Annotated in this window: 56 protein-coding genes, 2 tRNA genes and 5 pseudogenes (2 of these 63 running past the window's edge); 33 read left to right on the top strand and 30 right to left on the bottom strand. The window is 50.1% G+C overall.

The window, feature by feature from the left end:
- From ACLW56_RS14470 to ACLW56_RS14425, 10 genes and pseudogenes are all read left to right on the top strand, one after another.
- The coding region annotated (locus ACLW56_RS14470) for an RHS repeat-associated core domain-containing protein (protein WP_330984457.1) crosses the window boundary (this coding region is incomplete at its 5' end): on the top strand, positions 1-127 show 127 of its 779 nt. The annotated region extends 652 nt beyond the left edge of the window.
- A gap of 20 nt (positions 128-147) precedes the next feature.
- Positions 148-456, top strand: a complete 309-nt coding sequence (locus ACLW56_RS14465; protein ID WP_330984456.1) for a hypothetical protein — start codon at positions 148-150, stop codon at positions 454-456.
- A gap of 164 nt (positions 457-620) precedes the next feature.
- Positions 621-1,248, top strand: a pseudogene (locus ACLW56_RS14460) (RHS repeat-associated core domain-containing protein); the annotation flags it as partial.
- A gap of 169 nt (positions 1,249-1,417) precedes the next feature.
- Positions 1,418-1,861 (top strand): hypothetical protein, encoded by a 444-nt coding sequence (locus ACLW56_RS14455; RefSeq protein WP_330984455.1) that lies wholly within the window; start codon positions 1,418-1,420, stop codon positions 1,859-1,861.
- Between the two features lie 45 nt (positions 1,862-1,906).
- Positions 1,907-2,980 (top strand): annotated as a pseudogene (locus tag ACLW56_RS14450) (RHS repeat-associated core domain-containing protein); the annotation flags it as partial.
- On the top strand, positions 2,977-3,468 hold the full coding sequence (locus ACLW56_RS14445; RefSeq protein WP_330984454.1) for a pentapeptide repeat-containing protein: 492 nt from the start codon (positions 2,977-2,979) through the stop codon (positions 3,466-3,468). The pseudogene ACLW56_RS14450 and the gene ACLW56_RS14445, both read left to right, overlap by 4 nt.
- Positions 3,469-3,517: 49 nt before the next feature.
- Positions 3,518-3,829: pseudogene (locus tag ACLW56_RS14440) on the top strand (RHS repeat-associated core domain-containing protein); the annotation flags it as partial.
- 542 nt (positions 3,830-4,371) lie between these two features.
- A complete protein-coding gene (locus tag ACLW56_RS14435) occupies positions 4,372-4,803 on the top strand; it encodes a hypothetical protein (RefSeq protein WP_330984453.1) in 432 nt (143 codons plus the stop codon).
- Positions 4,797-5,609: pseudogene (locus tag ACLW56_RS14430) on the top strand (RHS repeat-associated core domain-containing protein); the annotation flags it as partial. The gene ACLW56_RS14435 and the pseudogene ACLW56_RS14430, both read left to right, overlap by 7 nt.
- 515 nt (positions 5,610-6,124) lie before the next feature.
- The gene (locus ACLW56_RS14425) at positions 6,125-6,670 is read left to right on the top strand and encodes an ankyrin repeat domain-containing protein (protein ID WP_330984452.1); all 546 of its coding nucleotides are present in this window, start codon (positions 6,125-6,127) and stop codon (positions 6,668-6,670) included.
- A gap of 68 nt (positions 6,671-6,738) precedes the next feature.
- On the opposite strand, the gene ACLW56_RS14420 is transcribed toward ACLW56_RS14425, so the two are convergent.
- The 6 genes and pseudogenes from ACLW56_RS14420 to ACLW56_RS14395 all read right to left on the bottom strand — a co-directional run bounded on the left by ACLW56_RS14420 (position 6,739) and on the right by ACLW56_RS14395 (position 19,442).
- Complete coding sequence (locus ACLW56_RS14420; RefSeq protein ID WP_330984451.1) at positions 6,739-7,374, bottom strand: hypothetical protein; 636 nt, start codon at positions 7,372-7,374, stop codon at positions 6,739-6,741.
- Positions 7,375-7,519: 145 nt separating this feature from the next.
- Positions 7,520-8,786 (bottom strand): annotated as a pseudogene (locus ACLW56_RS14415) (tyrosine-type recombinase/integrase).
- Positions 8,787-9,118: 332 nt separating this feature from the next.
- Positions 9,119-10,882, bottom strand: a complete 1,764-nt coding sequence (locus ACLW56_RS14410) for a UvrD-helicase domain-containing protein (RefSeq protein WP_330984450.1) — start codon at positions 10,880-10,882, stop codon at positions 9,119-9,121.
- The gene (locus ACLW56_RS14405) at positions 10,875-12,947 is read right to left on the bottom strand and encodes an ATP-dependent endonuclease (RefSeq protein ID WP_330984449.1); all 2,073 of its coding nucleotides are present in this window, start codon (positions 12,945-12,947) and stop codon (positions 10,875-10,877) included. The genes ACLW56_RS14410 and ACLW56_RS14405 overlap by 8 nt, the downstream gene beginning before the upstream one ends.
- A 131-nt stretch (positions 12,948-13,078) precedes the next feature.
- The gene (locus ACLW56_RS14400) at positions 13,079-15,538 is read right to left on the bottom strand and encodes a hypothetical protein (protein WP_330984448.1); all 2,460 of its coding nucleotides are present in this window, start codon (positions 15,536-15,538) and stop codon (positions 13,079-13,081) included.
- A gap of 4 nt (positions 15,539-15,542) precedes the next feature.
- Positions 15,543-19,442 carry a hypothetical protein gene (locus ACLW56_RS14395; RefSeq protein ID WP_330984447.1) on the bottom strand — a complete coding sequence of 1,300 codons (3,900 nt, stop codon included), beginning with the start codon at positions 19,440-19,442 and terminating at the stop codon, positions 15,543-15,545.
- A gap of 611 nt (positions 19,443-20,053) precedes the next feature.
- Between ACLW56_RS14395 and ACLW56_RS14390 the strand changes: the two genes are divergently transcribed.
- Together ACLW56_RS14390 and ACLW56_RS14385 are read left to right on the top strand one after the other, a co-directional pair.
- On the top strand, positions 20,054-20,311 hold the full coding sequence (locus ACLW56_RS14390; protein WP_330984446.1) for an antitoxin: 258 nt from the start codon (positions 20,054-20,056) through the stop codon (positions 20,309-20,311).
- Positions 20,312-20,644, top strand: a complete 333-nt coding sequence (locus ACLW56_RS14385) for a type II toxin-antitoxin system PemK/MazF family toxin (protein WP_330984445.1) — start codon at positions 20,312-20,314, stop codon at positions 20,642-20,644. It begins immediately after the preceding gene.
- A gap of 67 nt (positions 20,645-20,711) precedes the next feature.
- Here ACLW56_RS14385 and ACLW56_RS14380 read toward each other — a convergent pair.
- Positions 20,712-20,787 (bottom strand) — tRNA-Asn (locus ACLW56_RS14380).
- Between the two features lie 100 nt (positions 20,788-20,887).
- Positions 20,888-21,685, bottom strand: coding sequence for a DgsA anti-repressor MtfA (gene mtfA / locus ACLW56_RS14375; protein ID WP_330984444.1), 798 nt, complete (start codon positions 21,683-21,685; stop codon positions 20,888-20,890).
- A gap of 93 nt (positions 21,686-21,778) precedes the next feature.
- Here mtfA and ACLW56_RS14370 point away from each other — a divergent pair.
- Positions 21,779-21,853 (top strand) — tRNA-OTHER (locus ACLW56_RS14370).
- Between the two features lie 243 nt (positions 21,854-22,096).
- Here the strand turns inward: ACLW56_RS14370 and ompC are convergent.
- Complete coding sequence (gene ompC / locus ACLW56_RS14365; RefSeq protein WP_330984443.1) at positions 22,097-23,239, bottom strand: porin OmpC; 1,143 nt, start codon at positions 23,237-23,239, stop codon at positions 22,097-22,099.
- Between the two features lie 697 nt (positions 23,240-23,936).
- Here ompC and drpB point away from each other — a divergent pair.
- Genes drpB through ACLW56_RS14345 form a run of 4 tightly spaced genes read left to right on the top strand, consistent with a single transcriptional unit; the run spans position 23,937 to position 26,919 of the window.
- Positions 23,937-24,215, top strand: coding sequence for a cell division protein DrpB (drpB, locus tag ACLW56_RS14360; protein ID WP_330984461.1), 279 nt, complete (start codon positions 23,937-23,939; stop codon positions 24,213-24,215).
- Positions 24,216-24,266: 51 nt separating this feature from the next.
- Positions 24,267-24,962, top strand: coding sequence for a phosphohydrolase (locus ACLW56_RS14355; protein ID WP_330984442.1), 696 nt, complete (start codon positions 24,267-24,269; stop codon positions 24,960-24,962).
- Between the two features lie 57 nt (positions 24,963-25,019).
- Positions 25,020-26,441 (top strand): DNA cytosine methyltransferase, encoded by a 1,422-nt coding sequence (locus tag ACLW56_RS14350; RefSeq protein ID WP_330984441.1) that lies wholly within the window; start codon positions 25,020-25,022, stop codon positions 26,439-26,441.
- Positions 26,425-26,919, top strand: a complete 495-nt coding sequence (locus tag ACLW56_RS14345; RefSeq protein ID WP_330984440.1) for a very short patch repair endonuclease — start codon at positions 26,425-26,427, stop codon at positions 26,917-26,919. Before ACLW56_RS14350 ends, ACLW56_RS14345 begins: the two co-directional genes overlap by 17 nt.
- Here ACLW56_RS14345 and yedA read toward each other — a convergent pair.
- A complete protein-coding gene (gene yedA, locus ACLW56_RS14340; RefSeq protein ID WP_330984439.1) occupies positions 26,894-27,805 on the bottom strand; it encodes a drug/metabolite exporter YedA in 912 nt (303 codons plus the stop codon). The genes ACLW56_RS14345 and yedA overlap by 26 nt on opposite strands.
- Positions 27,806-27,985: 180 nt before the next feature.
- On the opposite strand from yedA, the gene ACLW56_RS14335 reads away from it, so the two are divergent.
- The 3 genes from ACLW56_RS14335 (at position 27,986) to dgcQ (ending at position 30,937) form a co-directional block, all read left to right on the top strand.
- A complete protein-coding gene (locus ACLW56_RS14335; RefSeq protein WP_330984438.1) occupies positions 27,986-28,894 on the top strand; it encodes a DUF808 family protein in 909 nt (302 codons plus the stop codon).
- A gap of 77 nt (positions 28,895-28,971) precedes the next feature.
- Positions 28,972-29,151 (top strand): YodC family protein, encoded by a 180-nt coding sequence (locus ACLW56_RS14330; RefSeq protein WP_330984437.1) that lies wholly within the window; start codon positions 28,972-28,974, stop codon positions 29,149-29,151.
- 82 nt (positions 29,152-29,233) lie between these two features.
- Complete coding sequence (dgcQ, locus tag ACLW56_RS14325; RefSeq protein WP_330984436.1) at positions 29,234-30,937, top strand: cellulose biosynthesis regulator diguanylate cyclase DgcQ; 1,704 nt, start codon at positions 29,234-29,236, stop codon at positions 30,935-30,937.
- A 238-nt stretch (positions 30,938-31,175) separates the two neighbouring features.
- On the opposite strand, the gene yodD is transcribed toward dgcQ, so the two are convergent.
- The gene (gene yodD / locus ACLW56_RS14320) at positions 31,176-31,403 is read right to left on the bottom strand and encodes a YodD family peroxide/acid resistance protein (RefSeq protein WP_329700695.1); all 228 of its coding nucleotides are present in this window, start codon (positions 31,401-31,403) and stop codon (positions 31,176-31,178) included.
- A 130-nt stretch (positions 31,404-31,533) separates the two neighbouring features.
- Between yodD and dsrB the strand changes: the two genes are divergently transcribed.
- On the top strand, positions 31,534-31,722 hold the full coding sequence (gene dsrB / locus ACLW56_RS14315; protein ID WP_330984435.1) for a protein DsrB: 189 nt from the start codon (positions 31,534-31,536) through the stop codon (positions 31,720-31,722).
- Positions 31,723-31,766: 44 nt separating this feature from the next.
- Here the strand turns inward: dsrB and rcsA are convergent, their stop codons facing one another.
- The 14 genes from rcsA to fliF form a co-directional block, all read right to left on the bottom strand.
- A complete protein-coding gene (gene rcsA, locus ACLW56_RS14310) occupies positions 31,767-32,390 on the bottom strand; it encodes a transcriptional regulator RcsA (protein ID WP_330984434.1) in 624 nt (207 codons plus the stop codon).
- 284 nt (positions 32,391-32,674) lie between these two features.
- Positions 32,675-33,469, bottom strand: coding sequence for a flagellar biosynthetic protein FliR (fliR, locus tag ACLW56_RS14305; protein WP_330984433.1), 795 nt, complete (start codon positions 33,467-33,469; stop codon positions 32,675-32,677).
- Positions 33,470-33,474: 5 nt separating this feature from the next.
- Positions 33,475-33,744, bottom strand: a complete 270-nt coding sequence (fliQ, locus tag ACLW56_RS14300; protein WP_154160781.1) for a flagellar biosynthesis protein FliQ — start codon at positions 33,742-33,744, stop codon at positions 33,475-33,477.
- Positions 33,745-33,753: 9 nt separating this feature from the next.
- The gene (fliP, locus tag ACLW56_RS14295) at positions 33,754-34,491 is read right to left on the bottom strand and encodes a flagellar type III secretion system pore protein FliP (protein ID WP_330984432.1); all 738 of its coding nucleotides are present in this window, start codon (positions 34,489-34,491) and stop codon (positions 33,754-33,756) included.
- Entirely contained in the window at positions 34,491-34,874 is a 384-nt protein-coding gene (gene fliO, locus ACLW56_RS14290) for a flagellar biosynthetic protein FliO (RefSeq protein ID WP_330984431.1), read from the bottom strand. The genes fliP and fliO overlap by 1 nt, the downstream gene beginning before the upstream one ends.
- 1 nt (position 34,875) lies before the next feature.
- On the bottom strand, positions 34,876-35,289 hold the full coding sequence (gene fliN / locus ACLW56_RS14285) for a flagellar motor switch protein FliN (RefSeq protein ID WP_330984430.1): 414 nt from the start codon (positions 35,287-35,289) through the stop codon (positions 34,876-34,878).
- Positions 35,286-36,290, bottom strand: coding sequence for a flagellar motor switch protein FliM (fliM, locus tag ACLW56_RS14280; RefSeq protein ID WP_330984429.1), 1,005 nt, complete (start codon positions 36,288-36,290; stop codon positions 35,286-35,288). Before fliM ends, fliN begins: the two co-directional genes overlap by 4 nt.
- A gap of 4 nt (positions 36,291-36,294) precedes the next feature.
- The gene (gene fliL / locus ACLW56_RS14275) at positions 36,295-36,762 is read right to left on the bottom strand and encodes a flagellar basal body-associated protein FliL (RefSeq protein WP_330984428.1); all 468 of its coding nucleotides are present in this window, start codon (positions 36,760-36,762) and stop codon (positions 36,295-36,297) included.
- Between the two features lie 104 nt (positions 36,763-36,866).
- Positions 36,867-38,099 carry a flagellar hook length control protein FliK gene (gene fliK / locus ACLW56_RS14270; protein WP_330984427.1) on the bottom strand — a complete coding sequence of 411 codons (1,233 nt, stop codon included), beginning with the start codon at positions 38,097-38,099 and terminating at the stop codon, positions 36,867-36,869.
- Positions 38,096-38,539, bottom strand: coding sequence for a flagellar export protein FliJ (fliJ, locus tag ACLW56_RS14265; protein ID WP_330984426.1), 444 nt, complete (start codon positions 38,537-38,539; stop codon positions 38,096-38,098). Before fliJ ends, fliK begins: the two co-directional genes overlap by 4 nt.
- A gap of 18 nt (positions 38,540-38,557) precedes the next feature.
- On the bottom strand, positions 38,558-39,928 hold the full coding sequence (fliI, locus tag ACLW56_RS14260) for a flagellar protein export ATPase FliI (protein WP_330984425.1): 1,371 nt from the start codon (positions 39,926-39,928) through the stop codon (positions 38,558-38,560).
- Complete coding sequence (gene fliH, locus ACLW56_RS14255) at positions 39,928-40,629, bottom strand: flagellar assembly protein FliH (RefSeq protein ID WP_330984424.1); 702 nt, start codon at positions 40,627-40,629, stop codon at positions 39,928-39,930. The genes fliI and fliH overlap by 1 nt, the downstream gene beginning before the upstream one ends.
- The gene (fliG, locus tag ACLW56_RS14250; RefSeq protein WP_330984423.1) at positions 40,622-41,623 is read right to left on the bottom strand and encodes a flagellar motor switch protein FliG; all 1,002 of its coding nucleotides are present in this window, start codon (positions 41,621-41,623) and stop codon (positions 40,622-40,624) included. Before fliG ends, fliH begins: the two co-directional genes overlap by 8 nt.
- Positions 41,616-43,292: a flagellar basal-body MS-ring/collar protein FliF gene (gene fliF / locus ACLW56_RS14245; protein ID WP_330984422.1), complete on the bottom strand. Its 1,677-nt coding sequence runs from the start codon at positions 43,290-43,292 to the stop codon at positions 41,616-41,618. Before fliF ends, fliG begins: the two co-directional genes overlap by 8 nt.
- A gap of 214 nt (positions 43,293-43,506) precedes the next feature.
- Here fliF and fliE point away from each other — a divergent pair, with 214 nt between their 5' ends.
- The 4 genes from fliE to yedD all read left to right on the top strand — a co-directional run bounded on the left by fliE (position 43,507) and on the right by yedD (position 45,396).
- Complete coding sequence (gene fliE, locus ACLW56_RS14240) at positions 43,507-43,818, top strand: flagellar hook-basal body complex protein FliE (RefSeq protein ID WP_330984421.1); 312 nt, start codon at positions 43,507-43,509, stop codon at positions 43,816-43,818.
- A gap of 137 nt (positions 43,819-43,955) precedes the next feature.
- Positions 43,956-44,468 (top strand): hypothetical protein, encoded by a 513-nt coding sequence (locus ACLW56_RS14235; RefSeq protein WP_330984420.1) that lies wholly within the window; start codon positions 43,956-43,958, stop codon positions 44,466-44,468.
- Between the two features lie 9 nt (positions 44,469-44,477).
- The gene (locus ACLW56_RS14230; RefSeq protein WP_330984419.1) at positions 44,478-44,921 is read left to right on the top strand and encodes a DUF421 domain-containing protein; all 444 of its coding nucleotides are present in this window, start codon (positions 44,478-44,480) and stop codon (positions 44,919-44,921) included.
- A gap of 61 nt (positions 44,922-44,982) precedes the next feature.
- Positions 44,983-45,396: a lipoprotein YedD gene (gene yedD / locus ACLW56_RS14225; protein ID WP_330984418.1), complete on the top strand. Its 414-nt coding sequence runs from the start codon at positions 44,983-44,985 to the stop codon at positions 45,394-45,396.
- Positions 45,397-45,500: 104 nt separating this feature from the next.
- Here yedD and amyA read toward each other — a convergent pair whose 3' ends face one another.
- The 4 genes from amyA to fliD form a co-directional block, all read right to left on the bottom strand.
- Positions 45,501-46,988, bottom strand: a complete 1,488-nt coding sequence (gene amyA, locus ACLW56_RS14220; protein WP_330984417.1) for an alpha-amylase — start codon at positions 46,986-46,988, stop codon at positions 45,501-45,503.
- 79 nt (positions 46,989-47,067) lie between these two features.
- The gene (fliT, locus tag ACLW56_RS14215) at positions 47,068-47,445 is read right to left on the bottom strand and encodes a flagella biosynthesis regulatory protein FliT (protein ID WP_330984416.1); all 378 of its coding nucleotides are present in this window, start codon (positions 47,443-47,445) and stop codon (positions 47,068-47,070) included.
- A complete protein-coding gene (gene fliS, locus ACLW56_RS14210) occupies positions 47,445-47,855 on the bottom strand; it encodes a flagellar export chaperone FliS (RefSeq protein WP_330984415.1) in 411 nt (136 codons plus the stop codon). The genes fliT and fliS overlap by 1 nt, the downstream gene beginning before the upstream one ends.
- Before the next feature lie 22 nt (positions 47,856-47,877).
- Positions 47,878-49,281 (bottom strand): flagellar filament capping protein FliD, encoded by a 1,404-nt coding sequence (gene fliD, locus ACLW56_RS14205; protein WP_330984414.1) that lies wholly within the window; start codon positions 49,279-49,281, stop codon positions 47,878-47,880.
- A 283-nt stretch (positions 49,282-49,564) separates the two neighbouring features.
- On the opposite strand from fliD, the gene ACLW56_RS14200 reads away from it, so the two are divergent.
- A complete protein-coding gene (locus ACLW56_RS14200; protein WP_330984413.1) occupies positions 49,565-50,773 on the top strand; it encodes a FliC/FljB family flagellin in 1,209 nt (402 codons plus the stop codon).
- Here the strand turns inward: ACLW56_RS14200 and ACLW56_RS14195 are convergent.
- Positions 50,770-50,967, bottom strand: coding sequence for a hypothetical protein (locus tag ACLW56_RS14195; protein WP_330984462.1), 198 nt, complete (start codon positions 50,965-50,967; stop codon positions 50,770-50,772). The two genes, ACLW56_RS14200 and ACLW56_RS14195, sit on opposite strands and share 4 nt — an antisense overlap.
- Before the next feature lie 106 nt (positions 50,968-51,073).
- On the opposite strand from ACLW56_RS14195, the gene ACLW56_RS14190 reads away from it, so the two are divergent.
- The 7 genes from ACLW56_RS14190 to tcyN form a co-directional block, all read left to right on the top strand.
- Complete coding sequence (locus ACLW56_RS14190; protein WP_330984412.1) at positions 51,074-51,805, top strand: RNA polymerase sigma factor FliA; 732 nt, start codon at positions 51,074-51,076, stop codon at positions 51,803-51,805.
- 52 nt (positions 51,806-51,857) lie between these two features.
- Positions 51,858-52,406, top strand: coding sequence for a flagella biosynthesis regulatory protein FliZ (gene fliZ, locus ACLW56_RS14185; RefSeq protein WP_330984411.1), 549 nt, complete (start codon positions 51,858-51,860; stop codon positions 52,404-52,406).
- Positions 52,407-52,491: 85 nt separating this feature from the next.
- On the top strand, positions 52,492-53,292 hold the full coding sequence (gene tcyJ / locus ACLW56_RS14180; protein ID WP_330984460.1) for a cystine ABC transporter substrate-binding protein: 801 nt from the start codon (positions 52,492-52,494) through the stop codon (positions 53,290-53,292).
- Between the two features lie 297 nt (positions 53,293-53,589).
- A complete protein-coding gene (locus tag ACLW56_RS14175) occupies positions 53,590-55,560 on the top strand; it encodes a hypothetical protein (RefSeq protein WP_330984410.1) in 1,971 nt (656 codons plus the stop codon).
- Between the two features lie 99 nt (positions 55,561-55,659).
- Complete coding sequence (gene dcyD / locus ACLW56_RS14170) at positions 55,660-56,646, top strand: D-cysteine desulfhydrase (protein ID WP_330984409.1); 987 nt, start codon at positions 55,660-55,662, stop codon at positions 56,644-56,646.
- Between the two features lie 14 nt (positions 56,647-56,660).
- A complete protein-coding gene (tcyL, locus tag ACLW56_RS14165) occupies positions 56,661-57,329 on the top strand; it encodes a cystine ABC transporter permease (RefSeq protein ID WP_330984408.1) in 669 nt (222 codons plus the stop codon).
- On the top strand, positions 57,326-57,429 hold the 5' end (the start) of the coding sequence (gene tcyN / locus ACLW56_RS14160) for an L-cystine ABC transporter ATP-binding protein TcyN (protein WP_330984407.1). Its footprint extends 649 nt past the window's final position; the window shows 104 of its 753 coding nt (coding positions 1-104); its start codon is at positions 57,326-57,328; the stop codon falls past the right edge of the window. Before tcyL ends, tcyN begins: the two co-directional genes overlap by 4 nt.

Raw genomic sequence — 57,429 nt, 5'->3', positions numbered from 1 at the left:
TGATACTGATTACAATAAAGCGAATAAATATTCCGAAGATTTTAGTAAAAGCCATGACTGCTATCGTCTGATAGGAAACAATTGCAAGACATTTGCATTTGATGCCGCCACAGCGGGCACAGAATAATTCCGTAAGGGAGAAATACGATGGAGAGGATAATTAGACTTGCGCTATTGTGCTCAATCTTGATAAATGCGGCTCTGTTTTATCGGGTATTAGATTTGGGGGTGATGACAACTTATGGGGTGGATGAAATTAATTACCGGAGTCGACAGGCCTCCGACCTGAAAAAGTTACTTCCTTTATTGCTGAAGTCAACGTCACAGGAGCAGGTTTTGCTTGCGGCAAGGCAAGCAGGCCTAGAGGTAATTAAGAAACCTGGTGAAGGTACTTACGTTGGAACAGTGCTTTTCACTTACTCTAACGGTAAAGTGATGGCTGTTGATTTACAATGATGATTGTGAGTGGAAAATCTACTCCGGTTATGAAAAACAGACCTCGGCAAGAACGGTAACGAAAGCCAGCTACCACTATGACCCGTTCGGACGGCGAATCAGTAAAAGCGTGGACAAAAACCACGAAACGATCTTCACGCACTACGGCGCGGGAATACGCCGACATGGAGCGGCTGGAAGAGGACCTGAGAACCGGAAATCTGTCAGCGCGCACCCGGGAATGGCTGGCCTTTACGAACATCCCGGTGCCGCGAACAGCTTGACCCGCTGCCAGCGGTGGCTATCCGGCGTATTCACCTGTACCAGTGTGACCATCGGGGACTGCCGCTGGCGTTTATTGATGTTCGCGACGGGATCGCATGGAGCGCAGAGTATGATTAATGTGGAATATGCTGTGGGAGGATAACCCCGATAATCTGCAATAGCTTATCCGGTTGCCGGGGCAGCAGTATGATAAAGAGACGGGGTTGTATTACAACTAGCATCGTTACTATGACCCGTTGCAGGGATGGTATCACTCAGGATCCGATTGGGTTGCGGGGTGGGTGGAATATCTATAATTACCCGCTGAATCCGGTCACGAATACAGACCCTCTGGGGTTAGAAGTTCTTCCTGGTCCACTCCCTTTGCCAATTCCATGGACAAAAAGCCCTGCACAGCAGCAAGCAGATGATAATGCTGCAAAAGCATTAACTAAATGGTGGCATGACACTTTTAGTGAGGAAGATGAGTGTCCTCCATGTGCACCTCCGGCAGGAGAAAAATATAAAAATACATACAGAAAGACATGAGGGTAGGGGGTTAGCTGATGGTGCTCATGGTTGCATGGTTTTAACAGGAAGTCCTGTCCATTGGCATTATGATGTTAATAATCAGAATGCTAGAACATGTGAGTGTTTTCCTAGGGAACATCTTTTCGGCGGTTGTGGTTTTCCGTGATAAATTCAGTTGGAGGTAAAAATGGAGCATGATTTTGAAAGCTTTTGTTTTCACGATAACTTAATTCATGGGATCATTTTTTATTCTGATCCAGGAGAGTTTTCTTCAGATATTGCACTAGATATTGACCATATAGAGAAATGGGTTGAAACGGATAAGGGGGAAATAGGTTTTGTTATATCTAAAGCGCTGTTGAAATTTCATGATGTAACAGATTTGAAAATTTCAATTGATTGGGGGGATACAAAGAACAGCCAATTTTCAGGAGGGGCGGCGGGACTTTATATAGATGAAATTACAAAAAAGAAAATATATTCTCCTGTCGCAGATAATTATTTTTTATGGAAAATAGAAACCAATAAGCGTGACAGATATCTTTTATTTGGTGCGTCATCTTTTTCCTTGGAAATTGTCGGGAAGCAACACATAGTTAATCGACAATTTTTGATGCGAGATGAGAGGTAGAATTTCTTCACCTTGGGAAATTTTATATAGCTGATAAAAATATGCTACGACTGGGATGGCGACAGGCTGACCACCACCCAGACAGATGCCACCCGTATTCAGACGGTGTATCTGCCGGGGAGCTTTACGCCGTTAATCCGCACTGAAACTGCGACAGGAGAACTGGCAAAAGCTATCCATCGCACGCTGGCGGAGAAACTCCAGCAGGATGCAGGAATGGTGTTTGTGCCGGAACTGGTGGCGCTGCTGGATAATCTGGAGCGGGAGCTAAGGACTGACAAGGTCAGCGAGCAGAGCCAGCAGTGGCTGGCACAGTGTGGTCTGACGCCGGAGCAGATGAAAAACCAGATGGAGCCGGAATACACGCCGGTAAGGAAAATTCACCTGTACCACTGCGACCACCGGGGACTGCCGCTGGCATTAATTGATGTTCGCGGCGGGATGGCGTGGAGCGCGGAGTTTGATGAATGGGGGAATATGCTGCGGGAGGATAATCCCGATAATCTGCAACAGCTTATCCGTCTGCCGGGACAGCAGTATGATAAAGAGTCGGGGCTGTATTATAATCGGTACAGATATTTTGACCCTGAACAGGGGCGGTATATCACGCAGGATCCGATTGGGCTGAAAGGAGGATGGAATCCGTATCAATATCCGTTGAATCCGATCGCAAATACAGACCCTTTGGGGTTAGAAGCTATTCCTGGTCCGTTCCCCTTACCAATTCCTTGGTCAAAAAATCCTGCACAGCAGGAAGCAGATGATAATGCCGCAAAAGCATTATCAAAGTGGTTGAATGATACTTTTAAGAGGGTTAAATGCCTACCAGCCACACCACAGAACATAAAAAAGGTTGTATCTAATTGTTCGCTAATGACATTGCAACGAAGAGTCTCAGTTCCTGTTATTGATCTATATACTAAAATGTTGGAGGATAATAGTGTCCCACCGCCTGTAAAAATGGATGGTAATGTGATAGTTGATGGCAATCATAGAATGATTGCAGCTATGCTATGTGATACCGAGGCTCCAAGAGTACCGGGTACACGTCCTTTAACCAGAGAAGTATATCCATTAAGTGAAATTGAGCCGGATTTAGACGATTGGGGTAATAGATGATCAGAATTAATTTTGAAAATGATGATTTTTTGGACATTAATGCCACAACTCTATCTGGGTTTGATTTTAGTGGAATGAACTTACATCGAGCCATATTAGATGACTTTTGCTTGGATGGAACAATATTTAAGGATGCGCACTTAAGAAATGCAAGCATAGAAAATACGTCAGCAAAAAATGCTGTTTTTTATAATTCTTCATTAATGAATGCTTTCCTTAAAAATTCAGATATGAGTGGGTGTGATTTTAGAAAATCAAAAGCAATAAGTGCTGAGTTTCAATATTCCATCTTAATTAACTCTGATTTTAGCGCTGCTAATGTGAATTGGTGTAATTTTTCTGATGCTAATTTATGCGGTGCCAATCTATCGTTTGAAAAATATAATGGAGTTATATTTTCAAGGGCGTTATTTGATAAAGACACACAATGGCCTAATGGTTTTGATCCAATATTGAATGGTGCTATATTAATGAATGAAATTGGATGAATGTGTTAAATACAACAGTATTGCGTGTAGAAATCTTGGCTGGTGTGAGAATTTTTATCACTGTGACCACCAAGGGCTACCGCTGGCGCTAACCAATATTACCGGTGGGATTGCGTGGAGCGCAGAGTTTGATGAATGGGGGAATATGCTGCGGGAGGATAATCCCGACAATCTGCAACAGCTTATCCGTCTGCCGGGACAGCAGTATGATAAAGAGTCGGGGCTGTATTATAATCGGTACAGATATTTTGACCCTGAACAGGGGCGGTATATCACGCAGGATCTGATTGGGCAGAAAGGAGGATGGAATCTATATAAATATCCCTTGGATTCGATTATGAAAATAGACCCTCCTGGATTAGATAAGATAGATTTTCCAGGTTATAACACCCCATGGGGAAATGAGGTTGGCGCCGCCGTAAATGCCGTATCTGAAGGTAAAATGTCGTATGAAGATGGGGCGGCTGCAATAGATGCAGCCACAGGTCCTTACTATTCTCCACTTATATTTTCTTCTTCTTTTGATGTCGGTGTTGCAGCCTATGGGATCACTGGTGGTAGTATTGCACTTGGCATTCTTACCGGGAATGGTGATAAGGGATTAGATCTGTGTGCATATATTATGGCATGTCAAGGTGTTGGGGCTGGAGCTTCCGGTGCTGCATCTATTTCTGGTACAGTCAGTAATGCACCGCTTGGTTCTGGAGTGTCATATAGTAGTGGTGCAACAACTGATGTTGGATTCTTACTTAATGGTTCTGCTACGGGTTTAGTTGAGATGAATGGTAAGAATGATCCTTTGCATTGGTCGGCAACAGCTGCTGGAGGATTGGGTGGTGGAGAGTTTGCAGGTGCGCTTACTTGCCAGCAATATACTCGTTGTATAGTTAATTAGAGATTCTTATGAAAATTAAAATCATTATTCTTATAATGACTGTCTTTTTTGCAGGGTGTGATAATCATGATGTAAATGATGCCGTAACTGAAGTGGCTCGGTTTCATTCAATGTATAACACAAAAGAATTTAATGGAATTTATGATGCTATGTTAACAAATGAATTCAGGAACTCAATGCCAAAAAGTAGTTACGTTAAATTTATGAGTCAGACCTATAATATAATAGGGGCATATGACGGCAGTACATTAAAAAAAAGCAATCAAGTTAAATCACTGATTGGAAACGAAAAAATAGAATTGACATATAATTCAACATATGAAGAATATAATATAGATGAATTCTTTATTTTAGAAAAGGAGAGTGGCGTCTATAAAATAAAAAAAATAGTATATGATGATATTAATGCCATAAAGAAGGAAAATATTAAAAGCAGATGAAAAACCAGATGGAGCCGGAGTACACGCCGGTAAGGAAAATCCACCTGTACCACTGCGACCACCGGGGGTTGCCGCTGGCGTTAATTGATGTTCGTGGCGGGATCGCATGGAGCGCAGAGTTTGATGAATGGGGGAATATGCTGCGGGAGGATAATCCCGATAATCTGCAACAGCTTATCCGGTTGCCGGGACAGCAGTATGATAAAGAGTCGGGGCTGTATTATAATCGTCACAGATATTTTGACCCTGAACAGGGGCGGTATATCACGCAGGATCCGATTGGGTTGCGGGGTGGATTAAATCTTTATTCCTATCCACTCAATCCAGTGTATCATTCCGATCCTTTAGGGCTAGAAACCGTTAAATGTATAAAACCACTGCATTCATTGGGAGGGACTGGTGAAAAGAGTGGGCCAGATATATGGGGGAATCCATTTTACCATCAATATCTTTGTGTTTCAGATGGTAAGGGGAGGGATATTTGTGGAGGGCAAGATCAGAGAGGAGAGCATGCAACTGATGGGCTATGGGGGGCCGGAAAAGCAAGCAATGACACAAAAGAAAGTGGAGGGCGATGTGATTCTGTCGAACCAGATAACAGTTGCATTGAAAATTGCTTAAAAGAAAAATTCAAAGGAATTAGACCTCGTTACACTGTGTTACCAGATATCCCAATTTCAATAAATTTAGGGCTATTTAAAAACTGCCAAGATTGGTCTGATGATGCCTTGAAATCATGTAGAATGAAATGCTCTGGCAATGATTTCGGACGGCTAATTAGATTTATGCTGACGGGGGTGATATGATGAATTGTTTTGTTTATTCTGTAAAAATAATATGGCTGAGCCTGTCTGTTCTAATATTGTGTTTTTCGTTGCATAGACTTTCACAATTGCATTCAATGCATGACATTAGTGAGTTAATAAGTGTAATGGCATATGGGATGATATTGATATCATTTCCTACAGGGATGGCTTCTGCTGTCGTATTGTTTCTTGTTGATTTTATCATTGGTGCTAATATTGACAATAAGTATGTTGCAATAACGGTTATATGGTTTGTTTTTTTACTTGGCGGATATATTCAATGGTTTCTGTTAATGGATAAAATTATCAGGAAAATGAGAATATAGGAAGTGATGTATACAATGCTGCGCAAAAAGAAGCAGGAATGAGGGGCAATAATGGTAATTATAAATAGAAGTATACTATCATTGATATCTTCACTATTTGCAGTAATCATCTACTCATACGATTCATTTGCGTATGAAAAGAATCTATCACTGAGTTCAGTAGCCAGTTTTCCGTCAACGATAAATGCATTGAAAGATAGATGGTTTTTTTGTGATAAATGTTTGAATAGTACACGCTGTAGTTCTGATGATATTGAGCAATGTAAAACAATTACATTGCCAGATAGAAATGAGGCTTTAAATTTAGCTGTAGGGAGGGCGAATAGTGAGGCAGTTTATTTTTTGGTCCTGACGGCTAAGACAGATGTCAATAGTACCGTAGGAGAATATAAAGAGACCCCATTAATTGTCGCCAGTTATTATGGTACGGAAAAACATCGAAAAATAGCTGAATTTTTAATTTCACATGGATCTGATGTGAATGCACTGGCTACCGCCCCAGCCGATACGGCATTGATTACAGCTATTTGGAAGAATAATATTGAGTTCGCAAAACTATTGCTCAGGCATGACGCTGACGCTTCATTAACAGCATCCGGTAAAAAAGAGGGTTATGTTTGTAAGTATGCAATACAAAAAAAACAAGCCGAAATTATTCCATATATTCCCAATTGCTGCTCTGTTGTAGAGCAAAACTCTGATTGGATTCGAGACGCTGGATATTTATGTCCGTGAAAGGGCTTTATCAAAAAATATCATTCAGTCATGTAAAATGTTGACCAATTGTTATTGGACAAAATGGGTTATATAATAATATGCATACTTAAAATGGATTCATATTTCCCCAATAGTTCCATTCTCATATTAATCTTAAATTTTTCATATTTCTGATAACCGCTTAAATCTTCATATTCCGTAAGATCATATTGGTTAAGAACCCAGTAATCAGCAACAATTGCCGCCTGTTGCTCCATTGTATAAAAAATAAAATAGGGTTTATCAAAATCATATGTACACCAACATGATGATGCATACGTACTATCATGAAAAGAGGAATCATGACGATAATATTGCCAGACAAAGGTCATGGCAAAAATAAATAAATGAGGATATTTGACTGAATCACGATAACTGGTATAACCAGAAGAAAAATCAGTTCTGTATTCGTTTATACTTAGAAGGACTTCTCCGTTTTGAGTATTTGTAATAGCTTTTGATTGTGATCTGGATTGGTTGCTACCACAGTATATTTTTACCCGATCGTAGTTTATGGCGTTTTGAAACACACTTTTTGCAAGTTTTATCTCGCCAGGCGTGAGTGATCTGAATAATTCAGTATCAGACTTAGAAGTTAATTCGATTAATACTGATTGTTTCTGATCATTTCTCAGAATGGGTTCATTACTATGAGGAATGTCTCTTAATATATGTTCGCACATAACAACCTCCAGTTATTTTATCTGATCATACGCTCAGGAACAGAAAACTCAATAAAAATATGAGTTATAAATGGAAGCCCCTTTGCTCCTGTTCAGGGCAAAAGGGAGAAGTGCTTATGTATTAACTCAGGAGCATAATACTTTATTAAGACACTTTTTTCAGGCGGCGGGCATACTGGTAAGCCGACACATATCCGTCATTATTTGCATCAAGATAATCAGACCACCACTGCATCATCTCGATCCGCTCCTCCAGATATTCGGCCTTGTGAATATAGGCAGCACGGACGCTGTTTCTTTCCTGGTGGCTCATTTGTTTTTCAATCGCTTCTTTGCTCCATAATCCCGACTCACTCAGCGCACTACACGCCATCGCCCGGAAGCCGTGTCCGCAGACGTCTTTTTTGGTGTCGTAGCCCATCACCCGCAATGCCTTATTTACGGTGTTGTCGCTCATGCACTTGTCCTGGTCGTACTCACCGGGAAAGATAAAGGCCAGATGCCCGGAGAAGGCATCGATCTGTTTGAGGATCTCAATCACCTGCTCCGACAGCGGCACAATATGCTGAATTTTCATTTTCGAACCCCGGTAAGAGAAGCGCACGTTTTCGATCTGCTCACGTTCTTCCGGGATCACCCACAGCTTTTGCTGCCAGTCGATTTCACTCCAGCGGGCAAAACGTAACTCGCTGGAACGCACAAAAAACATCAGCGACAATTTAAGGGCATACTTCGTCAGCAGCCTGCTGCAGTAGCTATCCGTCCGGGATAAAAGCTCAGGCAATTTGTCCAGCGACAGGGCCGGGTAGTGATTCGTTTCTGGCGCAGTAAATTCACCGTCCAGATACAGCGCCGGGTTCGCTTTGAGCAACTGCTTTTTCATCGCGTAGTGCATGATGTCGGTGACATAGTTTTTCAGCCGGGCGGTGATCTCCAGAAAACCTTTGCTCTCCACCTTGCGCAGCGTGAACAGCAAATCCTCCGTTTCGATTTGATCGATCAGGTGATTCCCGATATCCGGGAAAACATACATCTCCAGCCTGCGCATAACGGTTTTTGCGTAATGCTCAGACCCGCGTTTGTGCTCACCATGCCAGTTAGTGGCGATCTGGCTGAACGTCTGCCCATTTTTCCTCTTCTGTTTCTCCGTTTGCTTCACAGCCGCCGGATCGACACCTGTATGAATGTTATTGCGTGCCGCTTCGCGCAGGCGACGAGCCTGCAACAGCGAGATCTCTGGGTAGGTAGGGGCCAAAGGCCAGTTTTTTCTCTTTGCCATCGATGCGGTACTTCATATACCAGAATTTTGAGCCATTGGGTTTGATCAACAGGTACAGTCCAGAACTGTCTGTCATTTTGAAAGGTTTGTCGGCGGGTTTAGTCTTGCGAATAGCGGTGTCTGTTAATGCCATAGCGTGGGGGCTCCGTTTGCTCACCGAACCGTGAGGCCCCTGATTAGGCCCCCAAAAACTATGGATGTCAAAAAAACCGGCAACCTCTTACGAGATAGCCGGGTAAAGATAAGTTCTTGTTTTTTAACAATCTTGAGACTCATAGAGATGTCTCAGGACTAGAATTTGGCTCCTCTGACTGGGATCGCCTTTGCCAATAACTGGCTGAATAACAAGCTAAATCTAAATCTGCTTCCTGTCAAGACCACCAGAATGACCACCATTTCACTACGGGACTAATGACATATTTAGGCGCTGACTTTAGCCAATTGAACACCAGCAAACCGCGCTAATTATGGTGCAGGCACAATAGTATCAGCTCCGAACCAATTCCCAAGTGTTGTAAGTGCCTCAGGAGACAAAGCTTGTGTAAACAAGATTGCAAGGCGCTTTTGAGGTCTGGAGCAGGCAACGTAAAACAAATTTCGGTTACGCTCAAATGAATCTTCTTTTCCTGCTGGGAGCATTTGCTCTCCAGCAAAGCCCAACATTTCACCAAAGTTATATTGGTTCCACCCTCGTCCAACAACTACCAAGACATTTTCAAATTCAGCACCTTTCACACCATGTTTAGTCTCAAAAGGGGAATGACCATCAAGATAACGGCGAAGTGACTTTACTTCGGAATAGGGAATATCTTTCAATTTTTCCAGTTCTTTTAGCCTTCGGGGTATTTCCGCACCAGCAGTCCTGTCATAATTGAGTAATTCCTGCTCGTGTTTTTCAACATTATCAGGAAGTCTGGGCTTACGATGAGTACGCAAGAATTCAACCACTTCACCGATAGTTCCTGTTTCGCGTATAGCAAGTAACTGCATCATTGCATTGTGCCAACTTTCCTTATCTGAATGGCTACGTAATTGTGGTGTAGCGCCACCAAAAACTTCAAACATCGCACCATATTTACGAGCCTCAAAGGCGTCGCAGGCAGGTTCAAGCTTGTCGATAAAGAAGGCTATATGCTCGTTTTCTTTTTTCGTAAAAGATTCGTTATATCGAAACGTTGCTACTATATTTGAGTAACCTTGCTGATTGGCTAAAAGTCGATGAGTCAGCATGAGAATTTTGGTATGTGCGGGAGAGAAATCCCAACCATCTTGTTGCAACGTTTCTTTGACACGTTCCAGAGTAGCTTGCCCTTCTGCTAAAGGGAGATCTCCACCCCAGTGCAAACCTTTTTGACGTACCCCTTGCCAATTGTTTGTATGGAAAACCCGTACCTGACCTTCAGCTTCGGGGTCTTTGACACACTGCGGTAGCTCAGGCCTCATGAGATTGAGGGCATCGACAATTGTCTTATCCGAACGAAAATTGGCCTCCTTACCTATCTCAACCACATCTGGATGTTCCAGTTTACCACATCCACCACCATAGATTTTTTGCCAATGGTCGCCGAAAAAACCAAATAGAGGAGCTCCAGTTTGCCCAAGAAAATGTCTTTTAATTGCCTCAATCCAGTCTTTGTCTGTGTCCTGGTACTCATCGACCAGAATGATCGGGAAGCGTTCTGTAATCACTTTGCGGAACTTATCGTGTTCCATGAGTGAGATAGTTAAAGAAAGGACATCGTCATGATGAATCGTTATACGATGGTCGCGGATGGAGCGATGTCCAAGATTATACTCAACACTACGATTACCAAGGCTTCCACCAGCCTCTTCGAGCTTTTCTCTCCACTCTGGCATTGCTTCAATCAGTTCTCTCAACGGTTTTTGAAAGCTACTGATTAACGACCAACAGAACGCATGATTGGTATCACAAAAAACGATGGGGCTTCGATCTGTTCGCGCGACGATTTCATCCTTCGCCACGTTAGTAAAGGTAATGCAGGCAATTTGCTGGCTATGTTTTTCAAATAAATCCTTATTTCGCTCAATCAAGAATCGAAGTGCCTTAATAAGGGAATATGTTTTACCCGCACCCGCACCCGCACCCGCACCCGCACCCGCACCAGCGCCAGCTTCCAGCCGGAAGCTTCGTCCTTCACTGAGGCAAGCATACATAGATTCCAAAGCTCGCTGGCTAGCAGCTTCGGCGGGCGAATGGATCTCAGACATCAGCGCTGGCTCCTTCTTCAATATTAGTTGTGGCCTCTACAACCTGCGCCAATACTGGATCTTGTGTCATAGGCTCATTGCTGCCAGCTAACCAGCGAATTCCATCGACGATGTATTTGGGGGCGTTCCATTCTGTCTCTGTAATCGCGTATTTCAATGCAAATTCTGATTTTTTCCACTCAGCCGCTTTATCACGGGCTTCTATTTCAAGTTCCTGAGTATTTCTCCCTACCAGCCCGAATAGAACCGAGTTTGCAAGGATAAATGCATCTTCGAATGTGCGTCCGCAGGGGCCATCTGTCACTTCTGCACATTGATAGGCAATACGATTTCCATTACGAGCTTTATCATCGTCACTCCTTGCAATCAAACCAGCTAATGTGAAAGGAGTATCTTCAGAGAACCATGCTTTCAAACAAGCATTACTGGAATATGTGCCAAGATGAACGGCGCACGCTTTACCCCGAGGAGCCAGAACGGCATCCAGATCAGTTATGATCAGGCTCTGAAGTTCAAGAAATGCTAATAACTCGAAGAACAAATGAGCGTAAGCACCACCGACTTCCATCACCGTTGCGTACTGGCTCGACAGCTTCGGTCTTTCTGGTTCGGCTGATTCTAGTTTTTTGATGATAGCAGGAAGCAATAATCGCTCGCTCAATCCCTCGACGAGAATAGCTTTATCTGCGAAAAAGAGATCGCAACGGGTCAGCGTCATGTATTGATGAAGGAAATTTCTATCTTCCGTTGGAATATGTCTAAGCCCTTTACGCAAGTCTTTGATTTTGGTTGTACGAACTCCTTCCTGAGTTCCCTGCACTGTAGCACCGAGAAAATAGCGAATGCTCTCGAAACCAGCTGCGTTGGCAATGTGAGATGAGTGTGTAGAGACAACAAACTGGACGGGCCAGGGGCTCCTGTCCTCAGTGCCGTCAACCAGTTGTTGCACAATCTTGGCAAGTTGACGAATAAAGACCTCCTGCATTTGCGGGTGCAGATGGGCTTCAGGCTCTTCAATGAAGATCAGATGTTCACCCGGCTCAGTAACTTCAGCGCGAAATGCCTTATAGAAACCAGCCAGCTGCAGCAGAATAAATATTAAATTACGAGTGCCAAGACCGTTGTACGACTCTGGTAGTGTGACACCGCTATAACCCGAATACCGAACCTTAGTGAAGTTTGATAGTAACTTGCGCACGTCGAGCAATGTTTCGGTGTGTAATTCTTGCCCTCCCAGTCCGGGATATCCAAACGTTTTCAGCGCAGGAATCAGGCTTTTGAGTTGGCTACCAAAGTTTGTGTCAATCTGAGTCTGAATATCTTGAACTGCACCTTTCAACGCATCGGCAATTCGCTTATCTGCTGTATCCGCAGAGGCCGAGGACGCTGTTGCGAAAAGATGTTCTACCGTTTTAGCCAGTACATCCGATTCTCTGGATGTCACATCATCGAGTCCCCGTTGAGCGTTGATAAAGCCCGACTTGACCAGACCGCGCAGTGTGCTAGATTGTAACTCGCGACGATTTTCTGGATCATTGGGATCTTCAGCCCATATTTTTACGCAAAAATCGTTGGGAATACGTTCCCGTAACGCCCGGAAGAAGGCAATCCGAGTCTCCTGAGTTAGTGGTTCTGTGGGCTGTCCTTCGAGAAACCGTGCCAGTTGGCCATCTTTCAATTCATACCTGACTACCACGAGCGCTTCTGTACACGCCGGATCCAAATCAATCACGAAGGGGCTCAATGGGCCTAATTGAGGTTGCGTGGAGTCGTACTGGAATTTCAATCGAAGCTCAATAGCTGGGACGAGATCACGAATAACATGATCCTCTTCCCCTTCGTTTAGCGCTTTCAGTGCATCACAAAAACGGTCATAGCAAGAACTGGAAAAGTCTTCGAGTTGAAAAGTCGCACTGCCGTCTGCTAAAAATCTGCGTATTATCTCTGAGAGCGATGTTTTCCCACTGTTGTTTCGACCAACAATGACTGTCGTCTGTTCCTCTAATACAAGCTCCACGTCAGCTAAAAGTCGGAAATTCTTTATTTGAACCTGATGAATGCGCATACGTCCCTCAATCTGTGTATAGGATATCGACAAAGCTGATGTTATTACATTGCATGTGAACTTCATTCTTCTAATAGCTTAGTTGTTCACAATGCCTCAGGTCCTATATTATTACCTGAGGCATTGAAACTTTACTCTGTCAGTGATACATCACGCACATCATCCAGCTGAACCTGACATTCCTTCCATCGACGCACAAGCGTAGCCACACAGGGATTGCCCGCTAGTTGATTCATTCTGACCCAATCAACATCAACTAGTCCGGCAAGAAGTTCGGAATTAAGTTCACCCTGCAATGCATGCCATTGGCGAATACTGGGTTGACGTTGAATAATAGGTTGAGGGGAGGAAAGACTGCCAACAATGACGTAATTTTGCTCTGGATCATGCCAGAGTCGTGTAATACCTGGTACGTTCTTGAGCCAGTTGCGAGGATCGCCTAAAGGTAAATCGAAGACACGAGATAATAATTTATTCCATGATGCTATTAATGATGTACTGGCTCTTTTTACTGATTTTTTAGCGACTTCCACCATAAGCGCATTTTTCTTTTCAGGCCATTGGGAAAAAACATAATTTTTTAAAACATCATAAGTGACATTGAATTCATTGTCGGAATAATATTTTCTTAAAGCACATTTCCATAGGTCACACAACAACTCTAGTTCGCGAAGTAACGTATTTTTATTTGTATCGGATAATTCACCTTCTTCAGTAAGTTGGTCTACATGAAACATTAGTTCATTCATTTCAGGTAATAACCATTTATTAAGAGGGAGTTGTTGCCGTTGAGAATCCAGAATAGTCATTAAATCATTTAATTTCTCCGGAAGCATATGAGGTGCTCCATATTGTGGATCCTGAAGGAGGATAGTCACTTCTTCCGTTTTGTGAATTATCACCGTCAACCGATTAACAAATCGGGTCAACTTCTCTGCTTCATTCCAAATCCCTTGTGTAATATCTTGGGGGCGATAATGGTAAGGCCACTTTTCGTTAAGCAAAGCGAGTAGTGCTGTTACAGAGGTATCAAACGAACAGAGTATATTATCACAGGCTGAAACAGCATCTGGCATAGCTGGGTGGAAAGGTAATATTATTGGGCGGTCTTGTTTAACAGTAAACAAACAGCCATTAGTGATTACAGCGAGACTACTAGTGAGTAGATCCTTCTGCTGCGGAAGCGTCACACTAATTTTGGTCTCATTGCATAGCAGCAAATGCTTCAGGGCTAATTCTTTATATACAATTTCAACATTACGTGCCAAAGATTCTTGAACCGCTTTTTTCTCAAAATCACTGATACTATAATCATAGTAACGAGAATCTGTGGCAGGAATAAGCCTCGTGTCACCGTCAGGGGTAGACTGTTCTATTAGTAAGTTATCCGTAATTGGGTCGACTGTGAGATCAAAAGGATTAACATTAATATGCTGGCAGGCAGCTTTTGTTCTTAATATTTGTGTCAATGGATAGCGATCGTCAATGATACCCGGAGTCTGATCCAGCAAAACAAGTAGACACTGTGATCCATCAATTTCTATGTTCACAATCTGATCCGGTTCTATATCAGGTAGTAATGACATGTGTGCATCAGGATATTTTTCATTCAGCAGGGACTGAATGTTATTAACAATGTATTGTGGGGATACATTTTTCGAAAAACGTAGATCAAGAACCTTTATCTCTTTGTCAAGCTGTACACTTGGGAATTTAGCCTTGTCAGCTGTTTTGAATTTTGTTTTAAGCGGTAAAGGGCGTAACTTAAGTACTACTGGAGATAATCCGAAGCCAAATTTTCTTGCTTGCTCAATAAATTCATTTTGAACGGGTTGAAGGATCCAAGGCCAGCTATTTTTGAGTGAGGTTGAAGACGAAAGATCGAGAAAAGGGCGTAGCTTGCGTTTATCTTTATTTTTGGCTACTTCCCGGTAAATTTGAGATTTAGGTTTTGTCGTTTTTTCCGCTTTCCAGCGGGCAAGAACATTATTTTTATCATAAATCCATAATGGTTGATGAATATTAAATAATTCGTCTTTTATATCGACTGGACGTAGTGGAACATTTTTATGAAATAATATAACCTCAGTGATATTTTTATCGCTTCTTTGTTGAGTGCGACAGTCCAGACTAATTGCATTGATACCGCAACTATTCTTACTTTTCCAGACGTCAGTCTGTAGTAATGGGCATCCTAGTGTATGGCTACCTTTGCAATGTGAACCAAAGGCGGAGACTTTACGCATGATAAGTCGGATCCATACTGGATTCAGCATAGCCTCGTAATGGACACGCGTTGGCTCAACAATAATCCCATCACCATTTTTTATTATTGGTGGCTTGTCTTGCTCTGAGTCCAAAGCAACGTATAGTCCAAATTGATCCTTATGAGATTTCATCAAATAAGGATAATAACGACTGCCTAACTCATCATCAATTCGGCTTTGCCATTCATTCCAGCGATAGTTTTTACTTAACGGATAATGATAGACAACTAGTTTTTCAGCTTTCTCCCGATCGATCTCGTTGTCCCGGTAAATCATGTGTGAAAGAGGGAGAGAACGGATTATTTCGTCATTACGTTTCGCCATGATTTTATGCTCTTTCCATAATGTTTTGATTGATGATTTTTTTGAGTTGCCCGAATCCGGGTGTTTCCACTGAAATGGTGTCTGGGGTCACGCATCCGCCGAGAATCAGAATGTCCGCCTCATAAGGATTTTGAACAGGGGTTAATTGGTGAGAGAAACCCAGTAATTGACTATCAGCATGTGGAGCAACAAAGTTGGCGATAACCAATTTGGTTTTATTACCCTCGATAGCGCGAATTTGTGCCAGTTTTTTACTCAGACCCAGAGGGGTATGCTCTTGATTTGCGCCAGATGCCAACCATTGTTGATATTCTTCATCTGCCTTATCGAGAGTATCTTGTCTCCAAAACTTAGCATCCACACGATAATCAGAATTTTTTATGCTGAAATCATACTGCTCAAAAAGCCGGTGATTGCTCACTTGGCTGGTGGTAATGATGCTCTCTGAATAAAGAAGTGCCCGGATAGCTTCTTCTCCTAGACGTCCCATCAGTAGGCGTTGTATAACTAGTGGATGGAATGCGTAACGCTCTTCCAAATCGTTCGCGAAGGGCATAATAGACGTTCTGTAACCCTTACGGTTGAACCAGTCAGTAATGACAGGATGACGTTGGATATACTGATACAGTTTCTGAGGGTTGTATTGGCGCAGCCCTTCTGCTGTTTTGTCAAAAAACTGCCATGTCTGTGGGGAGTACCAGATTTTGCCGTCAGTATTAGCTAATTTCGGTTTTTCAAAGCAAGCCCATTTATATAATTCAAGATCAATGTCGAAAACGTTTTTTCCCGGTTTCCAGGCTAAATCATGTTGAAGTACTGCTTTACCGAGTTGTCGCCAGAGTAATGGGATGTCATCTCTTGGTGTTGACTGTTCCCGTAACAACCGAATAGCCGGAACTAGTCGCTGATCGATATAATCCACTGCTAGTTTTCCAGGCTGTGTCGGCGTCATGAGCTGGCTGAAGAAATTATTCTGTGTCAGTTCATCACGCTCCCGAAGTGTATCCAGTAATTGACGATTGAGTGCCGAAAGCTGTCGACGATTTGATGTATAGATAGGTAATGAAGCAAAGCGGGACAGGTCTTTTGCTAGTTCAGCATCAAGGTGAATCTCAGCGTTGGGTACTTCGCACCAGGCTCTCTCAATACGACCAACCTGCTGTTGAACATTGGCTGCCGTATTTTTTATATAATCGCTGGTTCTCTTATACTCTCCGTTTAACCGGGAGATTTCGTTCTTCCTGTTCAACATCAGTGGCAGGATAAAGCGCTGATGCTGTTTACGTGAAATTTCCCCTGCTCGTAGTAGTTTTTCCAGATTGCGTAACTGGAAGCCTGCATGTGCCATATCATCATTGCTATCTGCACTGGTCTGGAAAGCGGAAAAGTAAAAATGCCGTGATTCCAGTAAATATAAACAGGTCAAATCCATATTTTTGCCGGATTCAGGCAGGCTGAAATCCAGATTTATACCGTTGGTGGCAGAGGCAGTTTGTGTCAGCACAATAACAATACGTCGGGAAGCAAATGCAGCCTGATAGGCATCACTGAAGCCCTTTTTTTTCTGACATTCTGCGGTTAACAGACAGATTAGTGCGGGCTCGTTATGTATAGTCAACGGGATAAATACATCAGTAAAATTCTTTAGCAGAAGATTGTCGGATAAAGGCGGATCCAGCTTTAACCATGTGAGGCAATCTCTACTTTGTGTCGCTATTGCAGCGGTTAGCCATTTTCTTAAATAAGATATGGAATTAACAAAAGCCAGATGCCCTCGGTGCTGAGGCCTTTTTCCTGCTAGATCCAGCACATCAAGCAGTTTAAGTAGAATATTCTGGCGATACTCTGATTCGAAATCTGTTGAAGGTTCATCATCATTCTGGAAAAAATCGGGGGGCAGAGAAGCGAGAAGATCGGCTGAATGCGGGCTGTTCTTTGTTCTATTAAAATCATGGATCTCAGTATTCAGTTGTGTCTTTCTGATGCTTTCCTTGCTGCTATTGATTTCTTCAATCGCGGTATTTTGTAACTGAAGGTCATTATCGGTCTGAACGTAGGGCATCGGTTCTTTAAACCAGGAATCAGGTCGGTTTTCAAAAGTAGTTCCGAGAAAGCTTTTCGTAACTGTAGGGTTACGTGCTTCTGCAATATAGCGTAAGGCTGAGTTTATCCACCGGACATCAAAGTGGTTGCAGGCTCTTTCAATATATGATGTGGCCGACAGTGCAAAAACGAGATTACGGCTGGCTAGTGACAGTAGTAAACCTTCTGCTGTTGTTGGCAAGAACGCACGCTTGATCTGTATTCGTAATGGATCGATATCGGTATCCACAACATTTTGTTTCAGCAACCAGTTAGTTAACCCAAAAATACTGGCATGTGTATTGGGCAAAATATTACTTTTTCTTAGTTCCCGCAGTTCAGGCAGATCGGTACGTGGTAACAAAAACCGAGACATATTTGGCAGGGTTGAACCATAATATGACGGTCTGTAGTCATTAACCGGGTCGAACAGAAGTCGGGTTAACTTTTTGATGTATTCATACGTTTCATCTTCGCTGGCTGTCAGGTCCGTTAACATCAGACTGAACTTTCGAATAAACTTTTCCATCAGGCGCAAAAAATCACTGATGTCGATAGCCTGATCGTTATCCTGAAATGAGGAATCTGGTCTGATAATTTCGTAGCCATGTTCAGCCTGTCGCATGATAAGGCGCTCACTGGTTACCAGTTGATCGGAGCGAAATAAATAATGTTCACCGAAGGGTTTATTATCCAGATATCTTTGCAGAGGAATTACTAGCGATCTGGCATGTGTTAAATCAATTTTTTTTCCTTTTAAGGCGTCATCCAGTTCGTTAAGAAATGTCCCAAGACGTTCACGGATCATCGGTGCAGGTGCTGTTTCAACATACTGCATTCGTTGCAGTAATCTGCGTCCCCCCTCGAGTAACTGCCCCAAGCATTCAGGCGGTTCCTGAACCCATTGAGCTTGCGCCAGATATTCCTGTAGTACCTCAGCCTGATAATCAAATTCATCAATAAAAATGACATAATTGCGCAGCTCTTTGCTGGACATTCGTACTTTGCGCCGCCCATCGTAAAATGATGAAACGAGCTTTTGGGTTGTCATAATCAGCAGGTGTTGTTTTTCGTCGCGCCAGGCGATGGCGGGCAGAATGCGTCTGACCCAGGCATGACGACGGAAGTCATCAACTCGTTGCCTGGCGGCCTGCAAGAGTTCATGTTCTTCACCATATTTTTCTTTTTGCTTCCTGGCTTCTTTTTCCAGCAATTTGATATTTTGAATTAACGATATCTCAACTGCCGCACATGATTTTATTAACGCCTCTTTTTCACTGGCGATAGCTGCACGTAAATGTGCCGGGTATCCTTTCAATAATTTATTGATATATAGGATATTCCTGCAATTCTTACGCAGTTTGTCTGCAATATCTGGGTCGACAAATAAGTTTTTTCCCTCAAGTTCGTTGATGGAATTAAAGGGATCAGGGAGTGAATCTGCGGAAATATCTTTCTCATGAGGTAGTGGCGTAACCTCGATTGCAGAAACAATTTGTTCATCCTGCGCATAAAGCACACTAACGTTAAATGGTTTTCCATTGCTGTCTTCATGCGAACCTGTTTTTTCGTAAATGTCGTGGAGTATATTCCAGCGATGGGTAACCAGTATGGCCTGAGAGCCTGATTTTTTTATTGTCTCCAACGCCGGAGGGACGTTATCGGCGAAGCCAGAACGGTAGAGAGCGCTAGTTTTTCCACTGCCCGTGGGCCCCTGTAACTGACAAAAACCGGCAATGTGTTTCGTTGTTCTGGATTTTTTTGCTTGGGATAACGTATGTTCGATAACGGCATTATAGGAACGCAGTAAAGGGGGATTCACATATCACCTCATCGATCTCGACTTTTCGACGACTAATATTTCAACAATTTATGTTACGCCGCTCGGATGACATTGCAATAGTTGTGGTTAATTTTTCTTTATAAATCAATGAGCATGATATATTTTGTAACGTTATGATTAGTCTTGATGCCATATTGTTACTTTAGGTCATATGTTCTCTGTAAACGCGTGTTCGTCCTTTTTTCTCTTGCCTAATTGCCGGGTGTCACATCTGAACTAATTTGGCCTTTGCGCTATCGCTGATACTTCTCCGAAGAAGGTCCGTGCCGGAAGCTGCGCCGCATTTCGTTTATCTGATCCGCCATAAACCTTTGAACCGCAAAAACAGTTTTCTATTATCGGCCTTCTTACCACGAACTAAGCTCCCGCCTGCACAAAATGCTTCATGACCTGGAAGAAGCGCCTGATGTATCAGGATGGTCGCCGTTTTACCGGTAATGCAGCCTTTGAAAACTGCCGGATCTGTCTTAGGACGGATTAAGGCCTCCTTTACGCTTAGCCACACTAAGGAAACCATAATGAATCTGACTAAAAATTGCGCTCCGCCAGCCATTGATGTTATATTAAAATATAATATCCGGAGGTGCTCTATGTATACCACTCGCCTGAAAAAGGTTGGCGGATCCGTCATGCTGGCGGTTCCTCCCGCCGTGTTGAAAACGCTGGCTCTGTCGACAGACAGCGAAGTGGGAATGACCATTGATAATGGCTGCCTGATTATTGAACCCCAGAAACGGCCTCGTTATTCGCTTGAGGAACTGCTGGCACAGTGCGATCCGCACGCCGAAATGAGCGACGAGGATCGGGAATGGATTGATGCGCCTGTGGTGGGCAAGGAGATCCTGTAAATGGACAGAGGGGAAATCTGGCTCGTCTCACTGGATCCTACAGCCGGACATGAACAAAGCGGAAAACGTCCGGTGCTTATCGTATCGAAGGCAGCGTTTAACAAGCTGACCCGCCTACCCGTTGTTGTTCCCGTCACCAGCGGTGGAAACTTCGCCCGCGCAGCCGGTTTTGCCGTCTCACTGGAGGGGGCGGGAACCAAAACAACCGGCGTGATCCGCTGCGATCAGCCCAGAACCATTGATATGAGCGCCCGAAATGGGATACGACTGGAACGTATACCTGATGCTGTCGTGAATGAAGTGCTGGCCAGACTGGAAGCCATTTTGAGCTGAGGCTTTCGATGAGACTGACAGATGCAGAAAAGCAAAAAGCCTGCTCGAAAGCAGGCTTTTCTAAATTTGGCTCCTCTGACTGGACTCGAACCAGTGACATACGGATTAACAGTCCGCCGTTCTACCGACTGAACTACAGAGGAATCGTGTGAACGAGGCGCATATTAATGGGCCTCGTTTTTTGTGTCAACACTAAAATTAACTGCCTGATTCAATTGCATGAAATCTCGGCAATGCGTGCTTTTAGTGTACTACACGCATGTTTGTGCTTTCATCTCCGCCATTTTCACGAATTCTCTGAAGCGGGTCCTGCTGGTAAAAATGGCTGAAACGCTGCCACAGCGCAGGGAAGCGGGGGGCAAACAGCTCTGGTGCGCTAAAGAAGTATTCTGAGAGCACGGCGAAACATTCAGCAGGATCGGTCGCGGCGTAGGCATCGATGCTGGCTGCACTTTCTCCCACTAAATCGATTTCATCCTGAATGTTATCCATGGCGGCGTGCAGGTCGTGTTCCCAACCCGCGACTTCACGTAAGTGGATGAGCGGAATGCCATTAGCACGGTCACCGTTGCGGGTGTCCAGTTTATGCGCCACTTCATGAATGATCAGGTTGAAACCTGAGGCATCGAAGGAGTCCTGAATATCCAGCCAGTTCAGCACAATCGGCCCTTGCTGCCAGCTTTGCCCGGACTGGACAACTCGCTGGCTGTGGACCAGACCGATATCGTCTTCCCATTCATCATCCACGACGAACGGAGCAGGGTAGATGAGGACTTCATGAAAGCCGTCGAGCCATTCAATGCCCAGTTCCAGCACCGGCAAACAAAAGAGCATGGCAATACGTGCAGAATTGATGGGCGTCAGTTCCAGCCCTTGTAAAGGAACGAGGCGTTTTTGCTGCAAGAAGCGGTCAGCCAGTGGGATCAGCTTTTCCTGCTCGCCCTGCGTGAGCGTTGCCAGAATGGGAATGGCAAGCGCCTGTTCCCACGGAATATCCGCGTTATGGGGTGCGTCATGTGCTTTCCAGGGCCATTTAATCATCGCTTTGCTCGCAAACTCGTCACTTGAACTCAATGAAAAGGTCAGGGGATATTAAAATGCCAAAGATCGAGGCATCATGGCAACCACCTCAGCGGAGAGATGCCGGAGCGGCTGAACGGACCGGTAGGGGCAACGCTACCGGGGGTTCAAATCCCCCTCTCTCCGCCACTTCCTTCAGTCAGACGTCGGCATGATAGTCTGCTGCTTCGTTCAAGTCATTGATGTTTTTTATAACTTGAGAGAAGGGTCGCCCTTTCAAGATTGAGTTAAGTCGCTATTGAGAAATTCGCCATCAGAGTTGCCCGTAAAAGCTCGGATGGCGATGCCAATCCAGTTTATAGGCACAAAAAAGCCCGCTCGGGGCGGGCTTCAACTTGCTGACAAAGAAGGAAAAAGTCAGCAAAAACGAACTTAGAACTGGTAAACCATACCTACGCCAACGACGTCATCCGTGCTGATACCAGCCGCAGAATAGAATTTATCATCGTTATCCAGCAGGTTGATTTTGTAATCAACGTAGGTGGAGAAGTTTTTGTTGAAGTAGTAGTTAGCGCCAACAGAGACGTATTTCACGAGGTCTTTGTCGTTCCAGTCGCTGCGCAGGCCAGTATCTTTCGCCAGGTCCTTACCTTTGGACTGCAGGTAAGAGATTTCTGGACGCAGACCGAAGTCGAACTGGTACTGTGCAGTCACTTCAAAGTTCTGAGTTTTGTTGGCAATAGCACTTGATTGATCACCAAACGGCGTCATGTTGCGGGTTTCTGCATACATGGTCGCGAGGTAAATGTTGTTTGCGTCATACTTCAGACCCACCGTCCACACGTCGGCGTTTTCGCCGCCTGCGAGGCTGCCTGTCTGCTGTTCGTTTGTACGATCAGAAGACGCGTAGGCTGCACCTGCGCTGAAGCCCATACCGAAGTCATAAGTGGTGGAAATACCCCAACCATCGCCGTTATCACTGCGCATGTCGGTTGAGTCACCGCGGTTACTGGTGCCTTCCTGATCAAACACACCATCTGATCCTTCATTCGCCCCCTGATACTGCAGTGCGAAGTTCAGGCCATCCACCAGGCCAAAGAAGTCGGTGTTGCGGTAGGTTGCCATCCCGTTACCACGACCCACCATAAAGTTGTCGGTGTAGGTGTAGGAGTCGCCACCAAATACCGGCAGCATGTCAGTCCAGGCTTCAACGTCGTACACCACGCCGTAGTTACGGCCGTAATCAAATGAGCCGTATTCGCCGAATTTCAGACCGGCAAAGCCCAGACGAGTGGCAGACTGATTGCCGCTGCCTTCAGTGTCATTCGCCTGGATGTTGTATTCCCACTGACCGTAGCCAATCAGTTGGCTGTTAATCTGGGTTTCGCCTTTAAAACCGATACGCACATAAGTTTCGTCTCCATCGGAGCCAGCATCATCGGAGAATTGATGACGAGCATCGACTTTGCCATACAGGTCAAGTTTATTGCCGTCTTTATTATAGATTTCTGCTGCATTTGCTGCGCCTGCCATCAGTAAAGCAGGAACGATCATCGCCAATACTTTTCTTTTCATTATGCAATCCTTTGAGTTATTAATTACATGAATAAATGCGGTCAATACTAAACTACAAATAAATACTATCGACTAAGTTCATTTTTATTTAAAATAAATATGTAAGCAAGTTATTTAAAATATTTCCATTTGTATCTAAAGCGTCTATATATGTATTTTATCAATGTAAGTGCTCGTCTCATTTACTACGGTGATTTATAGGTGTTTTTTACTGGGTTGGATAACGTAGTGGTTTTGTTTTCTGAAATGTTTTTTACAGAGTGATGTGTTGCGAGTTAAGAGGCGGGTTATGCTCAGGAAAAAGGCGAAAAAAAACCTGATTGCAATCAGCAATCAGGCGTGATTAGAAATGAATAACAAATGAGTGCAGTGTAAAAACAACAAAAGGCAGGGAATGATTCCACGAATTAATACGAAAAAGAAGTCTGGAAAAGCACTTTTATAGGTGAACACCCCGTGGTCATGACATTCTCAGAAAATACCCAGACTTTTAATTGAGAAATACAGTTTGTCTGGGCAGGGGCTTTTAGTGAACGAAATTTGCCGAAGATCAAGGTAACGGCAACTGACGCTAACAAGAAACGTCAGGCCCCTTTGCGGCGTGTCTGAAGATGCTATAATGTGACCAATATCACATTAATGATCTTGAAAAGTGAAAAACGAAACATTCAGGTGCGAGCAGACACGCACTTTCTTGATAGAGGAAAGAGCCACCCGGGGTCCCGGCGGCATGTTGGCGCTGTGGGTTTTTTACGCTTATTGCGGCTATTTTATCTGGGCGATGCTGCGCTATGTTTGGGTTGTCATTCAATTTGATCCGATTCCGGGGACAACGCTCGATGGCGCGATGGGATCAACATTTGGCAAGTTAATTGGGGCATTATTAGGCTTTTTGGTGTTAGGCATCGTCGGATCGATCCTCGGGGGGATTGCCTGGTACACTCGGCCACGCGGGTCATCGTATTCAGAAAGCTGACATCAAAAGCTGCTATTCTCATTGCTCTTTCTGACAAGGGTGAGTAAACGAATGACTTTGCATCTCTGGCAGCAACGCTTTGAAACCTGGCTTCATGACCATCACGACAGCGACGACGCGGCTCATGATCTCTCCCATTTTCGGCGTGTCTGGGCCACCGCCCAGCAGCTAGCGGCGAACGAAGAGGTTGATGAGCTTGTGGTGCTGTGTGCCTGTTATTTTCATGACATTGTCAGCTTGCCCAAAAATCATCCTGATCGCAGCCGCTCATCTCAACTTGCGGCGCAAAAAACGCTTTCTCTGCTGCAGGCTGATTTTCCCGATTTTCCTGGAGATCTGTACGCGTCAGTCGCACATGCAATTGAAGCGCACAGCCACAGCGCCAATATCACACCGCTGACGCTGGAAGCGAAGATTGTGCAGGATGCCGACAGGCTCGAATCGTTAGGCGCGATAGGGCTTGCTCGCGTATTTGCTGTTGCGGGGAAACTGAATGTCTCCTTGTTTGATGCCGACGATCCGTTCGCCGACCATCGCGGGCTCAACGATCAGCGTTACGCGCTCGATCATTTCCAGAACAAGCTGCTGCGTTTACCGCAAACCATGCAAACCGAGCAGGGCAAAGCGCTCGCTATTCACAATGCGCGTTATCTGGTGCAGTTTATGGCCAAAATGGGGGCCGAGCTGAAAGGGGATTATCTCCATTGCGATGAGGCCATTCTCGCGCGTTTTGAGCCGGAGTCCTGAGTTCAGTGCGCAAATTTTGTGATACTCTCACCGCAAATAGTCTGTCCGGTTACTGATATGCAGCACACACTTACACGCACTCACACTTTTCCTCTCGCGGGAGCCTCCGGGCCAGACGCACAGGCATTACTGAACCAGCTGATGGCCATTTATGACGTCAAGACGCTGGTCGCCACGCTGAATGCCGTGGGTGAACAGCACTGGAGCCCGGCAATCCTCAAGCGCGCCACAGAGAACGGTAAGATTAACCGCCGTCTGGGTGAGAACGAATACGCTCGCTTAGCGGCGCTGTTGCCGCAGCCTTCTGGGCGCACTACCCAATTTCGCTTTATCGACCTGTTTGCCGGCATTGGCGGCATTCGCAACGGCTTTGAGGCGATTGGCGGGCAGTGCGTTTTTACCAGCGAGTGGAATAAGCATGCTGTAAGAACGTATAAAGCCAACTGGTACTGTGACCCGACAGAACATCAGTTCAATGAAGATATCCGCGATGTGACGCTGAGCCATAAGCCTGAAGTCAGTGACAGCGAAGCCGCGGATCACATTCGCAGCATCATTCCACAACACGACGTGCTGCTGGCGGGGTTCCCTTGTCAGCCGTTCTCGCTGGCTGGTGTGTCGAAGAAGAATGCGCTGGGCCGTGCGCATGGTTTTGCCTGTGATACGCAAGGCACGCTCTTTTTTGACGTGGCGCGCATCATCGATGCCTGCCGTCCGGCGGTGTTCGTGCTCGAAAACGTGAAGAACCTCAAGAGCCATGACGGTGGGAAAACCTTCCGCATCATCATGCAAACGCTGGATTCGCTCGGCTATGACGTGGCGGATTCCGCAGAAATGGGTGCCGATGATCCAAAAATCATCGACGGCCAACACTTCCTGCCGCAGCACCGCGAACGCATTGTGATGGTCGGTTTTCGTCGGGATTTGAATTTGCAGCAGGGGTTCACGCTGCGTGATTTGCCCGCCCTTTATCCGGAGCGTCGCCCGACGTTTGGCGAGCTGCTGGAACCCACAGTGGATGCCAAATTTATCCTCACGCCGATTTTGTGGAAGTACCTTTATCGCTACGCCAAAAAGCATCAGGCACGTGGCAATGGCTTCGGTTACGGGTTAGTCGATCCCACTCGCGCAGACAGTGTGGCCCGCACGCTTTCGGCCAGATATTACAAAGACGGCGCGGAAATCCTGATCGACCGCGGTTGGGACAAAGCGTTGGGCGAGAAGCATTTTGACGATCCGCAAAACCAACAGCGTCGTCCTCGCCGGTTAACACCGCGTGAATGCGCGCGTCTGATGGGCTTTGAGTCGCCACAGGGCTACCAGTTCCGCATCCCTGTCTCTGATACTCAGGCTTACCGCCAGTTTGGCAACTCGGTGGTGGTGCCTGCCTTTGCCGCCGTCGCTAAGCTGCTGAAGTCACGTATTTTGCAGGCGGTGGAGATGCGCCAGGAGCAAAAAGCGAATGGCGGACGTTCATAATCCCGCGACCCGCAGTAAAAACATGCGTGCCATTGGCACGCGTGATACCGCAATTGAAAAGCGTCTCTCGGCGCTACTCACGGCTTCTGGTTTTAGCTTCACGGTTCAGGACACCACGTTAGCCGGGCGTCCTGATTTCGTGCTGGCTGATTATCGTTGCATCATCTTTACCCACGGCTGTTTCTGGCATCATCACGACTGTTATTTATTTAAGGTACCTGCAACCCGAACGGCATTCTGGCTGGAAAAAATCGGTAAAAACGTCATCAGGGATGCGCGGGACATCGCTCAATTGGTCGAAGAGAACTGGCGAGTGATGGTGGTGTGGGAATGTGCACTGCGTGGGAAAAGCAAACTGACTGATGAGGTGCTGGTCGAAAGGCTGGAAGAGTGGATCTGCGCGGGCTCGGGCAGCGCGCAGATCGACACTCAGGGTATATCCCCTTTAGCGATTACTTCTCCCCCTCGCAAGGCGTGATTTTGCTGCGAGCCGGGAACAGCGTTTTCCCAAGCGTGACCAGCACCACCGCGAAAATAATCACCCCCAACGCCAGCCATTCCACCGGTGACAGCGATTCGCCGCCAAAGCTGGTGCCCAGTAACACCGCAACAACCGGGTTGACGTAAGCGTAGCTGGTTGCCACGGCGGGCGAGACATTACGAATCAGATACATATAAGCATTAATGGCAATCAGCGAACCGAACACGGCCAGATAACCTACCGCCAAAAAGCCGGAGAGGGTGGGTAGTTGCGTCAGATGCTCACCCGTCAACCACGAGGCACACATCAGCACCACACCCGCAGCCAGCATTTCCACTGCGCCTGCCATCATGCCTGTCGGCAATTCGATGCGGGAACCGTACACGGAACCAAAGGCCCAGCTCAATGACCCAATCAGAATAAGGATGGCTCCCCAGGGGTTACCGCTGAGGTTTCCGCCGCTGTTGAGCAGCACAATGCCCGCCAGACCGATAGCCACACCAACCCATTCGAGTTTACGGGTAGTAATGCCAAAAAAGCGGCTAAAGCAAAGCGCAAACAATGGCACAGTTGCCACCACAACGGCAGCAATCCCGGATGCCACATGTTGATGTTCGGCAATGGTGACAAAGCCATTGCCCACTGCCAGCAATAACACGCCAATCAGCGCGGCATTGAGCAGAGGGCGACGAGCCGGGAGCTTATGCCCGGTCAGCAACAGATACGCCATCAGCAACACGCCAGCGGAGAGGAATCGTACACCCGCCATCATCATCGGTGGCCAGCTCTCCACGCCGATGCTGATAGCAAAATAGGTCGATCCCCAAATGATATAAAGCGCGAACAAAGCGCCGATAAGCGGTAACAACTGTCTGGCGTGCATACGTCCTCATGACGAGTTAAAAAGGGCGCTTATAGTTAACGGGAAAACTATCCGTCTGGCGAGTGCTTTAATTAGGGGGCAACAGGCTATTTTGATTGACACAAGCGGTGTCTGTGCGAGCCGTAAGTTTTCCTTCATACTGTATGTCTAAGAAATCAATAAAGAAGCAAGGAGTCACCTTTGGCCGGGAGTAGTCTTTTAACTTTACTGGATGATATCGCCACACTGCTGGACGACATCTCGGTGATGGGCAAAGTAGCCGCAAAGAAAACCGCGGGCGTACTGGGCGACGATCTGTCGTTGAATGCGCAGCAGGTGTCGGGCGTTCGTGCCAATCGCGAATTACCGGTGGTCTGGAGCGTGGCAAAAGGGTCGTTTCTCAACAAAGTGATCCTCGTGCCGCTGGCGTTGCTGATCAGCGCATTTTTGCCGTGGGCCATTACGCCATTGCTAATGATTGGCGGAGCGTTTCTGTGTTTTGAAGGGTTTGAAAAGGTGCTGCATTCCCTGCACGCCAGAAAGCACAAGGAAGATCCGGCAGCTCGCCAACAGCGTCTGGAAGCGATAGCCAGCCAGGATCCGAAGACCTTCGAGCGGGATAAAGTCAAAGGGGCTATCAGAACTGATTTTATTCTTTCCGCCGAAATTGTGGCCATCACCCTCGGGATTGTTGCTGAAGCGCCCTTGCTGAATCAGGTGCTGGTACTGTCCGGTATTGCGATTCTGGTGACCATCGGCGTTTACGGTCTGGTGGGCGTGATCGTGAAGCTGGATGACATGGGTTACTGGCTGGTGGAAAAAACCAGTGCGCTCGCGCAGGCCGTGGGTAAAGCGCTGCTGTTTATTGCACCGTGGCTGATGAAGGTGCTGACCATTGTCGGTACGCTCGCGATGTTTTTGGTGGGCGGCGGCATTGTGGTACACGGCATCGCGCCGTTGCATCATGCGGTGGAAAACATGGCTGCGGGTTATGGCGGCCTCGTTGCGTTGCTCGCGCCAACCTTATTTAATCTTATCTTTGGCTTACTCGTCGGGGTCGTCGTGTTTGGTGTTGTGAGCCTGATTTCGCGGCTTCGCTCTGCTGCGTAAATATTGTTAAGCCATTACGCAAAACCGCAAAACTTCGGCTATCGTGAAACAGTTTCACCCTGATACAGGAGGCAGTTATGGTCTTTTTGGTCAGTGATGAAGTTAAGCCGAAAAGTGGCGGGCCACGTATGGTGGTCACCGGGTATGCCAGCGGAATGGTTGAGTGTCGCTGGTATGATGGGTTCGGTGTGAAACGGGAAGCGTTCCGCGAAGACGAACTGATGCCAGGTGACCGACGGGCACAGCAAGAGGCATAACGACCACGCCCGGCATGGGTCTCCCGCGCCGGGCGTTTTTACTGTTCTGTCATGGGTTTCAGGGAATGTTCAGGGAGTTTGTGTGCCCCACGTAACACGAGTGGAAAATCCTCGCTGGCTGAATCAGCTCAGCAGCCATACCCGTCCTGGGCGGGTGGTCAACATCTGTTTCTTTGTCGTCCTTTTGTTCTCTACGCTGCTCACCTGGCGTGAAGTGGTGGTGCTGGAAGACGCCTATATATCCAGCCAGCGTAACACCCTGGAGAACGTCTCCCACGAACTTAACAATCAGTTCCAGCTTAACGTCGACAGGTTGCTTTTTTACCGCAACGGGATGGAAGCCGCTCTCAAGACGCCGCTTGCTTTTGAGGTGATGCGCAACGCCAGCGAGGAGTTTGATCGCAAGCGCGGTCAGCATCAGTGGTCTATTTCGCTGGATAACCGGCGCACGTTGCCGGTAAACGGCGTCTCCGATGAGTTTGTGAATGACTCAACGATACTGTCCCGCGACAACCCTCTGCTGGGCAATGAATTGACCGCTACGCTTGAAGTCGGCTATTTGCTGCGCCTTTCTACTTCGCTAAAACGCGTCACTCAGCAACTGCTGTATGTCTCTCGCGCCGGTTTCTTTATCTCCAGTAACCCAGTGGCAAACAACAACGACATCGTCGAACAGTATTATGCGCTGGTGACCAGCCCGTGGTTTGCCAGTCAGTCGCAAAGGAATAATCCGACGCGTGGTATTCGTTGGTTGAGCTGGATGCTGGACACCGCCGAGGGTGAACAACGCCGTGTCGCCGTGACGTTGCCGGTAGACAGCCAGAATATCTGGCATGGCGTGCTGGCCATTGAATTCTCTTTGGCGCAAATCAAACAACTCCTGACCAGGTCCACTGAGGGTGAAACGGAAGGGGAATACCGTCTTTACAACCACCAAATGAATCTGATTGCGATATCTACGCCGGGTGGCGTCGCGTCAGAACCGCTCAGCGCTCAGGAAAAAGCGCAGCTGGCTCAGGCTTTTGAGCACGATACTCGCGGCGGTTTACGCTTCTCGACAAGCTATATCAACTGGCAAAAGCTGCGAAATTATGACGGCGTGTTGTTGCGCATTCATCACATCGATGAAGGCGTTCGCGGCGAGTTTGGCTCGATTTCCATCGCGCTGGGGCTTTTATGGCTGCTGTTTACCTCCATGCTGCTGCTCTCGTGGGGAGTGATTCGCCGGATGGTGACTAACATGAGCACCTTGCAGGATTCTTTGCAGTGGCAAGCCTGGCACGACGGCCTGACGCGATTGTACAACCGCAGCACGCTGTTTGATCTGGCGGCGAAAGCAACCAGGCGTTGTGAGCGTCAGGGCTTGCCGATATCTGTGGTTCAGCTCGATCTCGATTTCTTCAAAAGCATCAATGACCGCTTCGGCCATCAGGCCGGGGATAAAGTGCTCGCTCATGTGGCAGGGATGATTAGCGCCAAAGTGCGAGAGGGCGACATTGCGGGGCGCGTTGGCGGGGAAGAGTTCTGTCTTGTGCTGCCGGGTGCCAGTCATGAGGATGCCTGTGCGCTGGCGGAACGCATCCGTACCCGTATTAACAGCCGCGAAATGCTTGTCGCAAAAGGAGAGACGCTGCGTATCAGCGCCTCGCTTGGCGTCAGCAGCAGTGATGACAAAGGGCTGTACGATATCGAATATCTGCAATCCGTTGCCGATAAGCGCCTGTACTACGCGAAGCAGAATGGCCGCAATCAGGTCTGCTGTTGTGACAAGGAAGAAAACCAGTAATCAAGGCCTTCGCACCAGCCTTCCGGGCCGCTGGAACGTGTTCCGGCGTATCACGGAAATCACGCAGGAATAATCCTGAATATATTCACGAAATCTATGAATAATGCTTGTCTTACAAAAAAATTGAGGATAATGTTTTACCCACATCAGATTTCCTGGTGTAACGAATTTTCGCGTGCTTCTTGCATCAGCAAGCTTCTCCCCGACCCTTCCATGGTCGGGTTTTTTTTGCCTGCGTTCAGCGGTTCACTTCGGTAATGCTGAAGTCATGAATATCGAGTTCAAATGCTTCGGCCAGTTCGCGCCAGGTGTGGTACTCACGTCCGTCAATGCTGACATGGTGAGGGTCGTCACCGGCACGGTGAACCTCGCTCTCACTGATTTCGTTGATGGCATCCAGCAGGGCATCGACATCCACGTTCACCTCGCGTTTGGCTGTATCACTGTACTCTTTGGCGGTTTTCATCACAGGGTCCTCTTGCTGTCATCCACCTTTGAGTATAGACCGTCGATAAAAACACCAATTGGCGTGCCGGACGCTGCCAGCAGGGCGGTTTTGTTCTACACTGGCTGAAGTAAAAGACAGGAGACAAGTTATGCAGGTGAACGATCGAGTGACGGTCAAAACGGACGGCGGACCGCGTCGGCCAGGCGTGGTACTGGCTGTTGAACAGTTTAGTGAAGGAATAATGTACCTGGTGTCGCTGGAAGATTACCCGATGGGCATCTGGTTCTTTAATGAAGTGGGGCACGCTGACGGCATTTTCGTTGAGAAAGCCGAGTAAGGTTTTTTTCACTGGCGGGTGTGCCGCCAGTGAGTCTCGAACGATTAGCGCATATTGACGTAAATCCCGCTGGTGACATTATCTGTCAATCGAACAACATGATAAATAACCTGCTTATTATGCGTTTTTATTTTCTTTTTAATATTACCTTTATGTGACGATACCGTTTTGGCCTTAATATTCATCTGGTCGGATATCTGAATCGTCCCTTGTCCCGACATCCACATTTTTAGCATGCTTGATTCAGTTCTGCTTAACGATAAAGTGGGAATGTTAATCTTACTAACATTGCGACTTATCTTTTGCAGGTAATCAGCCAGAATATCGTCCAGTGATTCTGGTTTAATCGATTTGGAACTTATTAGCAGATTATCTCTGACCAGCAAATACTCATCGAAATGGACGTTGGCGATAGCCATAAATACGATGAACAGTGTCCTGGGGTGTTGATTAATGATCTGCTTAATATGCTGACTGCTTTGTGTATCGTGGATAAAGCAGTCTTCATTAATGAACACGACAGACGGTTGCAGTGTTTCGCAGGCCGCTTCAAGCTCACTGATGGTCTCAATATCGCCAATATCGCGCTTCTTGATCCCCCGGCTGGTCAGGTACCCGGTCAACCCAAGCCGGGTGTAACTGCATAGATCCATAATAATCGTTGACATGGCATACCCTCACTCAATGCGTAACGATAATTAACTCCATAGCCCGACTGCTTCTTAATTGTCAGAGAACGTTTAACCTGAACTTACAAAGAGCAAAGGGAAAACAATCAGGCGACCTCAACTATCCCGGAAAGTTATCTATAATTTGCCAGGAAACATCTTAAAGTAAAGTAAATGTTATGATGTGTGAAAGAGGTAAAAACAATTCATCCGCGTCAGCGTTATGCTGATCGACGTTTTTAATGCTTATATTTAAGACTAACCTTAGGATGCCCTTGTTATTTCTAAGGGAAACTTATCTTTGGTAATTCACTGATAATATCCGCTAATAGATCGAATAATTCGCTGAATAAGTGTTCACAAAATGGTGCAATTAGCGGCATTAACGCTGCCATTAAAATAATACCCACAGTCAGGGTAATGGGGAAACCAATCACGAAGATGGAGAGTTGGGGGGCCATACGGTTGAGCATCCCCAGCGCGAGGTTAATGGTCAGCAGCAGGGTGATTATCGGCAGCGCCAGCATCAGGCCGTTAAGGAAGATAAGCCCACCGGCACGCGCAAGCGCCATAAACGCATTGCTGTTAAGTGGATTACCGCCAATCGGCAGAGTGTGAAACGTATCGACCAGCAGCGAAATGAGCCATAAATGGCCGTTAAAGACCAGAAACAGCAGCATCGCCAGCATATCCATGATCCTCGCCAGCACCGGCATGCTCAGGTGGCTGCTCGGGTCAACGAAGGTCGCGAAGGACAAGCCCATTTGCAGACCAATCACTTCCCCGGCAAAACGCACGGCGGCAAAGGCAAACTGCATGGTAAACCCGAGTGCAATGCCGATGAGGATCTGCTGCATTGCCAACCACAGCGCGTTGGGTGAAAACAGCGTCACGTCAGTGGCGGGAAGCGTTGGGGCGATGATAAAGGTAATGATGATGCCAAGCCCAAGCTTTACCCGCTTAGGCACGCTGGACTCGCTCAGAATAGGGGCGGTGGAAATCAACGCCAGCACGCGTAGCAGCGGCCAAAAATAGAGGCTTAACCAGTGCAGCCATTGGTCGCTGGTGACGTGCAGCATGGGGCTTATCCGATGATGTACGGCAGGTTGTTGAACAGCGTGCGCACGTAATCCAGCAGCAGATTCAGCATCCACGGGCCCGCCACGATGATGGCGATAAACACGGCGATGATTTTCGGGATAAACGACAGGGTCATTTCGTTAATCTGCGTCGCGGCCTGCAAAATACTGATCAGCAGGCCGGTGATTAACGCCACCAGCAGCAGCGGGGCAGCCAGCGCCAGCGCGACTTTCATCGCCTCAGTGCCCAGCATCATTACCGATTCAGGGGTCATGGACGTTCCTTAACTGTAAAAACTTTGGGCGAGCGATCCCACCAGAAGCTGCCAACCGTCAACCAGCACAAACAGCATCAGCTTGAACGGCAGCGCAATGGTGGCCGGTGGCACCATCATCATCCCCAGCGCCATCAACACGCTGGCGACCACCAAATCGATAATCAGGAACGGAATAAAGATAGTGAAGCCAATCTGGAAAGCCGTTTTGAGTTCGCTGGTGACATAAGCAGGCAGCAGAATGCGCATTGGCACGGCTTCAGGCCCCTGAATGGGGGCGGTGTTGGCCAGACGGGCAAACAGGGCCAAATCGGCCTCGCGGGTTTGGCGCAGCATAAACTCACGCAGCGGCTGCGAGCCTTTATCAATCGCCTGTTCAAGCGTGATTTTATCCTCACTGAACGGCTGATAGGCGTCGTTGTAAATCTTGTCGATAACCGGCGACATAATAAAAAAGGTCAGAAACAGCGCCAGCCCGAGCAGTACCTGGTTTGGCGGTGCGGAAGCGGTGCCCAAAGCGCTGCGCAAAAGACCAAATACAATGATGATTCGCGTAAAACTGGTCATCATCAGCATGATCGCGGGCAGGAAAGTCAGAGAAGTAATAAACACCAGCGTCTGCACTGGCAGAGACCAGCTTTGGCCCCCGTTTGGCAGAGGCTGGCTGACAAGCCCAGGCAGTTGAGCAAAAGCCGCGGGCGAGAGCAGCCACAGCGCGACAAGCGAGAGGGAAAGCACACGACGCATCAGGATCTCCCAGGGCGCTTGATAACAGATTTCATCAGTGAGGCAAAATCAGGCACTTCAGACTTTGGCGCGTCAGGGTCTACCTGAGCCGGGGGCAATTTGTGCAGCAACGTCACCTGAGAGGCCGTCACACCCAGCACCAGCCGGGCGTCTTCTACGTCGACAATCACCACTCGCTCACGTTGGCCGAGTGAAGCGCTGGCACTGACTTTCAACTCTTTACTGGCCGAGCTTCTCGCGCCGCTAACGCCGAAGCGTTTCGCCAGCCACGCCGCCGCCAGGATCAGCAGAATGATCCCCAGCAGCGCGCCGCTGACTTCTATCAACGGAGAAGAGGGACTCGCGGTCACGGAAGGTTGAGAAACACTGGCCTGGGTTTTCATCTTAGCGACTCAAACGACGCATACGTTCGGACGGGGTGATGATGTCGGTGATGCGTACGCCGTACTTATCGGCAACGACCACGACTTCACCCTGAGCAATCAGGTAGCCGTTGATCAGAATATCGAGCGGCTCGCCCGCCAGACCATCCAGAGACACCACAGAGCCTTGCGTCAGACGCAGCAGCTCTTTGATGGTCATGCGGGTGCGGCCCAGTTCCACGGTCAGTTTGACCGGGATATCCATAATCAGGTCGATATCTTGCAGCGTGCCGCTTACATCACCGCCGCCTAACTGCTGGAATACCGCATCAGCCGCGCTTTTGCCGCTTGCTGATTTCTGCTCGCCCAACGCTTCAGCCCACAGATCGTCCATTGCACCGCTGTTTTCATCGGACGGATTATTCATATCACTCATTTGGGCTGTTCCTCATTCAGCGAGTTCAAAATCGGGTTAATCAGGTGCTCAACGCGTAGTGCGTATTGACCGTTCACCGTGCCGTACTGGCTGGTCAATACCGGGACGCCGTCCACATGGGCAATAATGCGATCCGGTTTATCAATCGGCAGCACGTCACCGGGTTGGAGTTTTAATATTTGGGAAAGACGCAGGGAGATGTCGGCGAAATTCGCCACCAGCTCCAGTTCTGAGTGCTGAACCTGGCGCACCAGGTTTTCGCGCCAGTTCTGGTCTTCACTGCGGGAGTTCTCCAGAGGTGGGTTCACCAACAACTCGCGCAGCGGTTCAATCATGCTGAACGGCAGACAGATATTGAATTCACCTGTCAGGTTGCCAATCTCAACATGGAACGGGGTATTGACCACGATGTCGTTCGGCGAGGTGGTGATATTGGTAAATTTCACCTGCATCTCGGAACGGACATATTCCACTTCCAGCGGGTTAATCGCTTTCCACGCATCGCTGTAGCCTTCCAGCGCCAGTTTCAGCATGCGGTTAATCACGCGCTGTTCGGTATGGGTAAATTCGCGGCCTTCGACTTTGGTCGGGAAACGCCCATCGCCGCCAAACAGGTTATCGACCGCAATAAACACCAGGCTTGGCGAGAACACGAACAGCCCGGTCCCGCGCAGCGGTTTCAGGTGGATCAGGTTCAGGTTGGTCGGCACCGGCAGGTTGCGGGCAAATTCGTGGTAGGGCTGAATGCGGATCGCGCCCACGGTGATATCCGGGCTACGACGCAGCAGGTTGAACAGGCCCATACGGAACTGACGAGCAAAACGCTCGTTGATGATTTCCAGCGCCTGCAGACGCTCGCGCACCACGCGACGCTGGGTATTAGGATCATAGGGACGAATGTCACTGTCGCCAGTGGCGCCGGGTTGCGGTTCGTCACTTTTCTCGCTGTCGCCGTTCAGCAGCGCATCAATTTCGGCCTGAGAAAGAATACTGTCGCCCATGGGATTACCGCAGAATGAAAGCTGTATACAGCACGTCAGTCACTTCCTGCTTCGGTTGGCCCGCCACCAACGGTGGAGCAAGTGTCTGTTTGATGGCATTCACCAGGTCTTGTTTCCCGGTATCGGTCGCCAGTTTTGCCGCATCCTGACGGGAGAACAGCAGCAGCAGGCGGCTGCGCACTTCCGGCAGATATTCATTCAGACGCGAGCGGGTCGCTTCATCCTTCAGACGCAGCGTTATCCCGATATAGAGCACGCGATCGGCATCGCCGAGGTTAACCGTGAACGTATCCAGCGCCCAGAATACCGGGGCTGGCGGTGGCGGAACCTCTTTTTTGGCATCCGCGGAGGGTTGCTGCTGCAGTCGCCAGTAACTATAGCCCGCGGTCGCGCAGGCCGCGAGCGTCACCAGCACCAGCAGTGGGATCCAGATTGAGCGTTTGCTTTTTTTCGCGATCGCGGTGTCAGTCATCTGATACTCATTTCCTGTTTCGGTGCAGCTTTAAGGGTGATTATCCCGACTTAAGTCACGCTCAAAGGGCGGAAAAGACGGGAATAATCATGCTACCTCTGGCGTTAGGCGAAGATGTCGACGATCCCGTTGCCACGCGCCTGTGATTGCAGGCTGGCAGGCACAGCCAGAGTCTCTTCATCATCGGCACTTAACGCGCCACCTTCAGCAGAACGTTGTGAAGATGACTGACCAAAGGCCGATTGCTGCTGTTGCTGCCCGGCAAAGCTTTCGCTGCTGACGTTGCTTTGCGCCAGTTGAATGCCGTTATCGGCCAACTGGGTGCGCAGCGTGGGAATAGCGGCTTCCAGCGCGGCGCGCACGTGGCTGTGCGGGGACACCATCTGAATTTGCGCCTGGTTGTCGTCCAATTTCAGGGTGATACTCACCTGGCCTAAATTCTCCGGATGCAGCTTCAGCTCGGCGGTTTGCTGGCCCTGGCGGGTGAACAGCGTAATGTGCTGGCTGACGTTTTGCTGCCACTCCGGCGTGCCAAGCTGAGAGTTCACAGTGACCACCGGATGCGTGTTGACGGTTGCGGTAGCGTTACTGATAACCGGCGCAACGTTGACTGTTGGCGTGGCGGCAGAAATATTGCTGTCAGTATCGGCTTTCGCCGCCGCCACCATTGTCAGCGGTGTGGCCTGATTAAGAGTGGCATCGTCAGTTGCGGCAGTAGTTTGCCCGTGCACAGCCTGAGGCAGAGCAAATTCTTTACCGCTGGTTTTTCCGTGTGGGCTGGTGGTTTCTGCATTTGTCGTCAGCAAGCCCGCAAGCGTTGCCGGGCCGTCTTTACGATCTGCGCCTGTGACGGACACAGTTTCACCCGCAGGCACCGCAGCGGTTGGCGTAGCAACATGCGGCAGCATCGCCATCAGCGCGCTTAATCCGGCCATCTCTTCGTCGTTCAGGCTCGGTTTGTCGTCGTCTTTCTGGAGATCTTTGCCGAGCTGTTTCAGCACATCGTTCTTCACTTCCGGCGTTAATGCGCTAAGGACAGACTGCGCATCGCTGAGCGTGGTCACATCGGCTTTGGTCGCGTTGTCGTCCTGAAGTTGGCCCAACAGGTTGCTGAGCGTCGTTTTGGCTTCGCCCTGCGGCAGTTTTTGGCTGGCTTCCTGCAAATCGGCCAGCGTCAATGGGGTTTTGCCGTCTTTGGCGGTTTTCCCGGACATCGCGCCTGCCAGCAGGGCGAAAAAGTCCTGCGCCGTGCCGCCGGTATCGCTGGTTTTGCCTGTCAGACCGGAGGCGGCGGTGAGGTCAGTATCGCTGACGACAAGTTTCGGCAGAGTAATCATTCGGGTTTCCTTAAGGTGGCGCGCTGGGCAAACTCATCCATTTTTTTCTGATCGAGACGGTTTTCCGCAAGCCACGTCGCGGCGGCTTGTCTGTCCTGTAGCGTCTGCCATGCCTGCAAACGTTGTTTTTTCTCGCGCCAGGTGGTGAGCGCCTGTTCGACTTTTCGGTTCCACTGCAACAGCTGCTGACGGTGCTGGTCGATGGCTTTTTCCAGCGTCTGAATAAACTGCTGATAGTTCTGCCAGCGCAGGCTGGCCATGCCCTGAGACATATTGCTGTTCAGGTTATTCTGGTATTCCAGCTGGTAGTCCATCAGCATCTTCAACTGCTCTTCGGCCTGCTGGCAGCCGCGCCGCATTTCACCCAACAGCAGGGCGGCGTTATCGACCTCTTTTTCAGCCAGCTCTTTGAGCGTGGCTAATGCACCGTGTTGCGCCATGATGGTGTTCTCCTGCTATCAGGCGGCGGGGAAGATAATCTCAAGAGCCTGAAGAGAGTCTTCCCAGCCCGCTTTTTCAAAAATGCCCTGTTGCAGAAAGCCTTCCAGCTGCGGCCATAACGCAATGGCTTTGTCGAGCATCGGGTCGCTGCCTTTGGCATATGCGCCGACGCTGACCAGGTCACGGTTACGCTGGAAACTGGAAAGCAGCTGTTTGAAGTTCCTCACCCGCGCGTAGTGCTTCTCAGTGATGAGGGCGGTCATGGCGCGGCTGATGGAGGCTTCGATGTCGATGGCCGGATAGTGGCCCGCTTCCGCCAAACGGCGGGACAGCACAATGTGGCCGTCAAGAATGGCTCGCGCTGAGTCGGCGATCGGATCTTGTTGATCGTCGCCTTCGGTCAGCACGGTATAAAACGCCGTGACCGATCCGCCGCCGGTAATGCCGTTCCCGGCGCGTTCCACCAGCGCAGGCAGCTTAGCGAACACTGAAGGCGGATAGCCTTTGGTCGCTGGCGGTTCGCCGATGGCGAGCGCGATTTCACGCTGGGCCATGGCGTAACGGGTCAGGGAATCCATGATCAGCAACACGTGCTGTCCACGGTCACGAAAATCTTCGGCGATGCGCGTGGCATACGCGGCACCCTGCATACGCAGCAGAGGCGAAACGTCAGCCGGAGCGGCGATAACGACGGAACGGGCACGGCCTTCAGCACCCAGAATGTTTTCGATAAAGTCTTTTACTTCGCGACCACGTTCGCCGATAAGCCCCACCACAATCACATCAGCCTGGGTGTAACGCGCCATCATGCCGAGCAGCACGCTTTTGCCGACGCCGGAGCCTGCGAACAGGCCCATACGCTGGCCTCGTCCGACGGTGAGCAGGGCATTAATCGGGCGAACGCCGGTGTCCAGCACATGTTCAATCGGCGTGCGCTGCAACGGGTTAAACGGCTGAGTGATCAGCGCGCCGGTTTCGGTGGTGTCTGGAGCTGGCAAACCATCAAGCGGTTTACCGGCACCATCAAGCACGCGCCCAAGCAGCGCAGGGCCTAACGGTAACTGTTTCCCGCTTTGCAGACCGTCGCCAGAAGCATTACGCGCATACACGCGAGCGCCCGGCAAAATGCCTTCAACTTCTTCCAGCGGCATCAGGAACAGGCGCTGACCGTTAAAGCCGACGACTTCACTTTCGACTTCACGCACCTCGCCATTTTCCTGACGCTCAATCACGCACGTCGCTCCCAGCGGCAATTGCAGCCCGGTTGCTTCCAGCACTAAGCCCGTGGCGCGAGTCAAACGACCATAACGACGCACAGCCGGAAGCTGGGTCATTTTGGTCTCGAAATTATCGAGCGTGGTCAGCCAGCGAGTTAAACGGGCGGTCATCAGATGACTCCCGGAGCGGCCAGACGGCACAGCTCCTGCCAGCGAGTGGCGACGCTGGCGTCGAGATCGCCTTCATCAGCGGAGATTTTACAGCCGCCATGATGCAGCGTTGGGTCACCGCGCAGCCGCCAGCCGTGCAGGCTTAACGTCGCGCCGACCATCTCTTCAACCCGCTGTAAATCATCCGGATGCACACGCAATTGCGGTTTGCCGCTGAACAGCGGTTCCTGTTGCAGCAACGCCTGAATCTGTTTGATCAGCGCTGAGTTATCGACCACCGGAGCCTGGCCAATCACCTGGCGTGCCGCTTCCAGCGCCATCTGCATCAGGCGCGAGGCAATCACGCTGTCGAGGGCGTCCAGCGTATGCTGAAACTCGCTCACCAGCTGTTGCATCCGTGCATGTAACGGTGCTTGCTGCTGTTGCGCCTGAGTCAGGCCTTGTTCCTGACCCTGCGCCAATCCTTCCTGATAACCTTGCGCATGTCCGGCGCTGCGGCCTTCATTCAGGCCTGCGTTATAGCCCTGTTCGTGGGCCTGCATCTGAATATGCGCCAGTTGCTGTTGCAGCTTCTGTTCTTCAGAGATCTCCGGCTCTGCGTCAACTTGCTCATCTGTAGCACTGAATTCGGCGACAAACTCCGGCATTCTCGGGGCTAAATCGTCAGGCTGCCAGACTTTCCATGGCGTGGACTCAGACATAGGTGTCGTCTCCGCTGCCAATCACCATCTCGCCGGTTTCGGCCAGGCGACGCACAATAAGCAGAATGGCTTTCTGTTCGTTCTCCACCTGCGACAGGCGAACCGGACCACGGTTGGCGAGATCGTCGCGCAGGATATCTGCCGCACGCTGCGACATGTTGCGCAGGAATTTCTCGCGCAGCGGCTGTTCGGCCCCTTTGAGGGCGATAAGCAGCGATTCGGAATCCACTTCCTGCAACAGGCGCTGGATGCTGCGGTCGTCCACTTCGACGAGGTTTTCGAACAGGAACATCTCGTCGATGATTTTCTGCGCCAGCTCGCCGTCGAATTCGCGCACTGCGGTGATAACCGCTTCTTCCTGCTGAGTTTTCATCAGGTTGATAATTTCGGCTGCGGTTCTCACGCCGCCCATTTTGCTGCGCTTGAGGTTCTGGCCGTCGAGCAGGTTGTTGAGCACTTCGGTCAGCTCGGCCAGCGCCGCAGGCTGAACACCGCCGAAGGTGGCGATACGCAGCATCACGTCGTGGCGCAGACGTTCGTCGAACAGCGCCAGAATATCTGCCGCCTGACCGCGTTTGAGGTGCACCAAAATCGTCGCGATGATCTGCGGGTGTTCGTCGCGAATAAGATCGGCGGCGCTCTGTGGCTCCATAAAGTTGAGCGTCTCGATGCCGCTGGTGGTTTCGCGGGTTTCGAGAATATCTTCCAGCAGGCTGGCGGCGCGTTCTTCGCCCAGCGCTTTCACCAGCACGGAACGCAGATACTCGTTGGCGTTGACGTTCAGCGCCGCGTACTGCTCGGCTTCATGTTCAAACTCTGCCAGCACTTCTGTCAGCTGTTTGTTCGAAATCTGACGCACGCTCGCCATCGCCGCACTCAGGGTTTGCACTTCGCGGGTGTTGAGGTGTTTGAACACCTCCGCCGCGCGATCTTCGCCAATGGTCATCAGCAGGATGACGCTTTTATCGGTACCGGAAAGGGCTGTATTACTCATGGTCGTTGCTCATCCACTGGCGAATGACCAGCGCGACGACGCGCGGATCGTTGTCTGACATTTCACGAATACGCTGGCTCATCACCTCGGCGCTCAGGCGCTGGTTGGCACGGCGACTCTGCTGTTGCTCATCTTTGCTGAGGTGAACTTCCACCGCCTGCGCCATTTCGCGTTCGATGCGGGCTTCTTCCTGCGCGGCTTTCAGCACTTCCTGGCGGCGAACAAACTGCGGACGCACCGCTTTACGCCACAGGATCCACGCCACAAGCGCAATCAGCAGCCAGCGACCGGCAGACATCAGCTGATCGATAAACGATTGCTGTTGCCAGAACGGCAGCTCGCCTCCGGTTTCATCCCCGGCGGTAAACGGCGAGTTGACCACGTTGAGGGTATCGCCACGGGTGGTGGAGTAGCCCATCGCTTCGCGAGTCAGGTCTTCAATCTGTTTCATCTGATCGGCGGTCAGCGGCAGCGTCTTACCGTCCGGCAGATTTTTGTAATTCACCACCACCGCAACGGACAGGCGCTGCACGTCACCGACGTTCATTTTGGTGTGCAGGATCGTGCGGTCGACTTCGTAGTTGGTGGTTTCGTTACGCGAGCTGTTGCGCGGGCCACTCTGGTTGTTGGTGCTGGTGGTACGCTGCTGACCCTGAGCCGCATTCTGGTTGGCTGGCGGCGTCGAGATTGGCGCATTTGGCGCAGGGGCAGGGGAGTTGGACAACGCGCCTGGCACGCCGCCCGGATACGGGCTGCCGACCTGCTCGCTCTCATTCACCTGACGGGAACGCATCACGGCCTGGCTGGCATCGCCATTCGGGCTGTATTGCTCCTGAGTTTGTTCTTTATTGTCGAAGTTGATCTGCGCGGTGACCTGCGCATGAACGTTGCCGTTGCCGACAATTGGCGACAGGATGGATTCAATACGGCGCTGAATGCGGCTTTCCACATCGGAAGCGTATTTCAGTTGAGTGTCATTCAGGTCGCGATCGCCGGTATTGGATTGGGTCAGCAGATGGCCACCCTGGTCGACCAGCGTCACGTTGCCCGGCGGGAGACCTGCGACGGCACTCGACACTAAATGCACCACCGCCGCAATCTGGCCTTCATCCAGCGCTCGGCCAGGTTCAAGGTTCAGGGTCACGGAGGCAGAAGGTTGTTTTTGTTCACGCACGAACAGCGTCGGTTTCGGCATCGCAAGGTGAACACGTGCACTTTTTACCGGGCCGAGCGTTTCGATGGTGCGGGCGAGTTCACCTTCCAGCGCGCGCTGATAGTTCACCTGCTCGCTGAACTGGCTGATACCGAATTTTTCCTGGTCCAGCAGCTCAAAACCCACCGCTCCGCCTTTTGGCAATCCGGCCTGAGCCAGACGCAGACGCAGTTCATGCACTTTATCCGCAGGCACTTCAATCGCGCCGCCGCTATCGGCAAAACGGTAAGGCACGTTCATCTGCTGAAGCTGGGTGACGATGGCGCCGCCGTCCTGATCGGTCAGATTACTGAACAGCGTGCGGTAGTCCGGCTGCTTTGCCCACAGCACAAGAGCCACGATGATGGCCACCGCCGCGGCACTTGCCACCATAAGGGGAATTTTGGGGTTAGCGCGCAGGCGAGCGACCCACTCAGGCATCTTTGTTTGGGCTGTGGTCGTGGCTGTCGCGCTCATTGCGCACCTCGCAAATACGGATCGCTGGTGTTAAACGTGGACAAAAACAAGGCTGACTCCCGGTCGGCAAAGGCAAAGTGATAGCCATGCCATTATTTGACGTTCCGCGATTTTCTATGGGTCAAATAGTCGGGTTTTTTCACGCTAATTAGCGCCTTTATCTTATTGACAAGCTGCTAATCTCATCCTCCATGACATCGACCAGGGGATAAACATGGCCATCACAGGTATCGAAGGGGTACTGACACAGATGCAGGCAGCCGCCAGCGTCGCTCGCAATCAGGCGGTAGAAGAACTGCCGTCCATCAGCTTTGCCGGGCAGTTAAGCTCTGCGCTGGACCGCATCAGCGAAACGCAAAACAGCGCCAAAGCGCAGGCCGAAAAATTTGCGATGGGTGAACCCGGCATTGCATTAAACGATGTGATGACCGACCTGCAAAAATCGTCAGTGTCTTTGCAGATGGGCATCCAGGTGCGTAACAAGCTGGTGGCGGCTTATCAGGAAATGATGTCGATGCAGGTGTAGTGAAAAGAGATGCCCGGCCTCAGCCGGTCGGGATCATACTCTTTTGCGCCTCGTCACTTTTTTTTCATCAGCAACTTACTGTCTGCCTGTAACCGACCATACTTTCCTCTACGGTTCGTCAACGCGTCGAGGTCATTATGGCTGGCAGCAAATCATCATCGTCGTCTCATGCTCCTGTCGCAGAACACCTTTTCTGGTTACGGGTGGAGAACGCAGCTCGTCAGTACGGCTTCGTGCTGTTGATTTTGCTGTTGCTGGCTGGGTTCTGCGGCCTGTTTTCGAAAGGCTTCTTCAGTAACGCCAGCGCGGTGAATGCGGACCAGTCGTTGAGCGTGAGCTATGAGCGTTTTGGGCGAAATCAAAGCGACATGGATTTGAAGTTGACGCTCAAAGTGCCTGCCAGCGACCGTTATACGGTGACGCTGGGCGGCCAGTTTATGGATGCGTTTGAGATAAACGCGCTCTACCCGCAGCCGTGGCGCTTTACCAGCCATCACGGTGCCATGACGCTGGAGTTTCACGATCAGCCGGAAGGCGGAACGCGCACGCTGTGGCTCAGCGTGCAACCGCGTGATGCCGGAAGAGTGAAGTCGACGCTGCAAGTGAACCAGCAGCAGCCTGTTGCCCTTTCCCAGTTTATTTATCCTTAAGTGCTGCCCATGGATATGATCCTGCGAGCTGTCGCGATTTACCTGATTCTTCTGGTGGTGTTTAAAATCGCCGGGCGACGTGCATTGTTACAGATGACGTCGTTCGATCTTATTTTGCTGCTCATCATCAGTGAGGCCACTCAACAGGGGCTGCTCGGCAACGATTTTTCTGTCACCGGCGCGGCGTTGTGCATCATTACGCTCATCGTGATGGATATGCTGTTTGGCAAACTCAAAAAATACCTGCCGGGTGCCGAGGAGATGATCGACGGCACGGCGGTGGTGCTGGTGGAAAATGGCGTGCTGATGCGGGATAAAATGAAAATGGCGGATATCTCTGTCGACGACATTATGGTGTCGGCACGCAACAATCAGGGGCTGACAGAATTGGCGGAAATTAAGTTCGCCATCCTCGAAACTAATGGTCATATCTCCATCATTCCGCAGAAGTAAAGGCTGGAAGCGTTACCGCTTTAATGACACAATATTTTTTTCACGGTTTGCAGGATGAGTGATGAAAAAGATTGCGATGATTGGCGCGATGCTGGCGCTGAGCGGGTGTGTTCATATTGATAACTATAACAACGTGGTTAAGGCTCCCGCACCGGCTGGGCTTGCGGGCTACTGGCAGTCGGAAGGGCCACAAAGTGCGATGGTCAGCCCGGAAGCCATTGCGACGCTGATTGTCACGCCGCAGGGCGACACGCTGGATTGCCGTCAGTGGAAACGCGTGATAGCGCTGCCGGGCAAATTGATGCAGCGTGATGACGATATTTATAACGTCACTAACAAGCGCGACGTGTATGCCATCGACCGCGAAGGCGAGCGTATTGAGTACGATCGCATGACGCTGAAACGCGTGGATCGCCCGACTCAGGAATGTGCCGACTACCTGGAAAAAAATCCTCTGTTGTCGCCTCTGCCTTAAACTCTGCCCGATTGAGATTGCCCGGTGGCGGCTACGCCTTACCGGGCCTACAGGTACCCATGTAGGCCGGGCAAACGCAGTGCCGCCCGGCAAAATAGCCAAAACTACAACACCTCCTCCATCACCCATACGCTGACGCTTCCCCCTTTGCAGGTAAAGATGCCCGTTCCGGCTTCGTCGGTTTCCACTGTCTCTTCCCGGTTCGCGAGAAAATCCTTCCAGCGTTTGTTGCCGTAGTTTTCCCCAAGGGCGATTTGTTTTTCACCATCATCTCCATTTGAGAGCACCACCACGCAGCCTGGCGCTTCGTCTGTGCCGCTGCGGCTGAAGGCGATGCAGTTAGGATGATCGAAGAACAGCGTTTGTACGCCGTGGGCGAAACGCTGGCGGGCGTCGATCAACTCGTGCAACTGTTCAATCACCGGCATCTCTATTTTGTAGGTGTTGCCATCACCGCCGGTATCTTCATAAATAGCACCAAACAGATCCGGGTAGAACACGGAAGGCACGCCATTCTCGCGCAGCAGAATCAGCGCGTAGGCCAGCGGTTTAAACCACGGTTCAACCGGGGCTTCCAATGCCTGCAGCGGCTGTGTGTCATGGTTGGTCACCAGGGTCATGGCGTGGAAAGGATCGGCTTCGACCAGCGTGCCGGTGAAAATCTGGCTCATGTCGTAGTCGCGTCCCAGACGTGAGGCCTCGTGAAATTTCATCTGCAACGGGGCATCGAACAGCAGGGTCTGGCCGTCGACCTGATTGATGTAGTTTTGCAGTGTCTCAACTTCATGCGACCAGTATTCCGCCACGATAAACAGCGGCTTGGGCGCAACTTCCTGCACGTGCTCAATCCATTCTTTGTAGAACCAGGCGGGAATGTGTTTGACCGCATCAAGACGAAAACCGTCGCACCCGGTCTGTTCCATCACCCAGCGCGCCCAGTATTTCAGCTCTTCGGTGACCGCGTGATTGCGAAAATCGATGTTTTCACCCATCAGATAGTCGAAGTTACCCAGCTCACCGTCGACCTGATCGTTCCAGCCTTCGCCGCTGTAGTCGTTGACGATTTTAAACACGCCATTTTCATCAGGGTTTTCGATGTGATCCACGCCGCTGAAGCATTTGTAATCCCAGACAAACCGGGAGTATTTTCCGCCGCGAACCGGGAAGGTGTATTTCGTCCAGGCATCGCATTCGATGACTTCATCGTCGATTTGGGTGCGGTCTTGTTCGTTGACGCGCTGAACATGAATGCGTTCTTTCTCGTCCGCGCCCATTTTGTGGTTCACCACCACGTCCAGCAGCACGGCGATGTCATGCTCTTTCAACGCGGCGATGGCTTTCAGCAATTGCTCTTTGTCACCGTATTTGGTCGGGCGTGAGCCCTTTTGATCAAACTCGCCCAGATCGAACAGATCGTAGCTGTCATATCCCACGGAATAGCCGCCAGACGCGCCTTTGTACGCCGGGGGCAGCCAAATCATATTGACGCCAATTTCATTGAGGTTGGGCGCAAGCGCTTCGACCTCCCGCCACAGTTCACCGCCAGCGGGGTAATACCAGTGAAAACATTGCAACAGGGTGGGATTGCGCATACTGAGACTCCATGTGGGAAGAGACTCTAGTATGGAATATTTAGAGGAAAACGCCTGGCGCGCAGCGCGCGCAAGCGTTTCAGTTGGTTGGGGTGTCGCGGGATTCCTGCGGCACCAGGACGTGGCCACCCTGTTTGCCATAGGCGGTCAACACCGATTTCTGCATCGAAGACTGGCCCACCAGCTTCGACAATTCATCCATACGCGCCTGCAGCAGGCGCTTCACCTCGGTTTCATTGTCCAGAATGGCCCGCAGAACGGGCCTCAGTTGCTCTTGCACACTTGAAGAGGGATCAAGGTGTTGCGTGGCTTCAGCCAGTTTTTGCACCGCTCTGACATACTCCATTTCACAAGCGATTAATTCGTCCCATTGTCCTTCCGAGGCGTGTCGCAGCATGATGAGGCTTTGATCAAGAAGCTGCTGGTACAGGCTATACAGGTGCGATGCAGTGCTCATTAGACGGCGTCCTGAATCAGAGTGGGCGAGGTGGCAACTTCCTTCCAGGCATCGGCGATATTGCGCAGCAAGTACTCCACCTCTTCAACGGCAGAGATTTCGTTGCGCAGATTGGCCTGCAGGAGACGCCTTACCATATAGGCGTACAGTGCAATCAGGTTTTGCGTGAGTTCATCATCGCTTTTCTCATCAAGGCCGATTTTGAGGCCGTTCTCGATGATGTTTATCGCTTTCGAGAGGGAAAGGCCTTTTCCCTCCAGATTGTTGTCCTGCATAAACAGGCGAGCGCGGACCAGGGCGCTGAGCGCCCCCTCGAACAGCATGTTCACCAGTTGCTGTTGGCTGGCGCTCATCACCGCGCTTTCGACTCCAATTTTTGCGTAGGCCTGTGTGCCATTTGCGCCGTACATGTTAGCTCCTGGGCTTAATTAATTAGCTTTTGCTGCTGGATGAAGACTCGAACTGCTGAGTCAGATAGCTGCTGGTGGAGTTCAGCGAGTTCATCATCACGTCAAGCTGGGTAAACTGGGCTTTGTATCGTGCGACCAGGTTATCAATGCGAGTGCTGGCATCGTTGTACTGTTGAGTCAGATCTTTCAGCGTTTTACTCACACCATCCGTTGCGGCCTGAACGATCCCGGTGCTGGAGAGCCAACTGGTCAGGTTTTTATCCATGGTGGTGGTGATACCTGTGGTTTTGCCATCACCCACAATCATATCTTTGACGTTGGCCGCATCGGTTTTCAGCGCACTTTCAAGCCTGGTGCTATCGATATTGAGCTTACCGGTGCTCGGATCGCTGGTAATACCAATCTGCGACAGGGTTTTAAACGACGAGCTGCCCGAACTGGTCAGCATGCTTTTTAACTGAGTCTGGATCGTGCGAAGAGTGGTATCACCGAGTAGGGCACCGTTGCTTGTATCCTGCGCATCAGTACCGGCATCTACCGCGGTGTATTTCGTCAGCGAGGAAAAAGTATCCTGCAGAGTGTTGTAGGCGTTGACCCAGGTTGTGATCGCCGTTTCCGCCTGCGAATTATCTTTGGTGATGGTTAAAGTCTGGTTGCCGGTAGTGGTGTCGTTCAGGTTCAGCGTGATATCTTCCAGCGCATCGCTGATGGTGTTGCTGCTGTTCTCAATGTCGATGTTATTGACTTTGAGTTTGGCATTTTGAGCCGTCACACTTTCCTGCATGCCACCGTTGCCGGACGCGTCATAGCCCATAAAGCTTTGCAGCGCGCTGTCGCCACTTACGGACAACGTCATTGCATTATCCGCACCAGTCTCGTTTGAAGTGATCGACAGACGATACTGCCCATTACCGACGTTGATAATACTGGCGCTAACACCGGCATCGGCTTTGTTGATGGCATCGCGGATACCACTCAGTGAAGAGTTGGCCGCACTGATATCGATAGTGACCGGCTTTTTGTCCCCGCCCTGTTGAATGGTCAACGTGCTGTCAGTGGTGGCAATGGCTGTTTTGCTGTCTGTCTGAGCCGTTTTAGAGGTGAGCGTTTGCGCCTGCGCCAGTTGTGACACGCTAATGGTGTATTTTCCAGCAACGGCATTGCCAGTAGTGGTCGCGCTAAAGGCAGACGAACTGCTGGTGGTGCTAGTGGCAGTAAACAGATCGGCTTTATTCAGTGCAGTATTGGCGGTCTGAAAAGCAACCAGCGCACTCTTGAGAGTGCCGTAGGCACTGAGCTTGGCGGTGAAAGAAGACTGCTGGGCCGAAATAGGCTTCAGGGAAGCTTTCTCCGCCGTTTCCAGGTTATCCAGAATGGTACTTAAATCGAGACCCGAACCGATACCCAGTGTAGAAATACTTGCCATATTTATTCCTTAAATTTATCGACACGTAGAATGAATACCGGGGTTATCGGCGGGAATGGCGCAAAGTTTACGGTTAATTTTCTTTTTTTAATGGCGGGAATAAAGGCATGACTGAAGAGTATTTCGGCGGCTAAAAAATTATTTCAGTTCCTGTGGAAAAAAGTGTGAAAAAAAATCTAAAGGTTGGTGAGGGCACGACGATAACCACAATGACGGCGATTGAGCCGACGGGTGGAAACCCAAATCTACTCCACAGATTTGATGAACAACAGGAAACGAAATCATGGCACAAGTCATTAATACCAACAGCCTCTCGCTGATCACTCAGAACAACATCAACAAGAACCAGTCTGCTCTGGCGACTTCCATTGAGCGTCTGTCTTCTGGTCTGCGTATCAACAGCGCGAAAGATGATGCTGCGGGCCAGGCGATTGCTAACCGCTTCACCTCTAACATCAAAGGCCTGACTCAGGCTGCGCGTAACGCCAATGACGGTATCTCTGTGGCGCAGACCACTGAAGGCGCACTGTCTGAAATCAACAACAACTTACAGCGTATCCGTGAGCTGACCGTTCAGGCTTCTACCGGCACCAACTCCGATTCCGACCTGTCTTCTATCCAGGACGAAATCAAATCCCGTCTGTCTGAAATTGACCGCGTATCCGGTCAGACTCAGTTCAACGGCGTGAACGTACTGGCGAAAGACGGCAAAATGTCTATCCAGGTTGGCGCGAACGACGGAGAAACCATCGATATTGACCTGAAGAAGATTGACTCTTCTACTTTGGGTCTGTCCAGCTTCAACGTAAATGGTCCACAGGGTGGAATACCTTCTTTGGTTTCTGATTTCAAACCATACTATGGTGCGACAACCAGTATCACTGGTGCGACTGTTGCAGAAAATAATGGCGGTGATTTAGCTACACGCCTCGGAGTCGCATCAGGTAGCGTTGCGGTCGATGGTACAAAGGTTTATTCAGATACTAATGGCAATTTATTCGCTAAAGTGACCATCACTCCAGGCAGTGCTGCTGAAGTTAACAACCTCAAAGCAAATGGTTTTGATAGCTCGTACGACACTGCGACTAGTACAGGTGTGGCAAAAGATTATTACGTGGCTTTAGACCCTCAATCAGCTACTACAACTGGTACTACTGCTGCATTTAAGATCGACACTTCTAGCCTGAGCTTATCCAATTTGACCACGGGTTCTACCTCTAACCCACTGGCTAAACTGGACGACGCTATCGCTTCTGTAGACAAATTCCGTTCTTCTCTGGGTGCTATCCAGAACCGTCTGGATTCTGCGGTCACCAACCTGAACAACACCACCACCAACCTGTCTGAAGCGCAGTCCCGTATTCAGGACGCCGACTATGCGACCGAAGTGTCCAACATGTCTAAAGCGCAGATCATTCAGCAGGCCGGTAACTCCGTGCTGGCAAAAGCTAACCAGGTTCCACAGCAGGTTCTGTCTCTGCTGCAGGGCTAATTTGTCAAAGCTTGATTTGCTTCACAAACCCCGGCTTGCCGGGGTTTATCTTTGATTTGTGAATAATAAACAAGGAAAATCAATTTATTGATTTTCGGCTGCTCACCACAAAGAAGGAAAAACCACGCTTTTTCCTTCTTTGTCAGCAGTCTGAAACCTCGCTCCGGCGGGGTTTTTTCATTGTGCAGTTTCACTTAACTCCCCAAATAACCCCCCCTTTTAGCCACTATTCCGTCGATTAAAACCCCTCCAGAAACGGATAATCATGCCGATAACTCAACTATTGCAGGGCTGTTTATCGTGAATTCACTCTATACCGCTGAAGGTGTAATGGATAAACACTCGCTGTGGCAGCGTTATGTACCTCTGGTGCGACACGAAGCATTGCGCCTTCAGGTGCGGTTGCCGGCGAGCGTGGAACTGGATGATCTGCTTCAGGCGGGCGGCATTGGGTTGTTGAATGCCGTCGAACGTTACGATGCTCTGCAAGGCACGGCATTTACCACTTACGCAGTACAGCGCATACGTGGCGCGATGCTGGACGAACTGCGCAGCCGCGATTGGGTGCCGCGCAGCGTCCGCCGCAATGCTCGTGAAGTGGCGCAGGCGATGGGACAACTGGAACAGGAACTGGGACGTAACGCGACGGAAACGGAAGTCGCCCAGCGTCTTGGCATTGCTGTTGAGGAGTATCGTCAGATGCTGCTCGATACCAATAACAGCCAGCTTTTCTCCTATGACGAATGGCGGGAAGAGCACGGCGACAGTATCGAGCTGGTGACTGAAGAAAACCAGCAGGAGAACCCGCTCCATCAACTGATGGAGAGCAATCTGCGCCAGCGCGTGATTGAGGCCATCGAAGCCCTGCCGGAACGTGAGCAGCTGGTGCTGACGCTTTACTACCAGGAAGAGCTCAATCTCAAAGAGATTGGTGCCGTACTGGAAGTGGGGGAGTCACGCGTCAGCCAGCTTCACAGCCAGGCTATTAAGCGCTTGCGTACAAAACTGGGTCGGTACCAGGAGGGCGGCTAAGCTGTCATGCCTGGAGAAATGCCGCACATAGCATTGACTACCAGGAGTTATCATGACGGTGCAGCACGTAAAAAGACGGCCTTTAAGCCGCCATTTGAAAGACTTTAAACACAGCCAGACGCATTGCGCCCATTGCCACAAACTGCTGGATCGCATCACGCTGGTCCGCCAGGGCGAAATCGTCAACAAGATTGCCATTTCCCGCCTTGATACGCTGATGGACGAAGCCGACTGGCTGCTGGAACGCCGGGAGTGGGTCGCGCTTTGTCGATTCTGCGGCGACTTGCACTGCAAAGAGCAGAGCGATTTCTTCGATATCCTCGGCTTTAAGCAGTATCTGTTCGAGCAAACCGATATGAGCCCCGGCACGGTGCGCGAATATGTGGTTCGCCTGCGTCGCTTGGGGAACCATCTGACCGCGCTAAAAATCGACCGCGAACTGCTTGACGGTGAACCGGACGAAACGCTGGCGCCGTGGCTGCCTTCAACCAGCACCAATAATTATCGCATCGCCTTACGCAAGTACTCGCAATATAAAAATGGCCGTCCCGTTGTTGAGTCGCAAAGGTTCGCGTATCAGGTTACCTCTGATATATATTAATTTTGAATAAGATGTAACGTACGGGTATTAGCTGTTTTGGCTAAACCCCTTACACTGCAAAAAAATTCGATATTTCGGGGGAATGATGAAATTAGCACTGTTGGGCCGTCAGGCTCTGATGGGAATGATGGCTGTGGCGCTGGTTGCTGGCGCAAGCGTCAAAACGTTCGCCGCTGAAAACCTGCTGGCTCAGGTCAAAGAACGTGGTTCGCTGCGCGTTGGGCTGGAAGGCACTTATCCGCCGTTCAGCTTCCAGGGCGATGACGGCAAACTTACTGGCTTTGAAGTGGAGTTTGCTCAGGAACTGGCGAAACACCTCGGTGTGAAAGCAGACCTCAAACCGACCAAATGGGACGGGATGCTGGCCTCGCTGGATTCTAAGCGTATTGATGTGGTGATCAACCAGGTGACCATTTCCGACGTGCGTAAGAAGAAATATGACTTCTCTACGCCGTACACCGTGTCCGGTATTCAGGCGCTGGTGAAAAAAGGCAATGAAAGCACCATCAAAAGTGCCGCTGATCTGAAAGGTAAAAAAGTCGGCGTGGGTCTGGGGACCAACTACGAAGAGTGGTTGCGTCAGAACGTACAGGGTGTGGACGTGCGTACCTATGACGATGACCCGACCAAATATCAGGATCTGCGCGTAGGCCGTATCGATGCGATCCTGGTCGACCGTCTGGCAGCGTTGGATCTGGTGAAGAAAACCAAAGATACGCTGGCTGTGACCGGTGAAGCGTTCTCCCGTCAGGAGTCTGGTGTTGCGCTGCGCAAAGGCAACGAAGACCTGCTGAAAGCGGTGGACGGTGCGATTGCCGACATGCAGAAAGACGGTAGCCTGAAAGCGCTTTCCGAGAAGTGGTTTGGGGCGGATGTTACCCACTAAAAAGTGATGACTCAACGGCGTTATCTGACGCCCTAAAGTAAACAAACAGTCCCGGTCGCCAGATCGGGACTTTTTACTTTTTCAGGTTGCATAATTTACCCGCCTGCCGTTCCTCTCTAACGAATTGTTTAACTGAATACCACATTGCCCATCAATACAAAATATATATAACTGCATGATAAAAAGGGAAAAATAGCCTTTATGCGCAATGCGCGCGATCAATACTCAGCAGCGGGAGTTCATGATAATAGCGGGAGAGTCAATTGAGGGAAGACTAAATTGAAACCGATAAATTTCATGTTGCTGGGAATACTCGCTATTTTTGACACGTCTGCTGCTACTCATGTTGTCCCGGTGATCCCCATGCCGCCACAGGAGACGCCAATTATCACTCCCTTCAGGGCCCCGACAGAAACCGTCTCGCCGATGACAGATAAAACGGGAAGTGTGGTTGAGAATGCGCCGGGCGAGGAGTCTGTGAAAATAAATGACGTGGTGAGAACGGCAGAAAAGGCCCGGGAAGCGGAAGCGGATCAGGCCAGGCTGGCAGCAAAAGCCGCCGACGCCGTTAAAGCCGCGAAGAAAGCAAAAGCCATTCAAACCGCAAGCGATGCGGAAGCCGCTAAAGCGGCGAAAACGCTAAAGGCGGCGCAGGCTGCCATGGAGGCAAAAATCGCGAAAGCAGACCATGCGGCAAAAGCCGCTGAAGCCGCGACCGCCAAAGAAGCGCTTAAAGTCTCGAAAGCCGTTAAGGCGGCAGAAGCGGCCAAAGTGGCCAAAGCGAATGAGGCCGAAAAAGCGAAACAGGCCACAGAAGCCGCGCAAGCGCTTGAGGCCGAAAAACTAGCCCAGGCTGCCAGAGCGGCTGAGGACGTTGCCGCCGCAGAGCGTGCCGCTCAGGCTGCTCTCGCCGCAGCGGAAGAGTCGGACAGGGCGGCGAAAGCCGCTAAAGCGCTGGAAGAAACCAGGGTAGCCGAAGCGGCAAAAGCCACAGAGGCGGCGTTAGTCGCCAAAGTAGCTAAAGTGACAGAAGCGAAAAAAGCGACGCAAGCCGCCAGAGAGGCTACCGCGATTAACGATGCCCTAACGGCCCAGGCTGAAGAGGCGGCAAGAGAAGCTGAAGCGGCTAAAGCCATCGAAAATACGCAGGCGGCTGCGGCACTGGCTGCTGCTCAGGCTGCGGCTAATGCGGAAGCCACAAAAGTGAATGCGACCGCCACGCTAACAGAAGCCGAAACGCAGGCTGCAAGAGCGACAGAGGCTGCGAAAGCGGCGAAAGCTGATTTATCAGAAAGCATCACCGCCGCCACGAAAGCCGCTCAAATCGTGAAAGCCGCAAAAGCCGCTGAAGTCGCCAGAGCGAAAGAGGCTGCCAAAGCTGAGCAAGAAGCCCGCGACGCTGCCGCTGTCGCGGCGGCGAAAGCCACTGAAGCCGCGAAGGCGGCCGAACGAGCTGAAACGGCGAAAGCCAGCGCAGCAATGAAAGTGACTGCTGCAACGTCAGCCTCTGAGGCGACCCTGGCGGCTGTTGCAGAGAAAGAACAGGTCGCTCAACGCGTTGCAGACGCGAAAACCAACGCCACGAGCGCTGCGCAGGTGGCGAAAGCCGCAAAAGCAGATTTAAAGGCAAAAGCCGCTGCCGCAGGGCAGGCGGCTAAGGTAGCAGACGTGAGCCGGCTGGAAGCGAACGCTCAAAGGACTGAGGCGGACAAAGTGGCCGCCGTCGCAAGGGCTGCAGAGGCCGTGCGGGCGGAAAGAGCGGCCGAAGTGTCCAGAACCGCAACGCTTGCCGCGGCGGCCCGGGAGGTGGAAGCGACGGCCCTGGCAGAAGCCGCACAGGCTACCGCTGTGGCTAAAGCCGCAGGCGTCAGCGATGCCCCGGTCTTGACTCCTCCAGAGGATGCGGATGAAGAATCTATGGTTGTCACGCCAGAAAAAGGGGGGCCTAAAACGCCGCCGAAAGCGATTCCCGCCAGGTCAGAGCCGTTGACCGTAGAACAGGAAATATTTGGTGATTGCCAGTTGCCTGTCTATTCTGAAAAAGCGCGAGCCATGGGCGTGGAGGGGGATGTCACCTTGAAGGTGAGCATTGGCGCCATGGGCCAATTGAAGCGTATCAATACCAAAGGGACGCAAATCTTTCTGCGTGATACCAGCCGGGCGTTTAAACGCTGCACCTGGCCAATGGGATATGCCGGAGAATATCAGACCCTCGTCCGTTTTAGTCTGTCGGAGGGCGTAAGTCTGCAATCGGCTAAATCAAAATAAGCTATTTACACTCCGGGAACCCTCTTGAAACTGGGGCAGGACAGGAGACTTATTTTCGCGGGCAACTGTGTGCATAATAAAAAGAAAACAGGAGCTGCTATGTCACTGCAAAATCTAACTCGTTTCCCGCGTCTGGAATTTATCGGCGCACCTACGCCGTTGGAGTACCTGCCTCGTTTCTCTGACTATCTGGGACGCGATATTTTCATCAAGCGTGATGATGTGACGCCAATGGCGCTGGGGGGCAATAAACTGCGCAAGCTGGAGTTTCTGGCCGCCGATGCGCTACGCGAAGGCGCAGATACGCTGATTACCGCCGGTGCAATCCAGTCGAACCACGTACGTCAGACTGCCGCAGTGGCCGCGAAGCTGGGCCTTAACTGTGTGGCGTTGCTGGAAAACCCAATTGGCACCAAAGCCGAAAACTACCTGACTAACGGCAACCGTCTGATGCTTGATCTGTTTAACGCACAGGTCGAGATGTGTGACGCGCTGACCGATCCTAACCGCCAACTGGAAGAGCTGGCGACGCGTGTCGAAGCGCAAGGTTTTCGTCCTTATGTCATTCCTGTTGGCGGTTCCAATGCGCTTGGTGCGCTCGGTTATGTGGAAAGCGCGCTTGAGATTGCGCAGCAGTGTGAAGGCGCGGTGTCGCTTTCTTCCGTGGTGGTGGCTTCCGGAAGCGCAGGCACGCATGCGGGCCTCGCGGTGGGGTTAGAACAGCTGATGCCAGATGTGGAACTCATTGGCGTGACGGTTTCCCGTAGCATTGCCGACCAAAAACCGAAAGTGGTGACGTTGCAGCAGGCTGTAGCGGAAAGTCTGGAGTTGAAAGCCAGAGCAGATATCACGCTGTGGGATGACTATTTTGCTCCGGGCTACGGCACGCCGAATGACGAAGGGATGGAAGCCGTTAAGCTTCTGGCGCGCCTGGAAGGCATTTTGCTCGACCCTGTTTACACTGGCAAAGCGATGGCCGGGCTGATAGACGGTATCAGCCAGAAACGCTTTAAAGATGAAGGCCCAATCCTGTTTGTTCACACGGGCGGTGCTCCGGCGCTGTTCGCTTACCATCCTCATGTTTGAGTAAGAACACCATAATGCAAGAAAGTATCCAACTGGTTATCGACTCACTGCCGTATCTGCTGAAAGGGGCGGTGTTTACCCTTCAGCTCAGCATCGGCGGGATGTTTTTTGGTTTAGTGCTGGGGTTTGTGCTGGCGCTGATGCGCATGTCGCCGATTGGGCCGGTGCGTTGGCTGGCGCGGTTTTATACCTCTATTTTTCGCGGCACGCCGCTTATCGCTCAACTGTTCATGATTTACTACGGCCTGCCGCAGTTTGGCATTGAGCTGGACCCGATTCCGGCGGCGATGATTGGCCTGTCGCTCAATACCGCGGCGTACACGTCAGAAACGCTTCGTGCGGCTATCTCGTCAATCGATAAAGGGCAATGGGAAGCCGCGGCGAGCATCGGGATGACGCCATGGCAAACGCTGCGTCGTGCGATCCTCCCGCAGGCTGCACGTGTGGCGTTGCCGCCGCTGTCTAACAGCTTTATCAGCCTGGTGAAAGACACCTCGCTGGCGGCGACCATTCAAGTGCCTGAGCTGTTCCGTCAGGCGCAGCTGATCACCTCGCGCACGCTGGAAGTGTTCACCATGTATCTGGCCGCTTCGCTGATTTACTGGGTGATGGCGACAGTGCTTTCTGCGCTGCAGAACTACTTTGAAAACCAGCTCAACCGCCAGGAGCGTGATCCAAAATGAGTGCTATTGACGTCAAAAACCTGGTGAAAAAATTCCATGGTCAGACCGTGTTACACGGGATCGATTTGGAAGTGAAAGAGGGCGAAGTGGTGGCGATTAT

Source organism: Pantoea sp. sgz302252 (genome assembly GCF_047713085.1).
GTDB lineage: Bacteria > Pseudomonadota > Gammaproteobacteria > Enterobacterales > Enterobacteriaceae > Scandinavium.
Note: the sequence above shows the minus strand (reverse complement) of the source record. Positions and strands in the feature narration are given on the sequence as shown.

Bases quoted from the DNA above. Each gene is read 5' to 3' on its own strand.
- rcsA (WP_330984434.1), bottom strand. From the start codon at position 32,390: ATGTCAACGATTATTATGGATCTATGCAGTTACACCCGGCTTGGGTTG.
- yodD (WP_329700695.1), bottom strand. From the start codon at position 31,403: ATGAAAACCGCCAAAGAGTACAGTGATACAGCCAAACGCGAGGTGAAC.
- tcyL (WP_330984408.1), top strand. From the start codon at position 56,661: ATGCAAGAAAGTATCCAACTGGTTATCGACTCACTGCCGTATCTGCTG.
- dsrB (WP_330984435.1), top strand. From the start codon at position 31,534: ATGCAGGTGAACGATCGAGTGACGGTCAAAACGGACGGCGGACCGCGT.
- fliN (WP_330984430.1), bottom strand. From the start codon at position 35,289: ATGAGTGATATGAATAATCCGTCCGATGAAAACAGCGGTGCAATGGAC.
- ACLW56_RS14330 (WP_330984437.1), top strand. From the start codon at position 28,972: ATGGTCTTTTTGGTCAGTGATGAAGTTAAGCCGAAAAGTGGCGGGCCA.
- fliR (WP_330984433.1), bottom strand. From the start codon at position 33,469: ATGCTGCACGTCACCAGCGACCAATGGCTGCACTGGTTAAGCCTCTAT.
- yedA (WP_330984439.1), bottom strand. From the start codon at position 27,805: ATGCACGCCAGACAGTTGTTACCGCTTATCGGCGCTTTGTTCGCGCTT.
- fliJ (WP_330984426.1), bottom strand. From the start codon at position 38,539: ATGGCGCAACACGGTGCATTAGCCACGCTCAAAGAGCTGGCTGAAAAA.
- fliL (WP_330984428.1), bottom strand. From the start codon at position 36,762: ATGACTGACACCGCGATCGCGAAAAAAAGCAAACGCTCAATCTGGATC.
- fliF (WP_330984422.1), bottom strand. From the start codon at position 43,292: ATGAGCGCGACAGCCACGACCACAGCCCAAACAAAGATGCCTGAGTGG.
- ACLW56_RS14235 (WP_330984420.1), top strand. From the start codon at position 43,956: ATGGCTGGCAGCAAATCATCATCGTCGTCTCATGCTCCTGTCGCAGAA.
- fliH (WP_330984424.1), bottom strand. From the start codon at position 40,629: ATGTCTGAGTCCACGCCATGGAAAGTCTGGCAGCCTGACGATTTAGCC.
- ACLW56_RS14455 (WP_330984455.1), top strand. From the start codon at position 1,418: ATGGAGCATGATTTTGAAAGCTTTTGTTTTCACGATAACTTAATTCAT.
- fliK (WP_330984427.1), bottom strand. From the start codon at position 38,099: ATGATTACTCTGCCGAAACTTGTCGTCAGCGATACTGACCTCACCGCC.
- fliO (WP_330984431.1), bottom strand. From the start codon at position 34,874: ATGAAAACCCAGGCCAGTGTTTCTCAACCTTCCGTGACCGCGAGTCCC.
- tcyJ (WP_330984460.1), top strand. From the start codon at position 52,492: ATGAAATTAGCACTGTTGGGCCGTCAGGCTCTGATGGGAATGATGGCT.
- ACLW56_RS14445 (WP_330984454.1), top strand. From the start codon at position 2,977: ATGATCAGAATTAATTTTGAAAATGATGATTTTTTGGACATTAATGCC.
- amyA (WP_330984417.1), bottom strand. From the start codon at position 46,988: ATGCGCAATCCCACCCTGTTGCAATGTTTTCACTGGTATTACCCCGCT.
- ACLW56_RS14420 (WP_330984451.1), bottom strand. From the start codon at position 7,374: ATGTGCGAACATATATTAAGAGACATTCCTCATAGTAATGAACCCATT.
- fliZ (WP_330984411.1), top strand. From the start codon at position 51,858: ATGACGGTGCAGCACGTAAAAAGACGGCCTTTAAGCCGCCATTTGAAA.
- ACLW56_RS14355 (WP_330984442.1), top strand. From the start codon at position 24,267: ATGACTTTGCATCTCTGGCAGCAACGCTTTGAAACCTGGCTTCATGAC.
- ACLW56_RS14465 (WP_330984456.1), top strand. From the start codon at position 148: ATGGAGAGGATAATTAGACTTGCGCTATTGTGCTCAATCTTGATAAAT.
- yedD (WP_330984418.1), top strand. From the start codon at position 44,983: ATGAAAAAGATTGCGATGATTGGCGCGATGCTGGCGCTGAGCGGGTGT.
- ACLW56_RS14435 (WP_330984453.1), top strand. From the start codon at position 4,372: ATGAAAATTAAAATCATTATTCTTATAATGACTGTCTTTTTTGCAGGG.
- ACLW56_RS14405 (WP_330984449.1), bottom strand. From the start codon at position 12,947: ATGCGCATTCATCAGGTTCAAATAAAGAATTTCCGACTTTTAGCTGAC.
- fliS (WP_330984415.1), bottom strand. From the start codon at position 47,855: ATGTACGGCGCAAATGGCACACAGGCCTACGCAAAAATTGGAGTCGAA.
- ACLW56_RS14350 (WP_330984441.1), top strand. From the start codon at position 25,020: ATGCAGCACACACTTACACGCACTCACACTTTTCCTCTCGCGGGAGCC.
- fliD (WP_330984414.1), bottom strand. From the start codon at position 49,281: ATGGCAAGTATTTCTACACTGGGTATCGGTTCGGGTCTCGATTTAAGT.
- ACLW56_RS14385 (WP_330984445.1), top strand. From the start codon at position 20,312: ATGGACAGAGGGGAAATCTGGCTCGTCTCACTGGATCCTACAGCCGGA.
- fliM (WP_330984429.1), bottom strand. From the start codon at position 36,290: ATGGGCGACAGTATTCTTTCTCAGGCCGAAATTGATGCGCTGCTGAAC.
- ACLW56_RS14200 (WP_330984413.1), top strand. From the start codon at position 49,565: ATGGCACAAGTCATTAATACCAACAGCCTCTCGCTGATCACTCAGAAC.
- ACLW56_RS14400 (WP_330984448.1), bottom strand. From the start codon at position 15,538: ATGGCGAAACGTAATGACGAAATAATCCGTTCTCTCCCTCTTTCACAC.
- ACLW56_RS14175 (WP_330984410.1), top strand. From the start codon at position 53,590: ATGTTGCTGGGAATACTCGCTATTTTTGACACGTCTGCTGCTACTCAT.
- fliP (WP_330984432.1), bottom strand. From the start codon at position 34,491: ATGCGTCGTGTGCTTTCCCTCTCGCTTGTCGCGCTGTGGCTGCTCTCG.
- ACLW56_RS14410 (WP_330984450.1), bottom strand. From the start codon at position 10,882: ATGTCTGAGATCCATTCGCCCGCCGAAGCTGCTAGCCAGCGAGCTTTG.
- fliE (WP_330984421.1), top strand. From the start codon at position 43,507: ATGGCCATCACAGGTATCGAAGGGGTACTGACACAGATGCAGGCAGCC.
- ACLW56_RS14390 (WP_330984446.1), top strand. From the start codon at position 20,054: ATGTATACCACTCGCCTGAAAAAGGTTGGCGGATCCGTCATGCTGGCG.
- ACLW56_RS14230 (WP_330984419.1), top strand. From the start codon at position 44,478: ATGGATATGATCCTGCGAGCTGTCGCGATTTACCTGATTCTTCTGGTG.
- fliI (WP_330984425.1), bottom strand. From the start codon at position 39,928: ATGACCGCCCGTTTAACTCGCTGGCTGACCACGCTCGATAATTTCGAG.
- mtfA (WP_330984444.1), bottom strand. From the start codon at position 21,685: ATGATTAAATGGCCCTGGAAAGCACATGACGCACCCCATAACGCGGAT.
- fliG (WP_330984423.1), bottom strand. From the start codon at position 41,623: ATGAGTAATACAGCCCTTTCCGGTACCGATAAAAGCGTCATCCTGCTG.
- fliT (WP_330984416.1), bottom strand. From the start codon at position 47,445: ATGAGCACTGCATCGCACCTGTATAGCCTGTACCAGCAGCTTCTTGAT.
- ompC (WP_330984443.1), bottom strand. From the start codon at position 23,239: ATGAAAAGAAAAGTATTGGCGATGATCGTTCCTGCTTTACTGATGGCA.
- dcyD (WP_330984409.1), top strand. From the start codon at position 55,660: ATGTCACTGCAAAATCTAACTCGTTTCCCGCGTCTGGAATTTATCGGC.
- ACLW56_RS14345 (WP_330984440.1), top strand. From the start codon at position 26,425: ATGGCGGACGTTCATAATCCCGCGACCCGCAGTAAAAACATGCGTGCC.
- fliQ (WP_154160781.1), bottom strand. From the start codon at position 33,744: ATGACCCCTGAATCGGTAATGATGCTGGGCACTGAGGCGATGAAAGTC.